The following is a 57,671-nucleotide window of genomic DNA, read 5'->3' as shown; positions in this document are numbered from 1 at the left end:
TTAAAATTTACACCACCTGTAAAAGTTGGGGTTCCGTTTTTATCCAAACGGATCTTATCATCTGCATTAATTTTACCATCGCCGTTAATATCTTTAAACTTCATGTCGCCTGCGCGAAGATTACTCGTCAATGCACTGTATTTTTGTTTATTGATATCAGCTTCTGCCTGATCTTTAAAAACACCATCATAATCGTAAACCAACCACGAACTGGTTACCCTACCTGTAGAACGCTGCCATTCTGGAGCACCAGGGGTTTCATCCCAAAAAACGATCTTGTTTTTAGCATAACCACCATTTACACTCACACCAAAATTTAAATCACCAACCTGGTCATTGTAGCTTAATTTAAATTCGAAACCTTTGTTGTTTACTTTCCCTAAGTTAACTGGCGGTAAGCGATCGGTAATACCAGAACTTTCAGGCACCGAACTACCTCTGCTGATCAGAATATTTGTACGCTTATTATAGAAGTAATCAAATTCTAACGACAATTTATTATTTAAAAAGGATGCATCTAAACCAATATTGGCATTATTTGCTACTTCCCATCCAAAATCGAAATTGGGCACTTTACCTTCAGTTAAGGTTTTGGTTACCAGATCATTAAAAGTATAGGTGCCAAAGTTCATCAAACTGAGGTACTGATATTCCTGCAGGGCATCGCCAAAATAGGCTTCAGCTCCCATTTGCCCCCATGAGGCCCTTAATTTCAAATTGTTGACGAATTTAACATTGTCTTTGAAAAACGGCTCTTCAGATAAACGCCAACCTACTGATACCCCTGGGAAGAAACCGAAACGTCTATCTGTTGGAAAGATATAAGATCCATCTACCCGCCACAAAAATTCGGCAAGGTATTTTTCTTTATAATTATACCCCACCCTTCCAAAATAGCTTAACCGTGCTCTTTTAAATAAATTATTCGGGTCACCAGGATTATTACCTAACGATTGCTCCCTTTCATCACCTGCAAGTAACTCTTGAACAGATGATGATATAAAGTATCTTCTAAACGCAGTAAAACCGTCGTTGTTAACTGTTTCGCGTGTTACGCCGGCCATTAATCCAATAGTATGGTCACTAATCTTTTTATCATAGTTAACCATTCCGGTTAAGTTTATGGCCAATTGTCCGCCTGCGGTTTCCCTAAGTCTAGGATCGGTATATTGAGAGCGCACAGTACCTGCAAGCACTGGCGTTACACCATCGGCTGCAAAGGTTTTCTTGTCCCAATCGTAAAGTGTCCAGGGCAATTGCCAGTTTTTTTGCCTGCCGGAATATTTATCTATTGCAGCTGTACCCGTTACCTTCAATCCATCAACACCAGGAATTTTAATTTCTACTTTACCTGTAGTTTGAAAGTAATCTCTAACATCTTTATTAGTTCCTGTTAAGTCTGTAGTAGAAACCACCGGATTATAACCATATTCAATATCTCTACCGGGCAACCCGTTAGGCCATATGGCTATCTCATTAGGCCTTCCCCGCATTAAGAATCTAAAGATATCACCCGCTGAAACCGTTGGGAAATTACGATCTTCCTCTCTCGCACTTACCCCCAATGTTGTAGTAATATATTTACTTAATTTTGCTTCCAGATTAAAACGCATATCATACTGCTGATAACCTGTGGCAGAGTTTTTATAATAGCCATCCTGATTTAGATAACCTAGTGAAAGCAAATATTTAACATTTTCACTCCCTCCATTAATCTGGACATTGTGTCTTTGCTGAGGCGACCAATTTTGGAAAGTAGTTTTAAACCAATCAGTATTGGGATACCTTAAAGGATCTGAGCCGTCGCCGAATTTCCGGATTTCATCTGGTTTGTAAGCTGCATTAATCGTTTTACCGCCGGTTGATAAATAAGTACCTGTTGTTTTGAAACTATTCCAAGCTGCCGACCATTCATTCGGATTAAGATCAGAGCCGAAAATATTCAGTTCATTTAAAATCTCAGCATATTGAGTAGAATTGGCCATTTTAGGTATGCGTGTAGGCTGTTGTAGGCCATAACTAAAATCATAAGAAAATTGTGGTTTCCCCGATTTTCCCAATTTTGTAGTAATGAGGATTACTCCATTTGCAGCCTGCGAGCCATAAATAGCTGCAGATGCATCCTTTAGCACCGATACACTTTCTATATCGTTCGGATTTAGCCGCTCGATCCCACCTGCCCGGTTAGGTATTCCATCGATTACTATTAAAGCATTGTTATTTCCGAGTGAATTAATACCCCTGATCCGGATCGTAGAACCGTCGTATCCAGGCTCCCCGCTTCCTTGCAGTGCCGTAACGCCAGGTAAACGACCAGCCAATGAATTGGTTAAGTTTACTGAAGATGATTTAGCCAGTTCTGTACCTTTAACCGATGCTACAGCACCAGATACAACTGCCTTTTTTTGGGTTCCATACCCCACTACTACTACTTCAGATAGGTTTTGGTTGTTTTCTAATAAACGGACATTAATATTGGTTTGGTTTTTTACCTGAATCTCTTGATCTACATAACCTACATAGGTAAATACTAAAATAGCATCTTCGGGTACTTTTATGCTAAATTTTCCGGAAGCATCTGTTACGGTAGTTGCAGCACCTCCTTTTAATTTAACACTTACTCCAGGAATCGGACCTTTAGCATCGGTAACCTGTCCTTTCACAATAATATCCTCAAGCGGAGGTCTGTAAAAATCAAAGGGTTCTTTTTCGTGCAATGATGCTTTAGCAGACATGCTGGTAAACGGCGAAAAAACGAGACACCCACCGCAAACAAGAAACATGCTACTTCTGGCAAAAGTCTTCCATAGATTTTTTTTCATAGTTTTCAATTTATTTTGGTTAGATAATAATTGTATTATAATTTAATACTCATAAGTAATATCGAACTGTCATTACACAAATCAATTATACATGACTTATCGACATAATCGCTTACACCACTTAACATCAAAAAAATTAAGGCTCCCTTCTAATTACGCCAATAAATCATTGTTAACCATATCAAATCGGCTTTAATTAGTTCAAAATTCATTTTTGGGATTAAAAATTACAAGGTACGATGTACCTAATTTTGGACTTGCCGACGCTACAGTTCACATTTGGTTACACGCAAGATAGGAATATTAGGAGGTAAAAAAAAGGGGGTAAAATAATATTTATAAGGGGCTGATTAGTAAAAAAATAATTTCAAACTACACAAAGTAGCACTAATAATACAGCACTAAATATTATTGCAAAATAGGAAGAGAAGAAAATTATAATAATTGGAAGAATTCAAACTCAATACAAGATTAGCTTATTTTGTCGAAAGAAATGCCCCTTTCTAATTTTTGCAGGTAAGCTTTTAAGATTGCATTTTCGGGCTTTGCCAGCTGCGGATCGTCTTCAAAAAGTGCGATTACGGTGTTACGTGCTTCAGACAAAATAATCTGGTCTTTGGCCAGGTCGGCAAGCTTCAGATCTAAAACGCCGCTTTGCTGAGTTCCTGTAATATCGCCAGGGCCGCGTAGCTGTAAATCTATTTCTGATATCTCGAAGCCGTTGTTGGTTCTTACCATTGTTTCCAAACGAATCTTACCTTCTTTACTCAGTTTATTCCCACTCATTAATATACAAAAAGACTGTTCCGCACCGCGGCCTACCCTACCACGCAACTGGTGCAGTTGTGAAAGCCCAAACCGTTCGGCATTTTCAATTACCATTACCGAAGCGTTAGGTACGTTTACGCCCACCTCTATTACGGTAGTGGCTACCATAATTTGGCTTTTACCATCGACAAACTGCTGCATTTCGAACTGTTTATCGGCATTGGGCATTTGCCCGTGTACAATACTCATTTGGTAATCAGGCCTAGGAAACTGATAGCTCAACTGCTCAATTCCAGCTTCGAGATGCAAAAGATCTAATTTTTCGCTTTCCTTAATTAAAGGATAAACAATGTAAACCTGCCTGCCTTTGGCAATTTCCTGCTTCATAAAACCGAACATCCTGAGGCGTTGGCCTTCAAAAAGGTGTTTGGTTTCTATTGGTTTTCTGCCCGCAGGTAATTCGTCAATAACCGAAACATCAAGATCGCCGTATAGGGTCATGGCCAAAGTACGCGGAATTGGCGTAGCGGTCATCACTAGGATGTGTGGGGGAATAATATTTTTCCGCCAAAGCTTAGCGCGTTGCTCTACACCAAAACGATGCTGTTCATCAATCACAACCAGCCCCAAGTTCTTGAATTGAACCTTATCTTCAATCAGGGCATGCGTTCCGATCAGAATATCGATTTCTCCATTCTCTAATTGCTCATGCAAAACATTACGCTCCTTCTTTTTGGTATTTCCTGTAAGGATAGCAACACGCACCAGGTCGTTGGTTACAAGTTCTGTAATAGAGGCATAGTGTTGGCGCGCCAAAATTTCAGTGGGAGCCATCATGCAAGCCTGGTAGCCGTTGTCATTTGCTAAAAGCATACTCATCAGTGCAACCGCAGTTTTGCCGCTTCCTACGTCGCCCTGTACAAGCCGGTTCATTTGCACACCGCGTTGTGTATCTATCCTAATTTCTTTAACCACACGCTTTTGCGCATTGGTTAATTCGAAAGGTAAAAACTCATTATAAAAGCGGTTCACTTTTTCACCAACCTTTTCAAAAGTTACACCTTTAAATTTTAACTGGCGTAAATGTTTATTGTGCAAAAGCTGTAATTGGATGAAGAATAATTCTTCAAATTTTAGGCGTCTTTCTGCCGCACTTAAATCCTTCACATTTTTAGGAAAATGAATATTCAGCAACGCCAATCTTTTATCTGGCAGCTGATACTTATCAATGATGTATTGTGGTAAATTTTCGGGAACCTGGGGGATGATCTGATCCAACAAGCCAGCGATTAAACGCTGTAAGCCTTTTGAATCAAGATTAAACTTTTTAAGCTTCTCTGTTGAGTTATAAACCGGCTGTAAGGTTAAACTCCCCCGTCCCACCTGTTTGCGCTGGTACAGCTCCATTTCTGGATGCGAAATACTGAATGTACCGTTAAAGATGGTTGGTTTCCCAAAGGCCACGTAAGCGGTGCCAACAGTGATATTGTCATCAACCCATTTTAGGCTCTGGAACCAAACCAATTCCATAATTCCGGTTTCATCTTTAAAAACAGCAACAATACGTTTTGCTCTTTTATCGCCAATTACTTTTTTGCTGATCACGCGCCCAATAATCTGGATATATTGCGAATCAGGATTAATCTGGTTAATCTTGAAATATTTTGTACGGTCGATATACCTGAACGGATAGTGTGCAAGCATGTCCTGATAAGTGAACAGGCCGAGATCCTTTTTCAAAACATCGGCACGGCCTGGCCCAACGCCCTTTAAAAACTCAACAGGTGTATCTAATACCGAATTAAACAAAATATTTTACTGTTTCTTGTAAACAACACTCTTTAGCAACTGTCCGTTAAAAATAACGATCGATAGCAGCAAAAGCAAATAGGCAAAAAATTGGTGCAGATCTATTTTCTCTTTAAAGTAGAAAAATGCAACGGTAAATGCAACTATAGGGTTGAGATAGATCAAAATACCCAAGGCCGATGAAGGCATGCCCAACAGTGCATACGAATTTAAAAAGAGTGGAATAATGGTAAATACAATGGCAATCAACAATATATGCGACCAAAAGAAGGTTTCGGTAGGAAAAGGCGCAGCATTAAGAAAATACAACGGAAGCATTATTAATCCTGATAAAATTAACTGAACGCCCAAAAAATTAAACTTATCTACATCTTTAATTACTTTTAGCACAATAACATATATGGCATAAAAAGATGCGATGATAATGGCCCACATTACTTCATGTATAGAGCCTGTTGCCAATAGGATGATGCTTATAAATGCAATGATCAGGGCAATAATTTTAGCCTTTGTTAACTGCTCTTTTAAAATGATAAATCCACAGAGTGCAGTTAACAATGGGCACACCATATAGGCAAAGGCGGCTGCTTTTAAACTTACACTATTTACGGCATAGATATAAGTGAACCAGTTTCCCGTGATCAGAAATGACGACACTACGGTAAGCAACAATAGTCTTGTTTTCTTACGGGCGCTTAATGATTTTAAGAAATTCAAATCATTCTTTAATGCTTCCCTTCTGAATAAAAGAATAGTTGCCCAAACTACGATAATGGAAATAAATATCCTGTAGTATAAAATTTCGTGTGGCGGAAAACCTTTTATGTTACGCAAAGGTATAGACATTGTTCCCCAGATAATATAAGGAACAATGCCGGCTATAAAATATTTGCTTTTACTATCTGCCAAAATTAGCCTACAATGGCAATTACAGAAATTTCTACATTAACATTTTTAGGCAATACGGAAACCTGAACCGTTTCGCGCGCAGGGAAATCAGCAGTAAAATACTGTCCATAAACTTCATTTACCTGAGCAAAGGTACCCATATCGCTTAAGAAGATAGTAGACTTTACTACGTTATCGAAAGTTAAACCTGCTTCAAGCAAAACTGCTTTAAGGTTACGCATTACCTGGTGTGTCTCTTCTTCAATATTGCCAATATTTAATTCTCCATTTTCGGGATTAATGGCTACCTGGCCTGATACGAATAAAAAGTTTCCGGCTTGTACAGCTTGACTATATGGTCCAATTGGAGCTGGAGCATTGGTTGTTTTAATAATTTGTTTCATACAATTTTGGGGTTATTTAGCAAGCCATTGGATTAGCTTGTAGATGATACCTGCAAGAAAAATTAAGATGGCCAATGCATTTATAAAATGCATAATTTTCAGATTGATATTATTTGGCCTGTTTGGGTCCTTTTTTCTAAAGAAGTACATAACACAAACTTAGCTAAAAAGCTCAACACAGAAAATTAAAAGGCACAAAAAAAGTCCTGACTTTCATCAGGACTTTTTTAAATCTTATATTGAAATACTAGTTTCTAGCAGTTTCAACACGACGGTTTTGGATACGACCTTCTTCAGTATCGTTAGAAGCAATTGGATTAGCTTCGCCATTACCTTTAGTAGCAACTTGACTAGCGTTAACGCCAGAGTTTACTAAGTAAGTTTTAACAGAGTTAGCTCTGTCTTTAGATAATTTCAAGTTATATGCAGCAGTACCTTCGCTTGAAGCGTAACCGTTTACAGTTACTTTACCACCGTTTTCACGTAACACTGAAGATAATTTATCTAAAGTAGGGTAAGACTCAGTTTTTAAAACTGAAGAGTTGAAATCGAAACCGATTTTTTCGAAACCAGTTACATTGCTAGTAGCAGTAGAATCAACTTGTGGTTTTGGAAGAGGACAACCTGAACCATCAACAGCAGTACCAGCAGGAGTTCCTGGGCATTTATCGAATTGATCAGCAACACCGTCACCGTCAGTATCTTTTTTCAAATCTTCAACTGATTTTTCAACAGCAGAAACACGGTTTTTCAATGCTTCAACTTCTTGACGTAAAGTTGGATCTTTTAACTCATCGTACATAGTAGCTAATGGGTTAGTCCATTCTAAACTTGGTTTAGCAGAAGAACCTAAAGAGAATTCTAAACCAGCATAACCGTAAGAGAATTTATCTTTAGTTTGACCTTTTGCATAAACTCCGTCTAAGTTATCAGCATCAACAAAGTTCATTGTGTAACCTAAGTTAAAGTTAACACGCTCAGAAACTTTGAATTTAACACCAGCACCAACTGGAATGTAGAAACCTTTTACGTAATCTTTAGCATCATGTTTGTCATCAGCAGGACCAGTAGCTTTACCTTTCCAGTCGATAACAGTACCATTACCTAAAGTAACTTTCGGAGCATAAGCCATGTAACCCGCACCAGCAGTTAAGAAGAAACCTACTGAGTTCTCACGACGTAAGAAATCGATAGAACCTACGTTTACAACACCACGTAAATCTACAGCATATTGTAATTCAGTTTCGAAGTCTTTTACAGCTGGGTTAGTAATACCTTCGTTAGTACCTGAAAGTTTACCACGAGTTCCGTTTAATTCTAAACCGAATGAATGACCTAATTGTTTACGGATGTTTAAACCGTAACCTAAGTTAGCATCCCATTTGTTGAAGTCATTGGTACCACCGATAGCAACAACTGGCATTAAAACACCACCATGTACACCGATAGACCAAGTTCTGTACTGACCTCTACCGCCAAATACCTTGACAGCAGAAGTTGTTGCAGGTGCATCTTGAGCGACAGCAAGAGAAGCAACTCCTGTTAATGCCACTAAAGAAAGCGCAACACTTTTCTTTAAAGTAGAATAATTCATAATCTTTTTTCTTTTTTAAGGGTTAAACAATTTAATTGATTAATTTTTTAGTAATGCCAAAATTAAACAAAATTTTAAATTTTCAAACTTTTATACAAACTCCGTTCCAAACTTCACAGTAATTAATCATTTTATTACATTTGGCCATTGCCCATATAAAAATACCATTTTCATGAAATATCCTACTATTGATCAGTCATTATTTATTTTAAACAGAAAAAACTTTTCTAATTACTTAAAAAACAACTCATTAGCTATATTCAACTCAAGCGATGAATTTCCTAGAAGTGGCGATCAGAGCTTTATTTTTAAGCAAAACCCTGATTTATTTTATTTATCTGGAATCGATCAAGAACAAACAATATTGCTATTATATCCTGATTGTCCTAATCCTTTGTACAGAGAAGTCCTGTTTTTAAGACAGACTAATGATTACATTAAAGTTTGGGAAGGATACAAATACACTAAAGCGCAAGCTAAAGCTGCATCGGGTATTCAAGCGGTATATTGGATAGAAGATTTTGACAACATATTGCATAGCATTGTGAACTATGCTGAACATATTTATTTAAATACAAATGAGAATGATAGGTATGCCCATGAAGTACCTTATCGCGATATCCGTTTCATTGAGAAAATGCGGGCAAAATATCCGCTGCATCATTATGAACGTTCGGCACCAATTATGCGAAATTTACGTGCAGTTAAATCAGATGTTGAAGTTGAACTGACTAAAAAGGCTTCAGCAATAACACGTGATGCCTTTATCAGGGTATTAAAATTTACCAAGCCCGGCGTTAAAGAATATGAAATTGAAGCAGAGATTATCCACGAATTTATCCGCCAAGGCGGAACAGGCCATGCCTACACCCCTATTATTGCTTCCGGCCATAATGCAAACATCCTCCACTACAATGATAATAATCAGGAATGCAAAGATGGCGACGTAATACTTTTTGATTTTGGCGCCGAATATGCCAATTACAATGCAGATATGAGCCGCTCCATCCCTGTTAACGGTCGGTTCACCCAAAGACAAAAGCAGGTATACAATGCAGTATTACATGTAATGAAAGAGTCGATTAAATTAATAGGCGAAGGAACCATATGGAATAGCTACCACGAGCAGGTTGGCGAAATTATGACTGAACAACTGGTTAAGCTTGGACTTATTTCTACAACAGACATGAAAAACCAAACGGCAGCGTGGCCAGCTTATAAAAAATATTTTATGCATGGCAATTCACACCATTTAGGCATTGATGTACACGACTTTGCCGGAAGATACACGCCATTTGCAGCAGGCAATATTTTAACTGTTGAACCAGGAATCTATATTCCAGAAGAAGGCTTAGGCATCCGTTTAGAAAACAATATTCTCATAACCGCAAAGGGAAATATAGATTTAATGGCCGATATACCATTAGAAGCTGAAGAAATTGAGGAGATTATGAACAGTTAATCCAATTTACCTTGGCCGTTTTTCCGTTAACCGGTTCCAACAATTTATAGCTTAACCATTACTGATAAATTCATCAGCAAAACGATAAATATTAAAATCATCTTGCTTTAAGGCTGCCTGAACTTTTTCTAGCAGCCTTTTTTTATCAACAATCTTCATTTTTTCATACTGAATGAGTCTCCAGGCTTTCTCTGCAAACAGAAAAGCCCTTCGGTTATGATCAGCAGTAAGCGGCTTGATTATCCAAGCGCATAATTCATCAATACCTGTATTTTTATCGGCCACTGTTTTTAATATTGGGATAGTCTTCGTGCCCTGATGAACAATTTTCTTTAAATTATTGGCAAAAATAGCTGCACCTTCTCTATCAGCCTTGTTTATCACAAAGCAATCGGCAATCTCCATCAAACCAGATTTGATATTCTGCACCTCATCGCCCGATTCTGGAACCAGCACCACGATGGTTTTATCTGCTAATCCGGCAATTTCTACTTCCGATTGCCCAACACCAACAGTTTCTACAATAATCAGATCAAAATTAGCGGCTTTTAAAACATCAACCATCTCGATGGTTTTCGCCGAAATACCGCCCAGAGCGCCCCGCGTAGCCAACGAACGGATAAAAACATTTGGATTGTTAAACTGACCGGCCATGCGGATACGATCACCAAGCAAAGAACCAAAATTAAATGGAGAGGTAGGATCTATCGCCAATATGGCAATGCGCATTCCTTTCGTAACAAAATGACTGGCTATTGCATTTACCAAAGTACTTTTACCGGCGCCTGGAGGTCCGGTAATGCCTAAAACGGGGACATTAACCTGACTATCTAAATCTCTTAAAATCGAATCGGCCGGTGTAATGTTGTTTTCGACAAGGGTTAATGTTCTTGCCAAAACCTTGTAATTCCCGGCTTTTACTTCGCTTAAAATGGATAGATGCGTATTCATCAATAAAACTATCTTTGTACAAATAAACAAAAATTATCAGCTACAAAGCATCCACATAATGAAAGTTACCGGTTTTACCTTTTTAAGAAATGCAATTGTAAACGATTATCCGGCAAAAGAAGCCATACTTTCAGTCTTACCTTTGTGTGATGATTTTATAGTTGCACTGGGCAACTCATCTGATGAGACTTCTGAAATGGTTAAAAGCATCGACCCTAAAATCAGGACCATCGATACCGTTTGGGATGACAGCATAAGGGAAGGCGGTCGTGTTTTTGCTGATGAAACCAATAAGGCCTTAGCAGAAATAAACGAAGATACCGATTGGATGATCTACATTCAAGGTGATGAAGCCATACATGAAGATTATCTCCCCTTGATCAAAAAAGAAATGGAGCTAGCGCTTAACAACAGCAATGTAGAAGCCTTACTTTTAAAATACAAACATTTTTATGCTTCTTATGACTATCTGGCTGAATCCAGACGCTGGTATAGAAGAGAGGTTCGGATTATAAAAAATTTACCCGGGGTAAGATCTTACCGCGATGCGCAAGGCTTCAGAATTAACGACAGAAAACTTAAGGTTAAGCTAATTGATGCTTACATTTATCATTATGGCTGGGTTAAACCACCAAAAGGATTACAAGGTAAAGTGCGGAACTTTAATCAGTTTTATCAAACAGAAGAATGGATTGAAGAGAATTATCCCGTGCAGGAAACTTATGATATGCACAATGCCGATCGTTTAGTTCATTTTAAAGGTAGCCATCCAAAAGTAATGCAAGAAAGAATTGCTGCTGCAAACTGGAAATTTGAAAAAGATTTAACCAAGGAAACTCCAAAAATGAATTTCCGCAGGAGGGTTTTGCAAAAAATTGAAGATTTAACAGGAATGCGTTTGTTCGAATACCGGAATTATAAAATTGTAAAGTAGTCTACAATTTAAATCTGCCTATATTTGCATAATTTTTTTTCTTCTAAATACACGATTTAATTAATGGAAAAGCCTAAGGTCTTAGTAACTTTTGATTCGATGAAAGACGCCAATTGTGGCTATTTTTCATTTGGAAAAGGATTAGGCGACGCATTAATCCAGGAAAACAAAGGGAAGTTTGAATTAAAATTTTATCTTTTCAAACAGACAAAATATCTTTTTAACGGCTTGGTTGATATCATTTATCTTTCGAGATTAGATCGGTTATTTTTTAAGAAAAAAAATGATTTCGAAGTTGTTCATCTCTCTGATCAGACCTGCAGATTAAGACCAAAAAGAGTTAATGCAAAAAAAATAATGACCATTCACGACATGAATAAGGTTCATTTAAAGTTTAGCAGGCCACACAGAATCCAGGCATATCTAAAAAAACTGGGCAAGTTAATATCACAGTGTGATAAAATTGTATGCATATCGCAGTTTGTTGCAAATGATGTAAAACACTATTTCCCTGAGTCAGCAAATAAAATCAGTGTAATTTATAACGGGGCCGATAAATTAGTTTCAGATGAAAATCATCAGCCAGCTTTTAAACCTGGAAAGAAATTTCTATTTACCATTGGTTTGCTTTCGGTACAAAAAGGTTTTCACTTATTACCTGCATTATTAAAAGATAACGATTTTGAACTGGTAATTTCTGGAAGGGAAACACCTCACAAGCAGCGAATTTTAGAGGAAGCAGAAAAACATAATTGTTTGGATAGGGTACACATTACAGGGCCAATTAGTGATGAAGATAAAGCCTGGTACTACAAAAATTGCGATGCTTTTTTATTCCCTTCAGTTGCGGAAGGTTTTGGTCTTCCCGTAATAGAAGCCATGCACTTTGGAAAACCTGTTTTCCTCTCCAAATTCACCTCACTCCCAGAGGTTGGCGGCGACGTGGCTTATTACTTCGATAATTTTGAACCTGAACACATGCAGGAAGTATTTAAAAAAGGAATGGATGATTTCGCTCAAAATAATCGTGCTAAAGAAGCAATTGCCCAAGCAGAAAAGTTTTCGTGGGAAATTGCAGCGAACCAGTATCTGAATTTATATCAGGAATGTTTGGAATAACAGTTCTTAACCTGTATTCTATAGCCCAACGGTTGACGCGAAACATTCCGTAACACAGCATCTCAATCCATTCCATAACCTAAGAATTGTAATTTTAATTATGTTGGGCTTCACGATCTTATTCATATGTATGAAAAACCGTACATTTGCTCGGATTTTATTATATTTTTCCCCCGACCAGGTACTTCCTGGGTTTTGTTATATATACAATACTCAATGAAAACATATTTTCGTTTATTATCATTTGCCAAACCCATCGAAAAGTTTGCCATACCTTATATTATTGCAACATTATTCGCCATAATTTTTAATACTTTTCTATTCACATTACTAGGCCCACTGATGCAGGCTTTGTTTCTTGGCAAAGTGGTTACGAACATTAAACCGGATAAAGTTACAGGCTCATTAAATTTTCTTGGCAGGTTTAATGATTACATGGATGCCATAATTGCACACGATAAAATACATGCGTTGCAAATTATCTGCGTTGTTATTATTGCAACGGTATTCTTATCTAATTTATTCCGTTATTTTTCTCAGCGTTTTATGGAAGATCTGCGCGTGCATACTTTATTAAACTTAAGAAAAACAGTTTTTAATAACGTTATGAATTTACACGTGGGCTACTTTAATAATGAGCGCAAAGGCGATATCATTTCAAAGGTAGCATCTGATGTGCAGGTGGTTCAGTTTACCGTAACCAATACCCTACAAGTGGTTTTTAAAGAACCGTTACAGCTTATGTTCTTCGTAGGGGTTTTAATCTCCATCTCATTGAAATTAACGTTGTTTTCATTGTTGGTTATCCCAATATCTGGTTTTATTATCAGCAAAATAGTAAAAAGATTAAAACAGCAGGCAACACAATCGCATGAATCTTTTGCAAAGATGATCGGATTTTTAGATGAATCGCTCAGTGGAATAAAGATTATCAAAGCCTTTAATTCTACAGAAAGAATGAAGCAAAAGTTCGATGACGAAAACAAGTTTTATTCGTTTTTGAACAGAAAGATGGCAAGAAGGCAACAGCTTGCTTCCCCAGTTTCGCAAACACTCGGGGTTTTGGTTGTTGTATTTATCTTATTATATGGTGGCACCTTGATTTTAAGCGGAAAGGGAGATCTTGAAGCAGCAGATTTTGTGGTTTACTTGGCAACATTCTCTCAGGTGATGCAACCTATTAAAGCTTTAACCGATTCATTTAGCGGAATACATTCTGGAATTTCTGCCGGAGAACGGGTTTTAGACCTAATAGACACTAAACCATTGTTGGTTAATGAACCAGATGCGAAAGTTCTCGATGATTTTAACAGTACAATCAGCCTTCAAAATATATCATTCAGTTATGGGGAAAAACAAATCCTTAATTCGATAACCTTCGACATTGAAAAAGGGCAAACAGTAGCACTTGTCGGGCCATCTGGGGGTGGAAAAAGTACATTAATGGATCTGCTTCCACGTTTCCATGATCCAAAGACAGGAACAATTAAAATTGATGGCCACGATTATCGGGAGCTTACTGTCGAAAGCATCAGGGCGCAAATGGGAACCGTTAATCAAGAGTCTTTTCTATTTAACGATACCATTTTTAATAACATTGCGTTTGCCAAACCAGATGCCACAATGGAAGAAGTTGTTGCCGCAGCGAAAATTGCAAATGCGCACGATTTTATCGAGAATACAGAAGATGGTTATCAATCTTTTGTTGGCGATCGAGGAAATAAACTCTCTGGAGGCCAGAAACAGCGTGTTTGTATTGCAAGGGCTGTATTGGCTAATCCACCAATCATGTTATTGGATGAGGCCACTTCAGCATTAGACACCGAATCAGAAAAATTGGTACAGGAGGCTTTAAATAATTTAATGAAAAACCGCACCTCAATTGTAATAGCGCACCGTTTAAGTACAATACAACATGCCAATAAAATTGTTGTTATAGATAAAGGCAGCGTAGTAGAAACTGGAAGTCACAATGAGTTAATGAACAAAAATGGTTTATATAGGCGCTTAATCGACATGCAGGCTTTTAACGACTAACATTTAGATGAAGAAAGTACTATTTTTTATGCCTGATAATCCGCTAAAAAAAAATGCGGGCAACAGAACCAGGGCTTTAAGCATGTTAAGCTATTTTAAATCAAGGAATTTTGAAATTGATTTTGTAAGCGAGTATTTCACCGGAAAATGGAACGAAACAGATATTAAAGCATTTGAGCAAGCAGGCCTAGCCGATAATACTTATGTAATTAAAAAAAAACCATCTAAAAAGAACATACTCTATTATCTGCTTTTTTATAAACTGCCTAATTTCTTCTATCAGAATAGGGCTTGGTTCTTTCCGCTTCAATTCCCTGAATTGGTCACCTTAAGGTTTAAGAGGGCTTTCAAAAAAATTCTTAAAAACAACGATTACGATTACATCTTTATCAATTATGCCAGTTGGGCTACATTGGTAGAGGATAACTCCTTTACAAAAAAATCGATAAAAATAATTGATACACATGATTTTATAACCGCTCAACTTCAAAAAAAAGTTAATATTGGCCAATCTTTTAAAGAAGAAATCAGAAGGATTTCTTTGTTTGATATCGCTTTAACCATTTCTGTAGAAGAACAGTATATCTTTAGTCAATTCTGTAAAAACAAGGTGGTGTTAGCGCCAATGATGCTTGATAAAGCTCAAAATCTTCATGCTAGTAATGAGAAGTCGTTTGATCTGATATATGTGGCCAGCGATAATGTGCACAATCAAAAAGCTGCCAAATGGTTTTTTAAGGATGTGTATCCGTTATTACCAACCGGCTTGCAGATATGCATCATTGGACAGATAAACGAGCATCTTTCAATAAAGGCGCCGAATATTGTTTCCGTAAACTTTGCCGAAGATTTATCAATCTATTACCAAAATGCTAAAGTAGCGCTATGCCCTATGCTTACGGGCACTGGAACCAAGATAAAAGTAGTAGAAGCGCTATCTTATGGTCTACCGATTGTTTGTAATACCCGTGGGATCGATGGACTGATCAACAAGACCGACAATGGTTGTTTGGTTAGTGATGATCCCGTTGAATTCGGAAATAACATCATGAAACTATTAACAGACGAATCGGAATATAAAAAACAGGCAGAAAATGCCTTTGCTGCTTTTAGCATCAATTATGAAAAAGAACGTTGTTACAAAAATCTTGATACTGTTTTTGAAATAGTTTAATCACTCAAAATAAAATTGAGGGCATGTAATAACCTTTTTGTTGTAAGGAAGTGTAATGGAAAGGCTGTTTTTTCAAGATAATTTAATAGAGATATGAATTAAAGAAATCGATTTGTGAATAAATTAATGTATAACCTAGATCGAGCATGAGTAAAAAATTATCAATTATAACTATCAATTACAACAATAAGGCGGGGTTACAAAAAACAATTCAAAGCGTGGTAAGCCAAACTTGGCAAGATTTTGAGTTTATCGTTATTGATGGAAATAGTTTGGATGGAAGTAAAGATGTCCTTAATACATATTCTTCATTTTTTAGCTATTATGTATCTGAACCTGACAGTGGCATATATAACGCAATGAATAAGGGCATTAAGATTTCAACAGGTGATTATCTAATGTTTTTAAATAGTGGAGATTCTTTAATTGACAATACCATTTTAGAGAAATTGAATGCTGAATTAAATGGTCAATACGATATTTACTATGGAGATATCCTACACATTGATGGAATAAAAAAAGAGATCCGCACTTTTCCTGAAAAGTTAAATTTCGCTTTTTTTTATGAACAAAATATCTCTCATCAAGCAAGTTTTATTAAGGCGAAGCTGTTTAAGGATATTTTTCTATATAATGAAAATCTCAAAATTGTAGCTGATTGGGAATTCTTCACTTATGCAATTTGTAAACGCGAGGCTTCATATAAACACTTAGATTGTGTAATTGTAACTTATGATGGAACTGGAATATCCGCAAATTCAAAGAATCATCCAGGAATCGATAAAGAAAGAGATACTTCTTTGAATAGATATTTCCCTGAATTTGTTAAGGACTATGAATATTTGAAAGAGATAAAGTTTAAAAAGGCAGAACAATTTATGCATATAAAAAAGTATCCGATAGCCTATAAAATTTTGAAAGGCTTTATGAATATTATACTTTTATTTTTGCCAAAATTTAATAGAAACTAAAATGAATAGTTCTTGCGTAATTGTAATACCAGTGTACAAGTCAGAGCTTTCATTTTATGAAAAGATAGCTCTGACCCAATGTGGAAAGTTATTGTCTGATTATGATATTGTAATACTCAAACCAGATGATTTAGACATATCGAATATGCAGATAGGATTCACTTATAGTGAGGTGTCTTTCCCAAGTTTTTATTTTAAAAGCGTGTTTAGTTACAACGATTTAATGCTTTCGGAACTCTTTTATGAGAAATTCTTGAATTATAGCTATCTACTCATCTATCAATTGGATGCTTTCGTATTTAAAAATGAATTAAAATATTGGTGCAGCTTAGGTTATGATTATATAGGTGCTCCATGGTTGAGAGAAAAAGAATTCCCAACCTTATTTAAAAAGACCAAAGAGAAGCTTAGGTCCTACCTGCACAGAAGATATAATTTACTTGATAAACAAGGTCGGCCTGATATTGCACGACAATTGTACAATCATGTCGGCAATGGAGGCTTTTCGTTGAGAAAAGTTAAATCTTTTTATCATATCTGTATTCAAGAAAAAGAACTCGTAGAAAATTACGTTGGCCGGAACAGCAGCGATTATCATGAAGACATGTTTTGGACCATAGAAGTGAACCGCAAGAAGAAGAGAATAAAGATTCCCACTTACAAAGAGGCATTAAACTTTTCCATTGAAACAGCTCCACAAAGGGCAATGACTTTAATTAAAGGAAACATGCCTTTCGGTTGCCATGCGTGGGATAAAAACATCCATTTCTGGCAACCATACTTTAAAGAAGCAGGTTATCAGATTTAACTGCGCCAAATTTCTTTATTTAGCATTAAAAATAGACTAAAGTTGTTTTTTCTTAGCTTACTTCGCCAAAATATTTTAAATATTTCTATCTTTTTATACCCAGATATTTTCATCTGCTTTAGAAAGAATTTGAATGCATGTTTTTCAGCAAAGAAACTTTCTTTTTTTGATAACCCCTCTACATCTATCGGTAGGTCAGCGGCCCATTTTTCATGTAATTTTAATGTTTCCTCTATCCAGGTTTTACAATAATTTCCTTCTGAGAAATGTTCTATCAATACTTCAAAAGTTACAACGGCATAGTGTGTTTTATGTACTTGAAGTGAAAAATCCAGATCATAACAATGAAATTTTTTAAATGTTTCCTCATCAAAATTATTAGCTTCAACTATTTCTTTTCTGGTACAGAACCAAACTCCATCTACAACAACTACGCTTGAATACTTTTCATTTTTTACGTTTTGAGAAATGTGTTTTGTTTTCTCTTCGCTAAATTTATAGCGCTGAAGGATATTAACATAATTGATTTTTTTTTCACCGGCGCTACAAAACCATCCAGACGGAACTTTAGTTTTATAACTATTTCCGGCTATGCCAATCAATCCTATTTTCTCATCTTCATTAAAAATATCCGCAACAATAATACCCCAGTCTTTCGTTTTAATACTGATATCCTCGTGCATATAGCAAAGTAGCTGATATTTGGCCCGCTTTGCCCCTTCATTGTAAATTTCGCATAATCCACGTTTTCCATCAGCATTATCAAAACTGATAATTTCATGTTCAACTCCTATGGTTGCGGCAATGTTCTCCTTAACATCAGAAAGCTGATCTTTATTTACGGAGGCTATAATTATTGATATCATAGACCTAATTAATGTTAGCTGTTTTTTGTTTACATTTATTAATCTTATTCCAATATTCCTTTATAAACAAGAATTTGCCTTTACTCAAAAACTTCCTCCGTTTTTGTAACGGGAAGAGTATATTATAGTGATTAAAAAAGAAAATAAAATTTAAAGCACTATCAAAAAAACCTTTATCGCCTAAATACAAATCCATAAGATGATTAATAAATGATTCTTCTCCCTTTTGTTTAAGAAAATTATAAAAATACTGCAGCTGGTTCTTAGTCGATTTATAGTCGACTATTGCTAAGGCGGATAGATCGGAATCAGACAAAAAAACTTCTTGATGAACAACTGAATTTCGATGAACCCTGTAATCCGTTGTAATTTCGTTAAGATATCCAAGTTCATTATAATAACTCGACAGAAATCCAATCCACCAATCGTAATAGCCATGTTCAGGGAAAGGAAATGTTTTTTCCAAAAATACTCTTTTAGCTAAAATAGTATGCCCAGTTACATAATTGTTTATTAGAATAGATTTATAATCAAATTTTTCAGTCATAGGGTGTTCTAATAATAACTTTCCTACTGGCTCACCCTTTTCATTTATTAATCTTGAATTTGAAAATATAACTCCTTTTTTGGCAATTTCAAGTTGTAACCTTTCCAACTTATTACTATACCAGACATCATCCTGATCACAAATTGCAATTAAATCCCCCTTACCTAATCGTATTGCTTTTTCAAAATTCTTATTGAATCCTAAATTTTTTTCATTCTTATAAAAATGGATAAATTGATATTGATTAGCGTATTCCTCAATAATATCAATAGTGTGATCAGAAGAAAGATCATCTACAATGATGATTTCGAAATTTGTATACGTTTGGGTTAAAACACTTTCTATTTGTGTTCTTAAATACTTCTCTCCATTATAAGTACACATTACAATTGAGATTAGAGGATTTTCCATACTGAAATAAAATTAAAGAATGTTTTTTTTGGTTAGATTCTCTAATTCTAGGGAAGCCTGACTAGGTGTAAAATAAGATTGTTTTCTTACTTTATGTAAATTGAAACAATCGTCTGTGATAATTAATGTACCATTCTGCAACCCCAGCCAATGTTCGAAATAATAACGGTCTTCGGTAATAAAAGGTTCATCACAATTAATAATATAACTTGCCCGGGCATACCAAAAATTAAACCATATCCATCCACCCCTAGTACCTTGTTTTTCCGAATCACTATTATCTCCAATAGCAGGCATTAAACCTATTTTATTTATTCTTTTGTCGTTAAAGATTTGCAGTTTTTTCCTCCAATTTTCAAATGTTAGTTTAAGCAAAGTTATTTCTTCAGTTTTACGGGAATGAACATTATAACTCATTCCTTTTGAATGGAAATATATTAAATAACTATCAGGATTTTGATGGGCCAGGTCATAAACTAATTTAATCGCAGGAAATTCGAAATTATTTTCTTTTGATGTTGTAATTATAGCATCTACTACCAAGGCTTTAATTAATTCGATAACAGGTAGGGTATCATCCTTGGTATCTGTAATATGAACGTGTAAATCGGCCTCGTCTAAAATGCCATAACTTTTTAACTGGAGTAGTTGCCCGGAAATTATTCCCCGCCAGTTAGAATTACGATTAACATAAACATAATAAACGATCTTTATCTTTTTTGATTTCTCATTGAGATTAATTTCGATATCCGCATCATAGTTATCTTCAATAATGTTATATTTCCTGCCATTATAGTCGAGCTGTAAAAACTTCACTTTTCCAAATTGAGGGTCGGAAAACACTTCATTAAAGTTTTGCTTCGCTGGGATGTGGATTTTACTGCCAATTTGGAATTTTTGTAAAACCAATTCAGTTACATCAATAACTTCAATAGCATCCATATTAATGTTAAAAACACCATAGATAGCTTTAAAATTTATATTATCCATGTTATTATTTACCACCAACAGACCATCTCATTTTAGTTTTCAAAATTAATTTAACTAGAAATAAAGTTACGAAATATGCAATTGAAAATTTCAATATGGAATAACCTATGTTTGTCCAAACAGAAAAATTCTTTGGATCTAAATGAAAAGGAACAAATATAAGAGGAAAAACTCTTTCTATTACAACAGCGTGAATAAGATAGATGCCAAAAGTCGTATTTCTGGGATCGATCCTTTTCTGAAGCGAGGGAATATTGCCAATCTTTAACATTAGCACAAAAGCAACTATTGAGTAAATTATATTACTTATTCTCAAGGTATTGTATGGATCAGGATTACCTGATTTTAAAAGATAGGCAGCCTCCCAATCAGCCAACAAAAAAGCAACAACTACAGCCAAAATAAGACTTATTAGGGGCGTTTTTTCTATCCATTTCTTGAAGTGATCGTAGTATCGATTCATATAAACACCTAACCAGAGATAAAAAACAAAGCCGAATAATGCAGTAGAATGTTGCGTAATTATCCAATGATGGTACAAATTAAAACTATAAAATATAGAAATAAAACCTAAGATTACACCAAACCATATGCTATATAAATAACGTTTAAAAATAAGGAGTAGACTAATACAAATCAGAAAATTTAATATAAACCAATAGCTTGTAAAAAATAAAGTACTTACAATTCTATCGCCAGCATAGGCAAAAAAATGCGTCACAATCCGATCATCACTTCCTTTACTATATGCAACGTAGCGGTCTAAAAAATCAAGTAACACAAATACTAAAATCCAAAATAGCCAGGGCTTTATTGTATTTTTAAACCGGTTTCTAAGATATTGACCGGGGGTGTATTCTTGAAATTTATAATTGATTAAAAATCCTCCAATTAGAAAAAAAGAGATAGTTCCAAATTTAAAGAATTGCATAACGGAAACTTCAACGAAAGTATCCAATTTATTGATATAACTAAATCCATAAAACACTGATGCATGTTCAAATACAATTCCAATCATAGAGATACATCTTATCGTATCAACAAAATCAAAATTTTTTTTTGGAGGTGTTGCTTGTTGTGTTAAATCAGTATTCATTAAACGCTTTGGTAGTTGATTTTACAAATATCCGCAAAAAAAAGAGTCCTGAATTGATTCAGGACTCTTTTAACATTTATGTATGTAAAATATTACAGTCCCAGATAATACATTAAGACTGTAAGATATCTCAATCTATTGCTATAAGGATAAACAATTTATGGTTTTGTTTTATAAAGATATCCTTCAATTCCTTCATAGTGATAGCCAGGGTAATTGCCAGAAGCCGTTGTATAATAGTGATCTGTATTGTTATAGTATCTATACAATGGCACTGTACCTGGAAATTGATTTATATACATATATCCTACAACTCCTTGAAACTGATAGCCCGAATAACTACCATTAGTAGTTGTATAATAATGATCTGTGCCATTATAATATTGGTATAAAGGAACACTACCTGTGGATTCTTCTTTATATAAATAACCTTCAATTCCTTCAGAGTGATAACCAGGGTAACTACCATTAGTTGTAGTATAATAGTGTTCTGTCCAATTATAAAATCTATATAAAGGGAATGTTTCATAGACTACATTAATCTGTCTATCAGCGATATATTTTTCAACCGCTGCCTTTACCTCTGCTTTTTTAACCGGATCAGTTATAAATTCATAAATAGGTACAGCATTATCTATAGCTACTAAAGCACAATTTTTAGTATTTACACTTTGTTCCCATCCAGATATATTGACTGATTCAGAGGAATATCCATTTGAATCAAACGAAACACTTCTCCCCGAATTCGTTCCACCATAAAATTTCAAACCCAAAGTTCTTTCCCTACTCTCATTAAAATCTCTTGTCATTTCTTCATTACTTCTTGTCGAAGAAATATCTATACCAAATTTTTTTACAAAAAAGCCTAATGCTCCCTCCAAAGACTCTGTCTTCTTCTGAGTAGTCGTCTCATTCACTATTGAGCCGTTAAAATCAAAAACTAATCGCCCTCCTAAACTAATATTTGTTAAAACATGCGTACCGTATCTTTCTATTAAAGCATCGGCACTAGTAGTATTAACATTATTTAAAAATTCAGGGGTTAAATAATTTTTAAGTAAATCTATACTAACATCTCCAGTAAATTGAATAATTTTTATTCTATAAGTTTCTTCAAACCGAGCATACGAATATTTGTTTGAAAAACTGTATATATTTTGATTTTTATTCTTAGATGTCAAAGAGCCCGTAAAATAAGACTTGCCGTCTTCTGTAGGAGATTTAGTTCCTGCAGTAACTGATAAACTAAAATTCCTTTCTTTTATTACGTCTTTTAAATATTCATAAGCAGTTGCCCCATAGTAATAATATTGTTTTCCTTCAGTAGTCGTTGGTGTATTAATACGATTGAAATAATCTATTTCAAACCTTTTCATATCAATAACTGTTGCATCTGAAGCATTTTCAAGAGCCAATGGATCTCCCGTCATATCATAACCGTAGCCTAATAAATCCCACTTTTCATCACCTGCGATCGCTAAATTTTTATGATTGCCAGTTAGTCCCTTTTCTTCTGCAAGCTCATTTTTCTTGCAACCACTAAATGCAGCTGTAATTACACACAGCAAGCAAATAATTTGTAATTTGTAATTGTTTTTCATCGGTATTTATCTGTTATTTTTTTCACAAAACTACCGACAAGAAATATTAATTATGATAATTTGTAGTTATCAATATAATTATTAATCATACTCACTTATAAATTAGTAAATACTAAATTAAAGAGTTAATTCTACATACATATTGCTTGATAAATATAAAATCAATTAATGTTTTAACCTCAGTCTATTTTCGATCATACCAACATTGTCTTGAGCACTAAACACAGAAGATTGTGCATCTACATTTCCTTTTAAAACGCCGGCAGTTTTTTTTGGAGCCAACTGTATTTCACCCCTTATTGCTGAAAGCGTAGATTTCAAACATCTTTCTTCAGGATCGCCTAATATAGGATTTGCAGATCCAACAACATTCAAATCAGGTTCCATGCCATTGAAATAATCAGACCATCCCTGTGCATTTTTAATTAGAAAGCTACTGAGATAAACCGAGTATTGATCGATATTAACGCCGAAAAAACCCACTGGTTTCCCATATGTTGTTTCTCCAATTAATTTAACATTAAAATAAGGTTTCAAACAGCTAATCAATAATTCGCTTGCCGAAGCTGTTTGGCCAGATACTATGATGTACACATCCTGAATTGATTCTAAAGTTCCCTTTTTATTGAATTTATAAGTATTGCCATTTTCTGTATAATCAACATCAGCTAATGTAGCCAAACGGCCGTTGTAAATTACAGTTTTTCCTTTCTCATCTAGATACGGTTGATGACGCAGAATTGTTGCCTTACCATTTTGAAGTGTTTGATTAAATTGTTCTGAATACATTATTTTGCCGTTTAATGCACTTGGAGTGATTAGATTAGCAACATACTCTGCTGTTTCAACATAGCCGCCGCCATTAGAACGTAAATCTAAAATAAGATATTTAGGTTTAGCAGCTGCCATTTCATTAAAAACCTGATCTAATTTCAATTGAGCGTTAATTAAGGAGGGGAATGAGCCTAAGGCTACATAAGCAATCACCTTATCGTCCAACTCGATGATGCGCCTGGCCAACACAGCTTCTCCGTTAATAACTCCTGCACGAGTTCCACCACTATTAGATCGTCCGATCTGTAAATAGGAGTATTTTGGCACGCTATTATAGCTTGAGATTTCAAATGGTTTGCCCGTTACAGGGTTTAGTTTAAGTTGTGAAATATCAAAAAGTTCGTTCTTAATAGCACTTAATTCTGGTTTGGTGTTGCTGTATTTTTCTCTGGGATTAAAATTGCTATAACTAGGCAATACATCATTCCATAAGTAAATCTGTTTTGCGTATAGAAAAATAGAATCGAGGGTAAATTCAGTTCTTGTTCCCGTAGATGGCGAAACAATTTCATCCTCATTTGTACCTTTTGGCCGCTCTTTTTTGCAAGAAGAATAAGCAGCCAGAATTAATAAGAAGATAACAGATTTTATTAATATGCTATATGTAATATGATTATTGTTATTAGTTTTCAATTTTATAAGCTCAAGATTTAACTAGATTAAAACCATTTACAGGAATCATTATTTTTTTCCTATAAATTAAATCCGCAACAAATAAACATATTTTATTTATTAATTTTGACAATCCTGTATTATCACAATGTACTTATTAATATACAATAAATAAACATACGGAAATACAAGGTTATTAACGCTTCTCAACATGTTAGATATAGGAAATACTTTAAGAAAGTATAGAAATAAAAATAATTACACGCAGCAATATGTTGCCAATGTAATTGGAATAAGTAGGGTTACTTATCGAAAATGGGAAAATAATGTGGTCGATTTTTCACTCTCACAACTGAGCAAAATTGCGGTCCTCTATGATATTACAATCCATGAGATTATCACCCAATCTGATTTTAGAAAGAACAAAATAATTTCTCTTCAACAAAAAGGGCATCAATGTTATTGATGATGTATGCTATTTTACTTATGCGTTAATCGAATCGATAGTATAGCCGAGCTTTCCATAACTATAAATTAGCACATACAAATACCGATATTTTTAAGATACAAACTCAATATTATCCGATAATTTTAAGATTGAATATTGTGAACATAAAAAAAGTGACCCTTTTGAGGCCACTTTTTTTATATGTTTTAAAAAACCTATTACAGCTTTCTAGCTACTTCTACTTGTTCGTAAGCTTCTACGATATCGCCAACTTCGATGTTGTTAAAGTTCTGAATGTTTAAACCACACTCGTAACCTTTATTAACCTCTTTCACATCATCTTTAAAGCGTTTTAACGATGCCAGTTCACCAGTGTATACTACAACACCATCCCTAACGATACGGATTTTGCTGTTACGGGTAATCTTACCATCCAATACCATACAACCTGCAATGGTACCCACTTTAGTAATTTTGAAAGTCTCACGGATCTCAACGTTAGCCACAATTTTCTCTTCAAATTCTGGATCCAACATACCTTCCATCGCTGATTTAATCTCGTTGATTGCATCGTAGATGATAGAATATAAACGGATATCGATCTGCTCAGCTTCTGCAAGTTTACGAGCACCTGTTGATGGACGAACCTGGAAACCAATAATAATCGCATCAGAAGCCGAAGCTAACAATACATCAGATTCTGAAATCTGACCAACACCTTTACTGATGATATTGATCTGGATCTGCTCAGTTGATAGTTTCAATAGTGAATCGGCCAATGCCTCGATTGAACCATCCACATCACCTTTAACAATGATGTTAAGCTCTTTAAAGTTACCGATAGCCAAACGACGGCCGATCTCATCCAATGTAATGTGTTTCTGTGTACGTAATCCCTGCTCACGTTGTAACTGCATACGTTTGTTTGCAATATCACGTGCTTCGGTTTCACTTTCTAAAGCATTAAATCGATCGCCTGCAGTAGGTGCACCCTGCATACCCAAAACCTGTACCGGTTGTGATGGGCCTGCTGATTCTACTTTAGCACCACGCTCGTTGGTTAACGCTTTTACACGTCCGCTATAACTACCTGCCAAAATTGGATCTCCAACTCTTAACGTACCGGCCTGAACCAATACCGTAGTTACAATACCACGTCCCTTATCTAATGCAGACTCAATTACAGTACCTGTAGCTCTCTTGTTCGGATTCGCTTTCAGTTCTAATAATTCAGCTTCTAATAATACTTTATCTAAAAGTAAATCAACATTTAAACCGCTTTTGCTTGAAATTTCCTGTGATTGATATTTACCACCCCAATCTTCAACCAAAATATTCATTACTGATAACTGCTCACGCACTTTATCTGAATTAGCACCTGGTTTATCAATCTTTGTAAAAGCAAATACCAATGGTACCCCAGCCGCTTGTGCGTGGTTAATCGCCTCTTTTGTTTGAGGCATCACCGCATCATCCGCCGCAATTACAATAATGGCAATATCTGCAGCCTTAGCACCACGTGCACGCATCGCTGTAAAGGCCTCGTGACCTGGCGTATCTAAGAAGGTTACTTTTTTGCCGGTTGGTGTAGTTACCATATAAGCACCAATGTGCTGGGTAATACCACCTGCCTCACCAGCTACCACATTTGCTTTACGGATATAATCCAGCAATGAAGTTTTACCGTGATCGACGTGACCCATAATCGTAACAACCGGAGCTCTTTCGATTAAATCTTCTTCTTTGTCTTCCTCTTCAATTACGTTTTCCTCATCTTCATCTGGTTTAACGAATTGGATTTCGTAACCAAACTCGTCAGCAACAATAGTTAAAGTTTCAGCATCTAAACGTTGGTTAATGGAAACGAACATACCAAGGCTCATACAAGTTCCAATAATTTTGGTAACCGGTACATCCATCATGCTCGCTAACTCATTAGCAGTAACAAATTCTGTTACTTTTAATATTTTCGATTGCGATTCAAGCTCGTTTGCTGCCTCTTCTGCATTATAAGCTACATCATCACGTTTCTGACGGCGCAATTTAGCACGTTGTGCAAATTTACCAGATTTACCAGCTCCACTTAAACGAGCAAGTGTTGCTTTGATCTGATCTTGAATTTCTTTCTCAGTAGGTTCTTCCTTAGGTCCGCTTGGTGTAGCATTTCTATTTTGAAAACCTGGTCTGTTATTGTTGTTGTTTCTATTTCCTTGGTATGGAGTTCCGCCTTGTCCCGCTGGTCTGTTACCTTGGTATGGAGTTCCACCGCCTGGCCTGTTACCTTGATAAGGTGTGCGTGGTTGTCCTGGTGTACCACTTTGACCTTGGCCCTGACCTGCAGGGTTATTTTGTCCTTGCTGGCCTTGACCGCCGTGTTGACCTGGCTGGCCCGGTGCTCCTGGAGTTTTTTTGCGTTTACGCTTACGTTTAGCAGCTTCACTATCGCTAGATGATGCTACTGGACCGTTTCTTCTATCCGGAGTTGTAGGTAAAACAATTTTACCAATAATATTCGGACCGGTTAATTTAACGGTACGTGCTTTAATTACCTCAGGCTCGTTGCTTACCGGTTTTGCTTCAGCTGGTTTTTCTTCCACTTTAGGTTGTTCAACTGGTTTTACAGGCTCAGGTGCTTTAGCCACTGGTGGCGCTACAACTGGCGCTGGAGCAGCAGGTGTTTCTTCCTTTTTAACCTCAACCGGTTTCTCTTCCGCTTTAGGTTGTTCAACTGGTTTTACCGGTTCAGGTGCTTTAACCACTGGCTGTTCTACAACAGGTACCGGTGAAGCAGGTGTTTCTTCTTTCTTAGCCGGGCGTGTTTTCGAGTTAAGATCGTTTAAATCGATCTTTCCTACAATTTTAACCCCTGGCAATCCAGTTTCTTCAACCTTATCTTCTGCTTTAGTTTCTTTTACCGGCTCTACTGCTGCCGCAGGGGCTGGTGTTGGCGCTGGCGTTTCTACCTTAGGGGTTTCCACAACCTTTGGTTTCTCTACCGGAGGTGTAAATGATTGAGCATTTTTAATTAAAATCTCTTCATTTTTCTCAAAATCGGTATTCTTCTTCGGCGCTTCTACTGGCTTTTCAGTCTCAGGCTCGTCACGACGTATTTTACCAATCACTATTTGTTTGGCTTCTTCTCTTACGATCTTATCTCCCTGATACTCTTTCAATAAGGCATTATACATATCTCCCGTAAGTTTAAACATAGGGCTCTTCTCGGCAGAGAATCCCTTTTTGTTTAAAAACTCAACGGCCGTACCCATGCCTATATTAAGTTCTTTAATAGCTTTAATTAAAATGATTGGTTTGTCGTCTGACATTTAGCTCCTGTTATTGTTTTTTATTTAATACAAAAGTAGTGTTTATTTGGCAATTACACCACTTATTCAAATTCTGACTTCAAAATTTGAACCACTTCTTTAATGGTTTCCTCTTCAAGGTCGGTGCGTTTTACCAAATCTTCTACTGTAAGTGCTAGTACACTCTTAGCAGTATCGCAACCGATAGCCTTTAATTCATCAATGATCCAGCTATCAATCTCATCTGAGAATTCTTCTAAATCAACATCCTCGTCGTTTTCTTCTCCGGCTTCGCGATACACATCAATTTCGTAGCCAGTTAACTTACCAGCCAGTTTAATATTGTGTCCGCCACGTCCAATTGCCAATGAAACCTGATCTGGTTTTAAGTAAACCGATGCATGTTTGGTTTCATCATCCAATTTAATAGAGGTGATTTTTGCCGGGCTTAAAGCACGGGTAATGTATAATGAAATATTATTGGTGAAATTAATCACATCAATGTTTTCGTTTTTCAATTCGCGAACGATACCGTGGATACGTGATCCTTTCATACCTACACACGCTCCAACCGGATCGATACGGTCATCGTACGATTCAACAGCAACTTTAGCACGTTCTCCTGGTTCGCGAACAATTTTCTTAACGGTAATTAAACCATCGAAAATTTCTGGAACTTCCTGTTCAAAAAGGCGTTGCAAAAATTCTGGTGCTGTTCTCGAAATGATAATTTTCGGGTTAGCGTTGATCATTTCTACTTTAGAGATTACCGCTCTTACAGAATCACCTTTTTTGAAATAATCTGCTGGAATCTGCTCTGTTTTAGGCATTAAAAGTTCGTTACCTTCATCATCTAAAACCAAAGTTTCTTTCTTCCAAACCTGGTAAACTTCACCTGTTACGATTTCGCCTACTCTATCTTTATATTTTTTGAAGATTTCGTCTTTCTCTAATTCCAATACTTTAGAAACCAAAGTTTGACGGGCAGCTAGAATTGCCCTACGGCCAAAACTTTCTAAAGTAATCTGCTCGATATAATCATCGCCAACTTCTAAAGTGCTGTCTAATTTAGAAACCTCAGCAAGCTCGATCTCTAAATCATCATCCTCAGAAAATCCATCCTCCATTACTTTTCTCGTTCTCCAGATCTCCAAATCACCGTTATCCGGATTCACGATAACATCACAGTTTTCGTCTGTTCCGTATTTTTTACGCAACATGCTACGAAAAACCTCTTCCAGCACACTGATCACCGTTGGGCGATCTATATTTTTGAAATCTTTAAACTCTTGAAAAGAGTCGATCAAATTAATTGTTGTAGTACTCATTTTTACTTAAATGAAATTAACACACTTGTTTCTAATATATCATTAAACGGAACATCTGTTTGAATTGCTACCGCCTTTTTCCCTTTTTCTTTAACCGATTCTTCAATCAGCAGATTATTTTCTGTAACCGCCAGCAGTTTGCCTTCTTTTTTTAATCCTTCTTTCAGCTTAATGCTTACTGTACGGCCAATATTTTTATTGTATTGACGGATTAATTTTAAAGGCTCACCAACACCCGGCGAAGAAACTTCTAAATTATAAGCCTGTTCTATTGCGTTTTCTTCTTCGAGATGAAAACCAACATGCCTGCTTATGGCCACACAATCCTGTATGCTAATACCTTCGTCGCCATCAACATGGATAATTAATTTATTGTTTGGCAACATTTTTACTTCAACCAGAAAGAGTTCTGGCCGATCTGCTATTTTTTCCTCAACGAGGGCTGCAACTCTCTTTTCTACCTGCATATTTTAACCTGATTTCATAGAAAAAGGGGACACTGTCCCCTTCTCTTTTCTTCGATTACGATGCAAATGTAGTAATTTTTTAGAAAAAATCAAACACTTAGGCTAATTATTATGCTGATTATTACCGTTTAAGTGTTTGTTGCTGCGCTTTTAAATTCTGTTTACCCTTCCCCATAATCAGATCGCCCACGGTTGCAAATTTTATTCCGATGTAACTCTCAACCAGATATTCTTTACCCTTAAGAAATGGCCGATCGGGATTAAATACGAGTGAATCGCCTAGTATCTTAACCTTGCCGGGCACTTCCAGCTCATCCTGGATACTGTCCAGATCGCCCGGTTTTAGCAAAACAGAAACCAAATTAAGTGTATCTGCGTTAGCCTGATAGGCATTTTTAACCTGCAACAGACTCGCCTCATCAATATTTTTAACTATTATTGATGAACTATCCCCAGAAAACTTAATTATTGGCCTGTTGTTTGTATTCGAACATGAAAGTGCAAATATAGCAACAGCAATTATGGCCTGGTATTTAAAAAAGCATTTGAACATTTACAAAAATAAACAATTATGAGATTTATTATCGAAATCCTTTTGATGGGATTAGCCTTTTTTATCGGCGCAAGAATAGTACCTGGTGTACATGTTGATGGTTATGCAACATCCATTCTTGCTGCAGTACTGGTTGCACTTGCAAATTCAACCATTGGGTTCATTTTAAGATTATTAACATTCCCTGTTAATTTTTTAACGCTCGGACTGGTATCATTTATCATTACCGTTTTAATGATTTTATTGGTTGATAACATGATGACCTCTTTTAACACTTCGGGTTTTATCGCTGCTGCATTTTTGGCTATAGTTGTAGCCTTAATTAAAGCAGTGTTTAGCGCTGTAGTTGGGGAAAAGGAATAAGTTGGGCGTTTTGAGTTGAGAGTTTGGACTAGCGACTCCAAGCTCCCAACTCCAAGCTCAAAACTACCGAATCACTTCTCTCGAAATCACCATTTTCTGAATCTCAGATGTACCTTCGTAAATCTGGGTGATTTTAGCATCGCGCATTAACCGTTCTACGTGGTATTCTTTTACGAAACCGTAACCACCGTGCACTTGTACAGCTTCGATGGTTACATCCATCGCCACTTTTGAAGCAAAAAGCTTGGCCATAGAACCGGCCTGTGTGTAAGGTAAACCCTGATCTTTTAACCAGGCAGCTTTATAAACCAATAACCTGGCGGCTTCGATCTGTGTAGCCATATCGGCTAGTTTAAAAGCAATGGCCTGATGTTCAGAAATTGGTTTGCCGAATGATTTACGCTCCTTAGCATACTGCGTGGCCAACTCGAAAGCCCCCTGTGCAATACCTAAAGCCTGGGCCGCAATACCGACCCTCCCGCCTTCTAAAGTTTTCATGGCAAACTTAAAACCGAAGCCATCTTCACCAATCCTATTTTCTTTTGGCACCTTCACATCGTTAAACATTAAAGAATGTGTATCAGATCCGCGGATGCCGAGTTTATTTTCTTTTGGTCCAACGGTAAAACCTTCCATCCCTTTCTCTACAATAAAAGCATTGATACCTTTATGCCTTAACTCTGGGTGGGTTTGTGCAATAACCAGATAGGTTGATGCAGTACCGCCATTGGTGATCCAGTTTTTTGTACCATTCAGTAGATAATAATCACCTTTATCTTCAGCGGTTGTACGTTGCGAGGTAGCATCAGATCCGGCTTCGGGCTCCGATAAACAAAAAGCACCGATTTTTTCTCCCGCTGCCAATGGCTTTAAATATTTTTCTTTTTGGGCTTCACTGCCATAGGCCTCTAATCCATAACAAACTAACGAGTTGTTTACCGAAACTACTACCGATGCAGAGGCATCTATTTTAGAAAGCTCTTCCATTACCAAAACGTAAGAAATGGCATCGAGTCCGCTTCCGTTATATTTTTCGCTCACCATCATCCCCAAAAAACCAAGTTCTCCAAGTTTTTTTACCTGCTCGGCCGGAAATTTCTGATGTTCGTCTCGTTCGATTACACCCGGCTTTAATTCTTGCTGCGCAAAATCGCGGGCAGCTTGCCGGATCATGATTTGTTCTTCACTTAATTCAAAATGCATAACATTTATGTATAAAAGGTTAGTAAATCAAATGTAGCATTTATGATCCGAATTACTATGGCTGCATAGTAATTTATTTTACCTCGTTATACTTTTATAAAGTATAAAAAAATATTATCACATTTAAAATGAAAGTATTAGCTAGAATAGGCTTTGTGTTAATGTAAGATTATTATTTTTGTTAAATGAACCTAGGGCAACAAATATTATTTTTCTTTAGTGCCCTGGGCGCATTTAATGGCTTTATCATTAGTGCGTATTTGTTATTCTTCAAAAAACCAAAATCCACATCTTCTTTTTTTCTTGGGCTTTTGCTTATTTCTCTTTGTTTAAAGATCAGCAAGTCGCTTCTTTTTTATTTCTATCCGGCCTTACCTGGCATTTATATTCAAATTGGCATTTTAGGAAGTTCATTAGTTGGTCCATCTCTTTTTTATTTTATTAAATCGGCTTTAGGACAAAATTCAAAGCATAAAATTGCACAGAAAGGGACTTATCTTTTTTGGATTTTTGCAATTGTAATTGCCAGCTTCATTGCGCCCTATAACAGTAAGCCTGATGTATGGGAAAATTACATCGGCAGAATAATTTCTATACAATTTACAGTTTATATTGTACTATCTGCCTGGTTGCTCAGAGCTGTTTTTACCAAAGTTTTCGGCAAAGGGGGCAAGATTTCTACAACTGAGACACTATTGCTATCTATATTTATTGGAAATATAATAGTTCCGGTGGCATTTAAATTACCTATCTTCTCATTTTTTAATGGTCCTTGCATAAGTGGGGCTTTATTTTTCTCAGCCGTTCTTTACTTAAACACTTTCTTGTTTATTAGCAGAAGAAAAAACAGCAATCATTTTTCGGGCAGCCAGGATTTAGTTCGTTATGCCAACAAGAAGATAACCGACGAACATGCCTTAGCACTAACAGAAAGACTGCAGAAGATTATTTTGGAAGACGAACTTTATAAGAACCCAGACCTAAAATTAAATGATTTAGCCAAAAAAATTAACATTTCGGGTCACCAGCTTTCGCAATTGCTCAACGACAATTTAGGCAAAAGTTTTGCGGCTTACATTAACGAATTTAGAATAAACGAAGCCTGTGAACTGATTGTTAACGACAGGGGCATTAAGCTCGAAGCCATTGGATATGAGGTGGGCTTTAACTCCAAATCTACTTTTTACACCGCTTTTAAAAAACACAAACTAACAACCCCGATGCATTATAAGGAACAGCTATTAGTTGTTTCATCAAACTAAATTTGGTCTCGTTTTATAATTCCGAACGCCTAAATCTGAGATTCAAAACCCCTTCTCTATCCTTCTATTCTAGTTTTGGAGCATTCTGCAAAATCCAAACACACGAAGATGAAACCGACATTGTTATCATGCCTATTCTTATTTATATCGCTATCTCTAAATGCACAAACGATTAAAGGAAAACTGATTGACCATAAAACCAAGCAGGCAATACCTTTAGCCAATTTGGCTTTGGCTGACAAAGACCATCCAGCATTAATCAAATATACCAATAGCGACACCACCGGTTTCTTCGAATTTAGAGACCTGCCAAACGGAAAATACATTTTATCGGTTACTTTAGTCGGTTACCAAAAAACACAAAAAGAGTTATTGATAAATGAGAACAGCCTGAAAACAATTGATGTGGGCTACATTTTAATGGAGGAAGACACTAACCTACTCCAAGAAGTAACCATAACAGGGGGAGTACCAAATTTTAGCACAAAAAATGGTCAGATTAAAATTGGTATTGCCAATAATGTGTTTTTCAAGTCTGCTTCTAATTTGTTAGATGTGTTTAAGAAACTACCTGGCTTGCAGGTTAACGAGGATGGAACAATCTTAATGGCAAGCAGGGCAACACCAACCTTATTTGTTGACGGCAAGCCGGCAAACATGAACAATGATGAAATCATTTCCTACCTCAGCAGTTTGTCGCCAGATATGGTCGAATCGATTGAAATGATTAACCAGCCTTCATCAAAATATGACGGAGAATATCAGGGAATTATCGATGTAAAACTGAAGAGAAACCATTCTTTAGGTTTAAGAGGTACCTATAATGCTCGTTTTCAACGAAACAATTACAGTTTATTGGAAAATAATCTATCCCTGGTGCTTAAAACAAACCGGTTTGTTTACGACTTAAGGTTAGGCAATACCATTGGGAGCACCTTTTATAAATATTATTCCTTGCAGTATTTAGCCAATACAAACGCCATGAATACCGATACCAGAACCATTACCTCCAACCAAAACTTTAATGTGCAGGCAAGGGTAGCTTATGAGGTAAAAAAAGGGCAAAACCTTGAAGCTTTTGTACGCACCTACCAAATGGATAGAAATGCAGTATCTGACAATCAGCTGCTTACCCAGACCGCTAGTTTAGATCATACCATTGCGCTTGTTAAAAGCGATAATAATGCCTTTCCTAAGCAACATAATTATTCAGGCGGAATCAATTACGATGCGCAATTTAAGAATAGCGAACTTCACATAATTACCTCTTTGGCCCAAATAGACAATCAACAAACCGAAGATATCCAGAACCGTAACATACTTAACAATCAATTGTTAAATTACTGGAAAACAGACTCCAGAAATAATATAATGATTCATGCGGTACAAACTGACTACAGCCGAAAAATAGGCAAAGGAAAGCTAGAATTGGGCGGAAAATTTGCATATACAACCACTCAGAACAATCTCCGCTATGATACATTAGCCAATGATGTCTTTAACTTAGACCCTAACCGGAGTAACCAGTTCCACTACCAAGAGTATATTGGCGCAGGCTATCTTTCTTACATTGGCCAGTGGAGTAAGTTTAATTACAGCTTAAGTTTAAGGGCAGAACATACACACACAATAGCCAATTCGATTACTACAGGCAGTATTATAGAAAAAAAGTATATAAAATGGCTCCCAAGTTTGAACATTACTTATGCCATTAACGAAAGCGAACAGCTTAGCTTCAGTTATACCAGACGATTAACAAGGCCAACCTTTGCCATGTTAAATCCTTTTCGCTTTTATTACAGTCCACGACATTATTGGATAGGTAATCCTTACCTACAGCCCTCTACAACAAGTCTTTTCGCGATGTCTTATAGTATAAAAAGCCTTAATATTTCGCTAAATGCAGGAAAGGAAACAGATCCAATGGGCCGTTATCCTGAATATAATCCGGCAACTAATGAATTGATTTTTCTGGGTAGAAACCTACCCCACAGAAAATTTGCAAATCTACAGCTAAGCGCCCCCATAACAATGAACAAATGGTGGCGGATGAACAACAACATCACCTTCTATTACAACAAGGAGCTAACACCTTACTTTGGAAATACCTATGAAATACCCATATATAATTATGCGGTTAATGGTAGCCAGGTTTTTACCTTAAAAAACTGGGTATTGGATGTAAGTTATACCTATGAATCGAAAAGCGGTAATGGACTTTATATTATGGCTCCCGTTTACGGAATTGATTTTGGTGTGCAAAAAGCCTGGTTAAAAAACAGGTTCAACACTAAACTTACGCTTTATGATGCATTCGATAACATTAAAAGAAGGCTTATTTTCAGGGAGAAAAGTATTATCAACAACGATTTCTACCACTATTTTGCTTCGCAAAGATTGGTTTTTAGTTTAACATTTAATTTTGGAAGTTCGACTTACAAAGCCAGGGAAAACAAAAAAAGCGAAGAAGAGAATAGGGCCAATTAAAAGAAATTAATTACCGATTCCGTTTCTTAAATAAAATCAGCATGAGGCTCAAACAGCCCAATAACAATATGAGCAAAACCTGTGAAGAATGAATAATGGTTGAGTAAGCTAATCCATCTTTAAAAGAAATAGAATAAAGTACCAGTGATTGGGCAACCATCCAGTGAAAAACACCAATCCCGCCCTGAACAAGGGCTGCCATAGCAAAACCAGAAAAAACAATAGCTGTAAATGCAGCATTAAAATGTAATCCCGAAGTAGCTTGAATAGAAGAAAAGGCGAAATACATAGAAAGTGAGTAGAAAAGCCATATCCCTAGTGTATACGTTAAAAATAATCCTTTTCGTTTTAACTTACTGTACGAGCCAAATCCCTGGCGCAGACTTACAAAAATCCGCAGGAATTTATTGCTGAACTTTTGACGGAGAAAATAGATTGCGACTAAAATAAAGGAAAGAATAACAAGGCCAATTCCAACCAGCCATAAATAATTAATGGCACCTAATTTTTCAACAAGGTTAAGATAAATGACATTGTACAAAAAGTCGGAAACGATATCATATTGAAAAGTCACCATGGCTATACTGGTGAGAAAAAGTACCAGTACATCAAAAAGCCGTTCGGTAATTACGGTACCTATAGAAGCAAACATGGGCACCTTTTCGGCTTTGTGAATCACCGAACAACGGCCAATCTCTCCAAAGCGCGGTAAAGCAAGGTTAGCCAGATAGCCGATTATTACGGCATGGTAAGCATTCCAGAAACTCACTTTGTAATGAATAGATTTGTACAGCATTTGCCAGCGCAAAGCACGTAATACATGCGCAATCCATACGGCAAATGCAGAAGTAATTACCCAAAAGTAGTTGGCGGTTTTAATTTCCTGCCAGATCTTTCCTAAATCCTGACCTCTAAAAGCTAAATATAAAACCCCTATCCCGATTAAAAACAGGATGATATATTTTAGCGCTGTTTTGAGGTCGAATATCACAAGGTTATTTTAGCAAGTGGTTGTTATCGTCAGGAAAAACCAATATTGGATTGTATTTTTTGGCTTCTTCTATTGGTAATGAGCCGTAAGACATAATGATGAGAATGTCGCCAAGCTGAGCCAAACGGGCTGTTGCGCCATTTAAACAGATGGTTCCGGTACCGCGTTCGCCTTTAATTACATAAGTTTCGAAACGTGCACCATTATTATTATTTACAATCTGCACCTTTTCATTAGCGATAATGTTAGCTGCATCCATCAAATCTTCATCTATCGTAATACTGCCTACATAGTTCAATTCGGCTTGTGTTACCCTAACACGGTGTATTTTCGATTTTAATATTGTGATAACCATTCGGCAAAGTTAGTAATCAGTTTGGAGTTTTCAGTCATCAGTTTGGAGTTTCGCAAATCGGTAAATTCTGATTCTTGATACGCACATCGTGACTTTACTTAATAATCATATTATCGATCAGCCTGGTTGAACCTACTTTTGCGGCAACCAGCGCAATCAGGTTATTTTCATGTTTTGATTTAGCTGGTTCCAATGTATCGCCATTGGCAATAGTAAAATAATCCAGTTCAACACCATCAATATTATGGTAAAATGTTTTGGCCTTATCTTCTAATTCCGACAGAGAATATTCGTTAAAATGATCGATAACGAACTGTAGCGATTTACTCAACACGAGCGAATGCTTGCGATCATCAGGGGATAAGTGGATATTTCGGCTGCTCATGGCTAAACCATCGCCTTCGCGGATAATCGGACAGGTAATAATGGTGATGGGCAGCTTAAAATAAGCCAGCATATTCTTGATCATTAATACCTGTTGGAAATCTTTTTGTCCGAACATGGCTACATCTGGCTCAACGGCATCAAACAATTTTTTTACAATCTGTGTTACACCTTGATAGTGGCCCTTTCTAAATTCGCCTTCCAACAGAAATTCGGCATTACCCAAATCAATGTGCCAAGCCTCGTCGGCCCCGGCAGGATACATTTCATCTACATTAGGCATAAATACACCGTTACAACCAGCATCGGCCAGCATGGCTAAATCGTGTTCGATTGGGCGTGGGTATTTCTCTAAATCTTTGGGATCTGTAAACTGTGTTGGATTTACAAATATGCTACAGATAATGACATCGGCATTTTGTTGGGCCAGTTTTATCAACGATATGTGACCATTGTGCAAGGCACCCATAGTAGGCACAAGTGCTATTTTTTTACCTGATGCTTTTAAGGGTTTTAAAAATGCCTTAAGTGCTGCTTTGGTTTTAAATATTTCCAATTTGGACAAACTAAATTAAAGCCGTAAAGGTGTAAATTAATCTAAACGAAACCAAACAAATGCTTGCTATATTGATAAATAGTATTATTATGCTTACCTTTGCAGCTCATTATCTTTTATTTAACTTAATATTTTCTTAGAATATGGAGATGGCAAAAACGAAGCTGCTGATTGTTACACACGAGATGTCGCCTTTCCTCGAGCTTACTAAAATTTCTGAAATCACGCGCCAATTACCACAAGCAATGCAAGAAAAAGGATTCGAAATCCGCATCTTGATGCCTAAATTTGGTAATATCAACGAAAGAAGAAATCGTTTACACGAAGTAATCCGCTTATCAGGAATGAACATCATTATCGATGACAACGATAATCCTTTAATTATTAAAGTAGCCTCCATCCCAGCTGCACGCATGCAGGTTTATTTCTTAGACAATGAAGAATATTTCCAACGCAAACAAGTATTTAGAGATGCAAGCGGGAAATTCTTCGACGACAATGATGAACGCACAATTTTCTTTTGCAAAGGCGCATTGGAAACCGTTAAAAAATTAGGTTGGGCACCAGATATCGTTCACTGTCATGGCTGGATGAGTGCATTAGTTCCTGCCTATATCAAAACAACTTATAAAAATGATCCTACTTTTAAAAATTCTAAAGTAGTATATTCTGTTTATGAGGATGGCTTTACAGAGAAATTAAATGCTAATTTCGCGAATAAAGCAGTAATGGCCAATATGACTGAGGATGATACGAAAGCATTCTTACCATCTGATTGCGACAGCATGCACATTGGTGCGATAACACACGCTGATGCAGTAGTTTTAGCAGATGAAAACCTAAATAAAGATGTGTTAAAATTTGTTAAAGATTCCAATAAGCCAACATTAGCTTTTAACTTAACCGAGAATTTCGAAAACTTCTATACTTTTTATGAAGAAATTTCGAATGACGAACTGGTTTCACTTGCTTAATTAAGGTATTATTATTTTAAATATGAAATTTACAAAACAAGACTTATTAACCCTGTTGATAGGTCTTTTTCTTTTTGCATCGTGCAAAAACCCTGATGGTGTTGGTTTAGATGTAGATCCGAACGCTGCAATTACCGGAACGCTGGTGGTATCTCCTGTTAAATCTCAACTTGTACAAGAAGACGCTGCCAACACCGCCGGATTAAACCGTTATCCATTGGGATACATGGTAGACCCTACCTTTGGAAAGACGGAAGCCGCTTTAGCAATGACCGTTTATCCTATCATTAACACAGATTTCGGTACTGCTCCGGTATTAGACTCTGCAGTTTTGGTATTAAAATTAGATACAACATCTACACTAACCAAATTTTATGGCGATACCACCAATTCTAAATACAGTATTGATGTTTATCAGTTAGCCAATAAAGTTACAACTTATAAAAGTTCTGATGTACAAGCGATTAACAACACACTTTTAGGAAACTTTACAGGTAAACTTGCACCAAATACCAAAAGGAAAATATCTGTTATTGTTCCAGGCAAAGCTGATACTTTAAAAACCGTACCTGCACAGATCAGAATTCCTTTAAACAAGGCATTTATACAAAACGCTATACTTAATCTGGGTACTGCAGGAACAGCAACAGATGCTAAGTTTATAGAATCGTTTAAAGGTTTGTATGCACAGATCAATAAAACATCTTCTACAGGTGTTGGAGGGATTGCATTCTTTAATTTTTCGGGAACTGACTCTTACCTACAGCTGGTCTGGAAAAAAACAAACTCATCAAGCGGCATAGATACCACCAGTGTAAATTTCCCTATTGGAAAGATGGTTACGAATGCTGCACAAACTGCAAATATAGTTTCTGGTATAGCAGCTAATATTAAACACGATTACACAGGTACACCTGTACAGGAGCAGATTACAACTCCAAATCCTTCTGTTTCATACAATGTTACCTATTTACAAGGTTTAGCCGGTGTAAAAACCAAGTTAAGCTTCCCAGCATTGACAAGCTTTAAGGATACTTACGGGAAAGCAATTATCAATAAGGCAGAATTAGTTGTAGAGATAGGTGAAAATGCACCAGCATATCCTTTTAATGCTGCTCAACGGCTTTCTTTATATCGTTGGGATATTGCACATCAACCAGCCGATATACCTGATTATACAACCTTTTCAAGCAGTGCTTCTGGTGGCGCAGCACTTTTTGGTGGTTATTTCGATTCGTTAAAGAAACGTTATATTTTTATTGTAACCAGTTATGTTCAAAGCTTGATTGATAAAAACGTTGAAGATTATGGCACATTCCTAGCTCCTACATCTTATACTGATTTCCAGAGAACATCTACCGCTACATCTGCAGAAAGGTCGATTATAGGCGCCAGCGATGCAACTGCTAATAAGATAAAGTTAAATATTTACTACACTAAAATTAATTAACCATTTTAGTGTAGCATAAGAAACTCCTGCTGGCAAAACTGGCAGGAGTTTTTTTGTATCATTATTTTAAGGCTACGAAATATAAAGCGCATAAAAAAAGCTACCTCTCATCAGGTAGCTTTTTTTATTCATTTTAACCTTTAATTAAAACGGAAGATCTCCATTTTCATCTGATGGGCCAATTGTAAATTCATCTTCAATTTTAGCTTCAGAACTTTGATGCGTTGGTGTAGTTGGACTTTGCTCGAAATCACTTTTTCTGCCTAACATGGTAAAATTTTCGGCCACAATTTCTGTTACATATTTTTTAACCTTTTCTTTGTCTTCAAAGGATCTTGTTCTTAATTTGCCCTCTATGTAAACCAGTTTGCCTTTCTGAAGGTATTTGGAGGCAACCTCTGCTAAGCCACGCCATAACACAATATTGTGCCATTCCGTTTGTTCTACTCTTTTACCGTCTTTGTTGTATGTTTCCGAGGTGGCTAATGGAAAACTGGCTACTGTTACGCCACCATCTAAATGTCGCACTTCAGGGTCTTTGCCTAAATGGCCTACTAAAATAACTTTGTTAATCCCAGACATAAATATTTTTGGTTAGTTGTTTCGTTTTCTAAGTGCGCACCGAATAAGATGGTTAGTTACTCCATTTTGTTCTTATAAAAATATTCCAGAACAAAATCATGGATTACTTTTGGCTGCGGTAACTCATCTAATTTACTTAAAGAAACCCAATTAAGTTCCTTTTGTTTATTAAAGTTAAATATATAATTTTTTAATGCAAAAAATTGTACATGGATTATTTGGTGAGTTAATATGTGCTTTTTGGCTCTTATAAATGTAAAATCGGCGTTGTTTCCGAATACAGATTTTACCCGATCGATGAACAATGAATCGCTCCACTCGCATTCTTCTGTAGTTTCCACGCTAGGGAAATCATATAAATGCTGCCATATATCCCCAGCTTGTCTTTCCCTGATCAATACTTTTTCATCTTCAAAACAAACAAAATAATTAATATGCCGGTGTTTTTGTTCGGCTTTGCGAATTTTAACCGGTAGCATATTTACCTGGCCAAGGTTAAAAGCATAACACTCCTGACTAAGTGGGCAAACGCTGCAATTGGGCGATTTTGGCTTGCATTGCATGGCTCCGAACTCCATAATAGCCTGGTTATATAGCGCAGGGTCTTCTTTATAGAGTAAATCATTTGCTAATGCATAAAACTCTTTTTTGCCGGCCGGGCTATTTATTGGCGTAGCTAAACCATAGAACCTGGAGAGTACCCGAAATACATTTCCATCTACCACAGCCCGTGCTTCTCCAGACGAAAATGAGGAAATGGCAGCAGCTGTATATTCACCAATCCCTTTTAATTTTATGAGTTCATCATGCAGATTTGGGAAGATTCCATGATAATCTTTCACCACAATTTGAGCGGTTGCATGCATATTCCTACCCCTCGAGTAATAACCCAATCCTTGCCAAAGCTTCAAAACTTTGGCTTCGGTAGCACTGGCAAAATCGGCAACTGTAGGAAAATTCTCTAAAAACCTATTAAAGTACGGAAGTCCTTGTTCTACTCGTGTTTGTTGTAATATAACCTCTGATAACCAGATGGTATAAGCATCATTGGTATGCCTCCAGGGCAAATCTCTCTTGTTTATCAGGTACCAATTGATGAGTTCATTTTGAAATATCATTACCGCAAATTACGGTCTATTTATCCGATTAAAAAAAAACTTGCAATTGCCTGATAAGTCTAGTGATAAAAAAATCATCTTTTATTTCCCTATCTCATTAAAAAGCAATACTTTTGCAACCCCAAAACAGTAGTAATATTAAAACATAATATATAATAAATAATAAAATATGACTAAGGCAGATATTATTTCAGAAATATCAACAAAAACCGGAATTGAGAAGGTTGATGTACAGGAAACAGTTGAGGCATTTTTCAAGGTTATCAAAACCAGCATGATTGGCGGTGAAAATGTATACGTTAGAGGCTTCGGAAGCTTTGTTGTTAAAAAGAGAGCGCAAAAAACTGCGAGAAATATCTCAAAAAATACTGCAATAATTATCCCAGAACACTTCGTTCCTAGCTTTAAACCAGCAAAAGTATTTGTTGATAAAGTAAAAAGCAATTCAAAAAAAATTAACGTAGAAGCCTAAGTCCTATATATGAATAGCAACATCAGATCAAAACAAACCATAGTTATTGGAGCGATTGTATTGCTTGTTGCATTCTTATTTACAAGAGACATTAAGGGTTTGGTTAAACCAACGGAAGAAAATGGAAAAATGCCTTCAAGTGGTCCAATGGCCGGAGCAGCTTCTCCATCAACTACATCGGCACTAAACCTCGAAACTTCGTCTACTGCTGCAAAGAATGTAATCAATAAGAATTTGGCTACAGACATTACAGCTTTAGAAAACAGCTACAAAGGCGCAAATGGCGCAGAGAAGATTGAACTTGCTAAACAACTGGCTCAGAAATGGGACGATGTTGAGCAAATTACGCCATCTGCACTGTATTTAGAAGTTGTAGCCGAAGGCGAACCATCATCAAAATCGTGGTTAGCTGCCGGTAATCAATTTATAAAAGCTTTTGAAAGCACACAAGATAGCATAGCGCAACCTGCTTTATTGCAGAAAGCCAATGTATCTTACAAAAACGCATTAGAGAAAGACTCTACAAACATTGAAGCTAAAACAGGCCTAGGTGTAACGATAGTAAACGGCTTAGGCGCACCAATGCAAGGTATTGCAATGTTGTTAGAAGTTGTTGCTAAAGAACCTAAAAATGTAAAGGCCAATATGAATTTAGGATTGTTCTCCATAAAATCAGGTCAGTTTGATAAAGCAATTCCTCGTTTTAACACCGTAATTGCCGCTGCTCCAACTCCTGAAGCCTATTTTTATTTAGGAACAGCTTTAGAAAATTTAGGCAGAAATAAAGAAGCAGTAAATGCTTACCTATCAAGCAAAAAATTAGCGGCTAACCCAACCTTATCTTCATTCATTGATAAGAAGGTGGCTGAACTAAAGAATAAAAATTAATTAACAGATTAATAAAAACATTTAAAACTTAAAACTATGCCAAGCGGTAAAAAAAGAAAGAGACATAAAATGGCTACCCACAAACGTAAAAAACGTTTAAGAAAAAACAGACATAAGAAAAAATAGTTTCTTATTTGATAAAGCCAGTTAAACCTCATAGTAAACACTATGAGGTTTAAACAATTTATATGATTTTTTTATTGTATATCTTTTTGGCTACATCACTGTTTTTATTTACTATCCATTTGTTAATAGGCGAAAGCCTTAAATCTGTAGCTGTTGGTAAAAGAATTAATTATCAATTCGACTCCTGCCGGAGTTACCATAGCGTTGATTGAAGACAAACAACTTGTTGAGCTTCACAAAGAACAAATCAATATTAACTACGCTGTAGGCGATATTTATTTAGGCCGCATTAAAAAAATTATGCCTGGCCTGAATGCCGCTTTCGTGGATGTTGGTTATGAAAAAGATGCTTTTTTGCATTACTTTGATTTGGGCCCTCAGGTGCAATCTTTAATTAAGCTAACGAAGATCAAGCGTAATGGCTCGGTTACAGGCACATTATTAGATAATTTAAAGCTAGAAGCCGATATTAACAAGGCTGGCAAAATTTCTGATGTGCTCAGTAAAAACATGCTCCTACCTGTACAAATTGCCAAAGAGCCAATTTCTACAAAGGGACCGCGTTTAAGTTCCGACATTTCGATTGCCGGCAGGTATGTGGTACTGGTGCCATTCTCCAATACCATATCTGTATCAAAAAAAATTAAAAGTAATACCGAACGTAATCGTTTAAAAAAGATTATTGAAAGTATTAAACCTCAAAATTTTGGGGTCATTATCAGAACCGTTTCTGAAGGCAGAGGAGTTGCCGAAATGCAAAAAGATCTTTTAGATTTAATTGCTAAGTGGGAAAATTTCATTAAAAAAATGCCATCTACCGAACCTTCAAAAAGAGTTTGGGGAGAAATGGACAGATCATCAACGTTAATCCGTGATATTCTGAACCCTGATTTTACAAACGTTTACGTGAGTACGCCAGAGCTGTACGATGATATCCGTTCTTATGTTCACGACATCTCTCCCGAAATGGAAAAGATCGTTAAACTATACAAACAGAAAGAACCTATCTTCGATCATTTTGGTGTAGAAAAGCAGATTAAAAACGCTTTCGGAAAAACAGTAAACTTACCAGGCGGTGCTTACCTTGTTGTAGAGCATACTGAAGCACTCCACGTTATAGACGTGAATAGTGGAAACCGTACTGCCAGTAAAGAAAATCAAGAAGAGAATGCTTTACAGGTAAACAAAGAGGCGGCCAAAGAAATTGCCCGTCAATTGCGCTTGCGCGATATGGGCGGTATTGTGGTAATCGATTTTATCGATATGCACAAACCAACAAACCGTAAAATGCTATTCGATTATTTGCGTGAGCTGATGTTATTGGATAGAGCCAAACACACTATTTTGCCTCCAAGCAAATTTGGTTTGGTACAGATTACCAGACAACGTGTTCGTCCGGAAATGAATATTGTTACGGTAGAAAAATGTCCGGCCTGCGATGGGACCGGAGAAATTAAAGCGAGTATCGTTTTAATGGATGATATTGAGAACAACCTTAATTATATTTTAAGAGAGCAGAATGAAAAAGGTGTAACCCTTTGCGTACACCCATACATAGAAGCTTATATTACAAAAGGCATTTTCAACCTTCAACGCCGCTGGTTCTTTAAATACGGCCAATGGATTAAAGTTAAGGCACAATCATCGTATCACTTAACCGAGTTTCACTTCATCTCCGCAAAAGATGAAGAGATTAAATTATAACTCAAAACACATTTAACAGAAAGCCCGGATTTTTTAAATCTGGGCTTTTTTGTTTAAGTGCATTTCAAACCCAAAATATTAATTAAGTGCCTCACTAAGTTGTGCTCAGATGACTTAGGTGGTCAATATTTTTGGAAAACAACTGTCCTGTGCGTTTTGGCCACTTAGTCCTGCTATCCCTCCAAGTCCTCACTCATTCTTCGCTCTGGGCTTTCCGTTCTATCCAGGTTTATCAACAATGGCTCTGCATTTTATAGTGATGTTTCAAACCTCGCAGGTTTTGAAAACCTGCGAGGTTTAACGTAAACGCGATTCGGGCAAACGATTAATTGTTCAAAAAAATAAAAACACTTTCAATCCTGAAAGGTTAAATTCGTAATCTAAAATTTTAATCAATTGGCAAAATCAAAAAGTGCATTTTTCTGTCAGAGCTGTGGCTACGAATCGGCAAAATGGTTAGGTAAATGTCCGTCTTGTAACCAATGGAATACCTTTGTAGAAGAAATTGTAGAGAAAAGCTCCGCTTCTGTCCCAACCTGGAAAAGCGATACTACTAGCCGCAAATTAAGCAAACCAAGCAAAGTTGATGAAATACAATCGTCAACTGAACGTAGAATATTAACTGGCGATAAAGAATTGGACCGCGTTTTAGGTGGTGGATTGGTAGAAGGATCGCTAGTGCTCATCGGCGGTGAACCGGGTATCGGGAAATCGACCTTGACGTTGCAACTGGCTTTAAATTTAAAGGGCAAAAAACTGCTCTATATCTCCGGTGAAGAAAGCGAACAACAGATTAAAATGCGGGCAGAAAGGATTCAGGAAAGCCCCTCGTCCAACTGTTACATTTTAACAGAAACTTCTACACAGAATATATTTAAGCAGGTCGAAATTCTTGAACCTGAAATTTTAGTTGTAGATTCTATTCAGACTTTGCACTCCGCTCATATCGATTCAACACCAGGCAGCGTATCGCAGGTAAGGGAATGTACTGCCGAATTATTGCGTTTTGCAAAAGAAACCGGCGTACCTGTTTTCCTTATCGGCCACATCACCAAAGATGGCGCTATTGCAGGGCCTAAAATACTCGAGCACATGGTTGATACGGTTTTACAGTTCGAAGGCGACAGGCACCACGTTTATCGCATCCTAAGATCCATCAAAAACCGGTTTGGTGCAGCCGCAGAACTCGGGATCTACGAAATGCAGGGCAGTGGTTTAAGAGAAGTTTCCAATCCATCAGAAATCTTGCTCTCACAACGTGATGAAGAGCTGAGCGGAATCGCCATAGCCGCAACCTTAGAGGGTGCCAGGCCGATGTTGATTGAAACACAGGCCTTAGTGAGTTCGGCAGCATATGGAACTCCTCAACGCTCAGCAACAGGTTTCGATACCAAAAGGATGAATATGCTCTTAGCTGTTTTAGAAAAACGCTGTGGCTTTAGATTAAGTACACAAGATGTTTTCTTAAATATCGCCGGCGGAATTAGAGTTGAAGACCCTGCAATTGACCTGGCGGTATTAATTGCCATAATATCATCGCATCAGGATATCGCTGTTTCTTCAAAAAACTGTTTCGCCGCAGAAGTAGGCCTATCGGGAGAAATTAGGGCGGTAAACAGAATCGAACAACGTATTGCCGAAGCAGACAAATTAGGTTTCGAAACGATTTACATCTCTAAATACAACTTGAAAGGAATTGATACAAACAAATACAACCTTGAGATTAAAGCAGTAAGTAAGATAGAAGAAGTGTTCAGCCTTGTTTTTGGATAGATAAAAGGTGGGGAAACAGCTCAACAAATTTCCACAGAAAGAAGATAATATTCTACACTCCTACAACATCATTGAATATTAGTAATCCGGCAAAAAAAACAACAACTACCTGTATACAAAGACATTAACTACAACCAAAGCAAAAATTAAACTTTTGGATTCTAGTTTGCCTATAACAATTTAAATGTACATCATAAAATGTGATTTGCAATTATAGGGATGATTTTCCCCGTTAATGGATGTTAGCGGGGATTTTTTGTTTTCATTATTAATGAAAAATTTTAAATAACTTTGATTAGATCATTAACCGGATAATTATAAAACCATGCAAAAAATCATTCTAAGCTTGGGCTTTTGCCTATTTACAGCATTTTCATTTGCTCAAAGCGCATACACTGGTCAAAAATTTGGAGAAGTTAAACCAGGCGATGTAAAACCTGCTGCAAAGATGGAAGCTGCCATGGGGGATAAAAAAATTGCCGATATGAAAATCGAAGGCAAGGTGGTAGATGTGTGTAAGAAAAAGGGCTGCTGGATGACTTTAGAAATGCCTAATGGCGATCCAATGCGGGTAACTTTTAAAGATTATGCGTTCTTTATGCCGATGGACATTGTGGGCAAAAAAGTAGTTTTGGATGGATTAGCAAAGAAACAAACCATCTCGGTAGAAACTTTACGCCACTACGCGGAAGACGCTAAAAAATCTCCTGAAGAAGTGGCCAAAATTACCGATCCTAAAAAAGAATTGGCTTTCGAAGCTAAAGGCGTAGTGATTTTGGATAAATAATTAATCTCCAATAGTTAGTCGTCACCCTGAACCGAGCCTTAGCGAGCTCACCGAAGGTAATTTATTTCAGGGTCTTAATGGCGGCAAAGAAAGATGCTGAAATAAATTCAGCATGACGAACTGAAAAACGGAACAAAAAATAACCCCGGTGCATATTCTGCATCGGGGTTACTTTTAAATGGTTTCCAAATTATAAAACCCAGTTCCAACCAAATTCGTCAGGTGCTAAACCGTAACGGATATCGTTTAATTTTTTAGCAATGCCATTAGAAATATGTCTTGTAGATGGGTCGGTCAATTTATAGCTCTGACCATTATAGCCCATTTCGCCTACATGTGTTACTGTAGCTGCAGTTCCTGCGGCAAAAGCCTCTGTTAAGCTTCCGTTTTCAATTCCTTCAATCACTTCTTTAACAGAAACCCTACGTTCTTCAACTTCTACTCCAGCATCTTTAGCCAGTTTAATAATAGTATCACGCGTTACACCATCCAAAACAGTACTGCGTACTGACGGTGTAACCAATTTGCCATTAATTACAAAAAGTAAGTTGGCAGTTCCAGCTTCTTCAATAAACTCATGCGTTACCGAATCTGTCCAGATCAATTGATCGTAACCTTCTTTTTTAGCTTGCTCGAAAGGATATAGTGAACGTGCGTAATTTCCAGCAGTCTTGGCAAAGCCTACACCACCTTCGTCTGCACGCGTAAATTCAGTTTCAATTTTAACCTTAAGTGCACTACTGTAATATGGACCAGTTGGTGTAGTTAACAAAGCAAATTTATAGGTATCAGATGCCTTAACGCCCAAATAAGGGTCCATTGCAAACATAACCGGACGGATGTATAAAGCATAATCTTCTTGATTAGGTACCCATTTCTCATCAACATTGATTAATGCGGCCAAACCTTGCATAAAAATTTCTTCAGGAATACCTGGCATCGACATTCTGGCTGCTGATTTGTTAAAACGTTCGAAGTTTTTATCAGCACGGAAAACACTAATTTTACCATCTGGTTGGCGGTAAGCCTTTAATCCTTCGAAAATCGCCTGTCCGTAATGAAGTGCAGAAATTGCCGGGCTCATCGGAATTGGGCCATAAGGAAGAATCTGTAAATTTTTCCATTCGCCATCTTCGTAGTCGGCAGTAAACATGTGATCGGTAAAAACCTTACCGAACGGTAATTGCGAAAAATCAGTAACAGCCAAACGTGTTTGCGCTGCTTTGGTGATTTTTATATCTAATGTCTCGGTCATTGTATTTGAATTTTGAATGGGTGAATAATCGAATGGCTGAGTGTTTTACCGCTCATTCTCTTTTTCAATAATTCGCTCATTCTGTCATTAATTATTTCGCGCAAATTAAGAAAAAACAGGCTTTTTTAATAGCTTTTTGCAATATTAATCTTTGTTTTTAAGTGTTTTAAGTACACTAAGCACCCAACCTTTACCCCACTCTTCTATTTGCTCACCGGTCCACAAGAACGGATAAAAGATTCTCTTCTGAAAACGCGGAGGCAGATACTTTTGCCAGTTGGTTCCACCTGTTGCTGCAATATCAACCGGATCTTTCTCCAAATAACGTACGGCCGATTTGTAGTGCGATAAAGGCCATTCTACATTTACATACAAATCTAACTTACGCAACTCCTCTGCAAGGGCAGAAACATCGGCTCCATTCGCTTGCAATTGATGGTATAAAGCTGAAAAATTGGTTAAAGTGCGATCTTTAGCCAGTTGTAGAAAATGAGCAGCATACTTTTTAATAAATTGCTTTAAGGTTAAAGTTTGCTTACCTGAAGACAGCTCGGTTGCACCGAATTTCCAGTAAATATTTTCGAATTGTTCTTCTATTGTTGCAGTCCTTAGTTCTTCGCGTTTGCTTTTATCTACCAATTGGATAAAATCTGTAGCACAGATCTCGATCATCCGGTACTGGCCAGATTGGAATCCACTGGCAGGCAATAACGACATGCGGAATTTCAGGAACTGCTCTTTCTCCATACCATCAACCATCACCTCGAAAGAAGTGGTTAAGGCATTGAAATAAGCGTTGATCCGTTTTACGCGTGCAGTAAAAAATTCGGCAGTTAAATTTTCATGTTCAGCAATCTGCCTGCATTCGTGCAGTGCAAGCTTAAAATAAAGTTCCGTGATTTGATGGTACATGATGAAAATCTCTTCATCCGGAATTGGTGTTTTAGGATTCTGTAAGCTCAGTAAAGTATCCAAATGAATGTAGTCCCAATAGGTTAAGAAATCGGCATATAAGAGCCCATCGAGGTACGATGCCATATCTTGCCCCATTGCCGTATACTTTTCTTGCAGTTGATGTAATTTGTCTTTTATTTCGGGTGTGAAATCCATGGTTTAAAGTTAGCTGCACAAAGGTGATAAAGATTTTGCAACAAATAACTAAATTTTATACATTTGGGACAATGGCGATGGAGTACCGCCAAAACCGCCCAAACAGGCTGATGACTCCTACGATTTTTATTTAAAATTGAATGCAAATGCCTGTTAAAAAACTAACAGAAGGATTTCTTCTGTCTATTAAACATTTTATTAAACTCGACTTCGGATTACTCTTAATCAGCACATTAAAGTGGCTATTGATTTCTGCAATATTGGGTGGGATTATAGGCTCTGCCTCTGCCCTGTTTTTAGAAACTTTAAACTGGGCAACCAATTACCGTGAACAGCACCTCTGGATTATTGCCTTTTTACCAATTGCGGGTATACTCATTGGCCTAGCTTACCATTACTGGGGTGCAGCCGTTGTAAAGGGCAACAACCTCTTAATTGAAGAATTACAATCGCCCAAAAATGTGATTCCGCTGATTATGGCGCCACTCATTTTTGCAGGCACGATTATTACCCATTTATTTGGCGGCTCGGCTGGAAGAGAGGGTACAGCTGTGCAAATTGGAGGAGCCTTTGCCGATCAGTTTACGAAACTGTTTAAACTTAAAGCCAGAGATCGAAAAGTGATCCTTATCTGCGGGATCGCTGCTGGCTTTGCCTCTGTTTTCGGAACACCTTTGGCAGGTGCAGTATTTGGATTGGAAGTTTTCGTTATTGGAAGTTTAACCTACAGTTCGATTCTTCCTTCATTTATTACAGCAATTATTGCCGATTATGCCTGCAAAAGCTGGGGTGTTGGGCATACCCACTATTCCATTTCTCTGGTGCCGGAAATGAATTCGATCAATTTACTGTTATCCTTAGGTGCTGGAATATTATTTGGACTGGTGGCGAGATCTTTTTCGGCCTTAAACCATGGTTTATCAAGTCTTTTCAGTAAAATCAAATACCCACCATTAAGGCCATTTATTGGTGGACTAGTTTTAATTGGCATTATTTACCTGATCGGAAATACACGATATATCGGCTTGGGCATTCCGGTTATTTCAGAATCCTTTGTTCAACAAGAAGCGTATTATACATTTGCGATCAAATTATTTTTAACAGCATTTACCCTGAGTGCAGGGTTTAAAGGCGGCGAAGTTACTCCACTTTTCTTTATTGGGGCCACACTGGGTAGTTTTTTGAGTTTCTTTATCCCCTTACCTCTTGGACTGTTGGCGGGAATGGGCTTTGTGGCTGTTTTTGCAGGGGCAGCGAACACCCCTTTGGCTTGTATTTTTATGGGCGTAGAGCTATTTGGTACCTCATCGGGAATTTATATCGCCTTAGCCTGTGTTACTGCTTACTTATTTTCAGGCCATACGGGAATTTATCGGTCGCAAACGATAGGTACACCTAAGCATTTGTTGTTGAAGAGGCATCAGTTTTTGAGGTAGGTATTAGGATAAAGATCGTTTGAAGTACTTTATTACACCGTTCGGGAACGAATATGAGTGTGGAAAAGTCGTCATCTCGACTGAAGCACAGTCCCGAACTTTCGGGAGAGAGATCTTAATATAGATTTCTCGACTACGCTGCGCTCCGCTACCATTGACGTTATTTTACAAACTATTATTAATCAGCACTTTAATCGCTTTCGCATTCCCGTCCAGCTAGGCCATAGCACTGCTATCCCCGTTCTACTTAAATCCGGCCTAACAAATTTTTCGGGCCGCACTGCTCAAGCCAACCCACTAGCTTCAAAAGAAAAATTTTCAGCCGGTGTTTTTTGTTTCTTTTTGACACCAAAAAGAAAGACGCCCGTCCGGCTAGGACAAATAAAACACCCCGTCCTGCGGACACCCCTCTAAAAGAGGGGAATTATATACCGCCTGAAATTTCAACGTCATTCATATTGATTTTTATAAAATAAATTACCCCTCGAAATGACGATACTGGTTAGTACAGCACCCTAAACTTTATGGTATGCTCGATCTTTTTAAGCGATTTAAACAATTGTTTATCGTATTCTGCATTGATATCGGTAATGGCATAGCCGATCTCAGGATTGGTCATTAAAAACTGGCTCACAATGTTAATGTCGTGCGTGGCAAAAACAGTATTGATTTTCGCCATAATACCCGGAACGTTTTTGTGGATGTGAATTAAGCGATGCGATTTCTCAATTTTTGGCAATTGTAAGTTAGGGAAATTACTGCTCAAATAAGTTGCTCCAGTATTCATAAAATCGGCAACCCTTTTCGGGATAAAATCGATATTACGTGGATTATTTTTAGGGTCATCGAAAACAACAATACCTTGTTTGGTACATAAATCGAGATCTATTTTATTTTTCGTATTACCTAAATAACCTATAGTTTTTAGTTTAGCTGCGTTTTTTAACTGTTCTTTATTTATTTTTTCGCCATCAGCTAAAAGAATAATTCCCACATCCTTTACGTATTTATCTTCAAAAGAAGTTTTATGCCTAATTGATAAACCATCATTTTTAAGGATAGAAATCGTTAAGGGATCAACTTCACCAATTACCAGGCAAAGGATTCTGTTTTTAGGATAAGAAATTGCACGCGGCAGATCGTTTACGTACAAAAACTCGTCGAAGCTTGGTGTTACATGGTCAGCTTTCGAAACAATACTTTCACGGGCTATATTCTCCGTAAATGCAAAAAATTTATTGATGATACCGCTTTCGCGCAACTGGAAATCAGAATATCCATCGCCAATACCGAATAGTTCGCCTTCGAGCTTTAAATGCTGAAGTAATTTTACTTTGCCACCCTCTTCACTTAAAGGATTGGTATGATCATAATCTATAATTTTACCATCGCCAGTGGTTACAAAGGTATTGGCATAAATATTTTCCTTTTTAATGTGGTATTGGCTCACTACAGGAGTAATAAATTCCTTAAATCCGCCAGAAACAATCAGCACCTCATCGGCATGTTTCTTAAAAAACTCAGCATTACGCGAAAAAGAGGTAGACACTTTCTTTTTCAAATGTTTGATGAGTTGTTTTAAATGATCTTCGTTAGCTTCTAGAAGCTTAACACGTTGTGCTAAACTTTCGGAGAAGGAAAGTTTTCCTTCCATGGCAAAATTGGTATAATCTTCAATTTTTTGAAAAATCGCCTCTTTATCTGGGTGGTTCTTTAGCGAAATTCGTGCAAGTTCATCAAGTGCTTCTACCTGTGTAAAGGTACTGTCAAAATCGATGATGTAATAGGCTTTCTGTTTGGGCATTATCTTAAATGTTGGGTAATTTCTTTTATGCTTTCGGCAACCGGCTTAAAGGTAATGCCAGTTTCCGTTTTTATTTTATTGTTATTGTAATAACTTAAGGTTAAACTGCTCTTTGCAGCATCTTTAGTGATGGAAGGTTGTTTACCAGTGAATATGGATGCAAATTTTAGCGCCCTCCAGGCTATTCCGAGCATCCATGGTTTTACCTCTCTTTTTGGTGCTTTAACGCCAAAACCCTGTGCAATTTCGCTGAACAGATCTTTATAATGATAATCATCGGCAGAAATGATATACCGTTCTCCCGAAACTTCCGCCTCCATTAACAAGATCATCGCTTTGGCCACATCTTCAACATCTACAAAACCAGAAGCCCCATCGGTGTAAAAGGGAAAACCACCTTTTATCAGTTTAAAAATTGCTCCACTCCCCTCAAAGCCCGCATTTTTACCGATAATTACCGATGGGTTAACAATGATAGCGTCTAAACCTTCAGTAATGCCCCGCCAAACTTCCATCTCACCCTCGTATTTCGATAAACCGTAGGCGTGTGCTCTGGCATCATATTCCCAAAAGTCTTTTTCAGTAATTTTATTACCCTTTTTGGCATTTCCTAACGCAGCAACTGAGCTTACATGCAATAAACGGCAACTATTTTCGGCACAAAGATTTACAATGTTCGAGGTTCCTTCTATGTTTACATGGAAAAGTTGCTTTTTATCTTTTGGGTTGAAGGACACAAAAGCTGCGCAATGGTAAACTTTGGTAATCCCGATAAAGGCATCTTCCAATGCAGAAGGCTCGTTAATATCAGCCTCAAACCATTCAATGAGTGGGATATTCTGGATTTGTGAAGGGATTTTAGATTTCTTCCGCCTCAAGGCCCGAACAGTTAAACCCCTATCGGTTAACTGCTTAATTAATTCAGATCCTAAAAATCCAGTTCCTCCGGTTACCAGTATCATTTTATTTTTTTCGAGCTATATGTGGAAATACGCATTCAAAAATAGATATTTGAGCCGAGAGTTTTAAATATATGTCATTAACGGATTTCTTTTCCCCTATAAACCCTGATAGTTTTACACCCAAGCAAGGATTTTTCACAAGTCAGCTGGGGTTAAAAGCGCAGATTTACACCGAATCGTTCCCCGATTTTGAGGAGCACACCTACGATCTGGCAATTTTTGGGGTACTTGATGGAAGAGGCGCCGTTAACAATGAAGGCTCTGCCCTGGCACCCGATTATTTTAGAGAGAAATTTTATAAACTCAACGAAGGTGCTTTTAATAGCAGGATTATCGATTTAGGCAATATTAAACACGGCGCAACCATTGGCGATACCTACATTGCCATCAAGATGGTGGTTTCGGAACTGATTAAAAAAGACATTATTCCAATCATTATTGGCGGTGGACAAGACTTAACTTATGGCCAATACCTGGGTTATGAAGATTTAGAGCAAAAAGTAGATCTGGTGGTTATAGATAACCAATTTGACATTGGCGATGACGACAATGAAGGAATTGCTACCCGCTCGGACTGTTACCTGAACAAAATTTTCCTGCACCAGCCCAATTACCTTTTCAATTTTAGCAATGTGGGTTATCAAACTTATTTTGTAAACCAAGAAAGTTTGAGCGTGATGGATAAATTATATTTTGATGTACACCGCTTGGGTGAATTTGCTCAGGACATTACCCTAACAGAGCCCATTATCCGTAATGCAAACATGATTAGCTTTGACATGGGCGCTATCCGTTCTGCAGATGCCGCAGCAAATGCGAACACCACGCCAAATGGTTTTGATGGCGAAGAAGCCTGTCGTATTGCCCGTTATGCTGGCATGAATGATAAGTTGACCTCAATTGGTTTTTACGAGTTTAATCCGGCCTATGACAATAATGGACAAACGGCCTTCTTACTTGCTCAAATGGTATGGTATTTTGTTGATGGATTTTATGCCCGAAAAAAGGATTTTCCGCTAACACCGAAATCACAATTTATGATCTATCGAACCAGTTTAAAAGACGGTTCGGGAGAAATGATGTTTGTGAAAAGCAAAAAATCAGACCGCTGGTGGATGCAGGTCCCTTACCCTTCGGGACAATCTAAAAACGAGCGTTACCACCTTGTGCCTTGCAGATATGATGATTACCAGACTGCTGTTAATGGCGAAATGCCCGATTTATGGTGGAGAACCTACCAAAAGCTGAACTAAAAGCTATCCCTGAAACAGTCTATCATAATTTTACACAGCTATTTACGTTTTAGCGGTACAGATTTCTATATTTGGACAAGATTAAACTAACCTCATGAAACCATCATGATTTTCAATATCACAAAGTAAAATCAACAAATCATGATAGCTTTATCACCAATGAAAAAAATATTATACAGATGAAAAAACTATTATTATCTGCGATGGCACTATTGCCCCTTGCAGCCTTGGCACAGAAGCCATTTACAGTTAATGGCGATATAAAAGGATTGAAAACCGGAGATAAGGTTTACCTGATCTATCAGGGAGATGGTAAAAACATTACCGATTCGGCAACTGTAACAAATGGCACTTTTGCATTTAAAGGAACATTGTTAAATCCTGCACAGGGAAGTCTTTTCTTAAACAAAAACCCTTACGTAAACCGTCCGGCACAGGGTGAGAAATTAGATGCTTTATCGCTATATGTAGAGCCGGGAAATATAAAGCTAGCGGCAACGGATTCTTTAAAGAAAGCAACAATTACTGGCTCACCAGTTAATGACGATGCAAAGAAATTAAAAGCATTAACTAAACCTGTAGCAGATAAACTTGCTGCAATTAATGCGGAATATGCAGCCTATACACCCGAGCAAAAACAAGATAAAGCTGTTATGGGCGCTTTAGGTGCCCGTTATGAAAAAGAAGCTGCTGGAATGGCTCCATTATTATTACAGTATGCAAACGGCAATCCAAAATCATTTATCGGCTTAAGCGCAATTAGCCAATTGGCTGCAGATCCTGATCAGGCAACAGCAGCAGAAAAAGCTTTTGTCGCATTATCTCCAGACTTGAAGGCAACTACAACAGGTAAAAAACTTGCTCAAATATTCGATGCTGGAAGAAAAACCGCTGTAGGTGCCATGGCTATGGACTTTACGCAAGTTAATACTGCAGGTAAACCTGTTAAACTATCCGATTTTAAAGGTAAATACGTACTGGTAGATTTTTGGGCATCATGGTGTGGCCCATGCCGTCAGGAAAACCCAAATGTGGTAGTAGCTTACAACAAATTTAAAGATAAAGGCTTTACTGTATTGGGTGTTTCGTTGGATGGAGGAAATACCAGAACAACTAAAGCAGCATGGCAAAAAGCCATCGAAGCCGACAAGTTAACCTGGACGCATGTATCTGATTTGAACGGCTGGAGCAATGAAGTGGCTCAAATGTATGGCATCCAATCAATCCCGGCTAATTTCTTGATTGATCCAACGGGTAAAATTATTGCTAAAGGATTAAGAGAACAAGCGTTACAAGACAAACTTCAAGAATTACTTGGAAGTAAATCGAAATAAAAAAGCATTCAAAACAAAGAAAGCCCCAATCAAAATTGGGGCTTTCTTTGTTTATACGAAAACGCATTATGCAGATTTTAAGAAATCCAATACGTTGATAAAATAATTCTCCAACCCTTCGTAAGGGTCTTCTCCCGGAATCCACGATGCGAATTTCCAATATTCCCAATCTGCATTTTCGATTACCGGCGGGATTAGAAGAAAATATTGCTCTTCCCCTAAGCCAGCAACAATAATGCTTCTGGC

At 37.1% G+C, this 57,671-nt stretch carries 49 protein-coding genes and 1 riboswitch (2 of these 50 cut by a window edge); of the genes, 21 read left to right on the top strand and 28 right to left on the bottom strand.

Annotation, left to right across the window (positions count from 1 at the left end; all coding sequences use genetic code 11):
• The 6 genes from J7E57_RS00525 to J7E57_RS00505 form a co-directional block, all read right to left on the bottom strand.
• Positions 1 to 2,822: the 5' portion of a SusC/RagA family TonB-linked outer membrane protein gene (locus J7E57_RS00525; RefSeq protein ID WP_215129574.1), read on the bottom strand. Its footprint begins 451 nt before the window's first position; 2,822 of the gene's 3,273 nt are visible here — the first part of the coding sequence; the start codon lies at positions 2,820 to 2,822; its stop codon lies off the left edge, out of view.
• Positions 2,823 to 3,293: 471 nt separating this feature from the next.
• On the bottom strand, positions 3,294 to 5,399 hold the full coding sequence (gene recG, locus J7E57_RS00520) for an ATP-dependent DNA helicase RecG (protein ID WP_215129572.1): 2,106 nt from the start codon (positions 5,397 to 5,399) through the stop codon (positions 3,294 to 3,296).
• A gap of 6 nt (positions 5,400 to 5,405) precedes the next feature.
• Positions 5,406 to 6,308 (bottom strand): EamA family transporter, encoded by a 903-nt coding sequence (locus tag J7E57_RS00515; protein ID WP_215129570.1) that lies wholly within the window; start codon positions 6,306 to 6,308, stop codon positions 5,406 to 5,408.
• 2 nt (positions 6,309 to 6,310) lie between these two features.
• Positions 6,311 to 6,691 carry a RidA family protein gene (locus J7E57_RS00510; protein ID WP_029274517.1) on the bottom strand — a complete coding sequence of 127 codons (381 nt, stop codon included), beginning with the start codon at positions 6,689 to 6,691 and terminating at the stop codon, positions 6,311 to 6,313.
• A gap of 12 nt (positions 6,692 to 6,703) precedes the next feature.
• The gene (locus J7E57_RS27340) at positions 6,704 to 6,841 is read right to left on the bottom strand and encodes a DUF6728 family protein (RefSeq protein ID WP_317130071.1); all 138 of its coding nucleotides are present in this window, start codon (positions 6,839 to 6,841) and stop codon (positions 6,704 to 6,706) included.
• A 97-nt stretch (positions 6,842 to 6,938) separates the two neighbouring features.
• Complete coding sequence (locus J7E57_RS00505; protein WP_215129568.1) at positions 6,939 to 8,285, bottom strand: OmpA family protein; 1,347 nt, start codon at positions 8,283 to 8,285, stop codon at positions 6,939 to 6,941.
• A 172-nt stretch (positions 8,286 to 8,457) separates the two neighbouring features.
• Here J7E57_RS00505 and J7E57_RS00500 point away from each other — a divergent pair, with 172 nt between their 5' ends.
• On the top strand, positions 8,458 to 9,747 hold the full coding sequence (locus J7E57_RS00500; protein WP_215129566.1) for an aminopeptidase P family protein: 1,290 nt from the start codon (positions 8,458 to 8,460) through the stop codon (positions 9,745 to 9,747).
• Between the two features lie 51 nt (positions 9,748 to 9,798).
• Here the strand turns inward: J7E57_RS00500 and meaB are convergent, their stop codons facing one another.
• The gene (meaB, locus tag J7E57_RS00495; protein ID WP_215129563.1) at positions 9,799 to 10,698 is read right to left on the bottom strand and encodes a methylmalonyl Co-A mutase-associated GTPase MeaB; all 900 of its coding nucleotides are present in this window, start codon (positions 10,696 to 10,698) and stop codon (positions 9,799 to 9,801) included.
• A gap of 58 nt (positions 10,699 to 10,756) precedes the next feature.
• Here meaB and J7E57_RS00490 point away from each other — a divergent pair, with 58 nt between their 5' ends.
• The 6 genes from J7E57_RS00490 to J7E57_RS00465 all read left to right on the top strand — a co-directional run bounded on the left by J7E57_RS00490 (position 10,757) and on the right by J7E57_RS00465 (position 17,741).
• The gene (locus J7E57_RS00490) at positions 10,757 to 11,632 is read left to right on the top strand and encodes a glycosyltransferase family 2 protein (RefSeq protein WP_215129561.1); all 876 of its coding nucleotides are present in this window, start codon (positions 10,757 to 10,759) and stop codon (positions 11,630 to 11,632) included.
• Positions 11,633 to 11,695: 63 nt separating this feature from the next.
• Positions 11,696 to 12,751 carry a glycosyltransferase family 4 protein gene (locus tag J7E57_RS00485; RefSeq protein ID WP_215129559.1) on the top strand — a complete coding sequence of 352 codons (1,056 nt, stop codon included), beginning with the start codon at positions 11,696 to 11,698 and terminating at the stop codon, positions 12,749 to 12,751.
• A 216-nt stretch (positions 12,752 to 12,967) separates the two neighbouring features.
• On the top strand, positions 12,968 to 14,788 hold the full coding sequence (locus J7E57_RS00480) for an ABC transporter ATP-binding protein (RefSeq protein ID WP_215129557.1): 1,821 nt from the start codon (positions 12,968 to 12,970) through the stop codon (positions 14,786 to 14,788).
• Positions 14,789 to 14,795: 7 nt separating this feature from the next.
• Complete coding sequence (locus J7E57_RS00475) at positions 14,796 to 15,962, top strand: glycosyltransferase (RefSeq protein ID WP_215129555.1); 1,167 nt, start codon at positions 14,796 to 14,798, stop codon at positions 15,960 to 15,962.
• Positions 15,963 to 16,108: 146 nt separating this feature from the next.
• Positions 16,109 to 16,933 (top strand): glycosyltransferase family 2 protein, encoded by an 825-nt coding sequence (locus J7E57_RS00470; RefSeq protein WP_215129553.1) that lies wholly within the window; start codon positions 16,109 to 16,111, stop codon positions 16,931 to 16,933.
• Between the two features lie 145 nt (positions 16,934 to 17,078).
• Positions 17,079 to 17,741 (top strand): DUF5672 family protein, encoded by a 663-nt coding sequence (locus J7E57_RS00465; RefSeq protein ID WP_215129551.1) that lies wholly within the window; start codon positions 17,079 to 17,081, stop codon positions 17,739 to 17,741.
• Here J7E57_RS00465 and J7E57_RS00460 read toward each other — a convergent pair.
• The 6 genes from J7E57_RS00460 to J7E57_RS00435 form a co-directional block, all read right to left on the bottom strand.
• Entirely contained in the window at positions 17,738 to 18,607 is an 870-nt protein-coding gene (locus tag J7E57_RS00460) for a glycosyltransferase (protein ID WP_215129549.1), read from the bottom strand. The genes J7E57_RS00465 and J7E57_RS00460 overlap by 4 nt on opposite strands.
• 4 nt (positions 18,608 to 18,611) lie before the next feature.
• On the bottom strand, positions 18,612 to 19,565 hold the full coding sequence (locus J7E57_RS00455) for a glycosyltransferase family 2 protein (RefSeq protein ID WP_215129547.1): 954 nt from the start codon (positions 19,563 to 19,565) through the stop codon (positions 18,612 to 18,614).
• Between the two features lie 12 nt (positions 19,566 to 19,577).
• Complete coding sequence (locus J7E57_RS00450) at positions 19,578 to 20,555, bottom strand: hypothetical protein (protein ID WP_215129545.1); 978 nt, start codon at positions 20,553 to 20,555, stop codon at positions 19,578 to 19,580.
• Positions 20,556 to 20,559: 4 nt separating this feature from the next.
• The gene (locus J7E57_RS00445; RefSeq protein ID WP_215129544.1) at positions 20,560 to 21,651 is read right to left on the bottom strand and encodes an acyltransferase family protein; all 1,092 of its coding nucleotides are present in this window, start codon (positions 21,649 to 21,651) and stop codon (positions 20,560 to 20,562) included.
• 158 nt (positions 21,652 to 21,809) lie between these two features.
• Complete coding sequence (locus tag J7E57_RS00440) at positions 21,810 to 23,252, bottom strand: MAC/perforin domain-containing protein (RefSeq protein WP_215129542.1); 1,443 nt, start codon at positions 23,250 to 23,252, stop codon at positions 21,810 to 21,812.
• Positions 23,253 to 23,417: 165 nt separating this feature from the next.
• Positions 23,418 to 24,719: a S41 family peptidase gene (locus J7E57_RS00435; RefSeq protein WP_215129541.1), complete on the bottom strand. Its 1,302-nt coding sequence runs from the start codon at positions 24,717 to 24,719 to the stop codon at positions 23,418 to 23,420.
• A gap of 190 nt (positions 24,720 to 24,909) precedes the next feature.
• Here J7E57_RS00435 and J7E57_RS27385 point away from each other — a divergent pair, with 190 nt between their 5' ends.
• Positions 24,910 to 25,164 carry a helix-turn-helix domain-containing protein gene (locus J7E57_RS27385; RefSeq protein WP_215129538.1) on the top strand — a complete coding sequence of 85 codons (255 nt, stop codon included), beginning with the start codon at positions 24,910 to 24,912 and terminating at the stop codon, positions 25,162 to 25,164.
• A 200-nt stretch (positions 25,165 to 25,364) separates the two neighbouring features.
• On the opposite strand, the gene infB is transcribed toward J7E57_RS27385, so the two are convergent.
• From infB to J7E57_RS00410, 4 genes are all read right to left on the bottom strand, one after another.
• Entirely contained in the window at positions 25,365 to 28,469 is a 3,105-nt protein-coding gene (infB, locus tag J7E57_RS00425) for a translation initiation factor IF-2 (protein ID WP_215129530.1), read from the bottom strand.
• 62 nt (positions 28,470 to 28,531) lie between these two features.
• The gene (gene nusA / locus J7E57_RS00420; protein ID WP_029274497.1) at positions 28,532 to 29,776 is read right to left on the bottom strand and encodes a transcription termination factor NusA; all 1,245 of its coding nucleotides are present in this window, start codon (positions 29,774 to 29,776) and stop codon (positions 28,532 to 28,534) included.
• A 2-nt stretch (positions 29,777 to 29,778) separates the two neighbouring features.
• Complete coding sequence (rimP, locus tag J7E57_RS00415; RefSeq protein WP_108197286.1) at positions 29,779 to 30,243, bottom strand: ribosome assembly cofactor RimP; 465 nt, start codon at positions 30,241 to 30,243, stop codon at positions 29,779 to 29,781.
• 121 nt (positions 30,244 to 30,364) lie between these two features.
• Positions 30,365 to 30,796: a hypothetical protein gene (locus J7E57_RS00410; protein WP_215129529.1), complete on the bottom strand. Its 432-nt coding sequence runs from the start codon at positions 30,794 to 30,796 to the stop codon at positions 30,365 to 30,367.
• A gap of 18 nt (positions 30,797 to 30,814) precedes the next feature.
• On the opposite strand from J7E57_RS00410, the gene J7E57_RS00405 reads away from it, so the two are divergent.
• Positions 30,815 to 31,159 carry a phage holin family protein gene (locus J7E57_RS00405; RefSeq protein ID WP_215129527.1) on the top strand — a complete coding sequence of 115 codons (345 nt, stop codon included), beginning with the start codon at positions 30,815 to 30,817 and terminating at the stop codon, positions 31,157 to 31,159.
• Positions 31,160 to 31,222: 63 nt separating this feature from the next.
• Here the strand turns inward: J7E57_RS00405 and J7E57_RS00400 are convergent, their stop codons facing one another.
• Positions 31,223 to 32,362, bottom strand: coding sequence for an acyl-CoA dehydrogenase (locus tag J7E57_RS00400; protein ID WP_215129525.1), 1,140 nt, complete (start codon positions 32,360 to 32,362; stop codon positions 31,223 to 31,225).
• A gap of 185 nt (positions 32,363 to 32,547) precedes the next feature.
• Between J7E57_RS00400 and J7E57_RS00395 the strand changes: the two genes are divergently transcribed.
• Together J7E57_RS00395 and J7E57_RS00390 are read left to right on the top strand one after the other, a co-directional pair.
• Entirely contained in the window at positions 32,548 to 33,624 is a 1,077-nt protein-coding gene (locus tag J7E57_RS00395; protein ID WP_215129523.1) for a helix-turn-helix domain-containing protein, read from the top strand.
• 108 nt (positions 33,625 to 33,732) lie between these two features.
• Positions 33,733 to 36,111: an outer membrane beta-barrel family protein gene (locus tag J7E57_RS00390; RefSeq protein ID WP_215129521.1), complete on the top strand. Its 2,379-nt coding sequence runs from the start codon at positions 33,733 to 33,735 to the stop codon at positions 36,109 to 36,111.
• 10 nt (positions 36,112 to 36,121) lie between these two features.
• Here J7E57_RS00390 and J7E57_RS00385 read toward each other — a convergent pair whose 3' ends face one another.
• The 3 genes from J7E57_RS00385 to panC form a co-directional block, all read right to left on the bottom strand.
• The gene (locus tag J7E57_RS00385) at positions 36,122 to 37,102 is read right to left on the bottom strand and encodes a lysylphosphatidylglycerol synthase transmembrane domain-containing protein (RefSeq protein WP_215129519.1); all 981 of its coding nucleotides are present in this window, start codon (positions 37,100 to 37,102) and stop codon (positions 36,122 to 36,124) included.
• 4 nt (positions 37,103 to 37,106) lie between these two features.
• Positions 37,107 to 37,457, bottom strand: a complete 351-nt coding sequence (gene panD, locus J7E57_RS00380; protein ID WP_029274491.1) for an aspartate 1-decarboxylase — start codon at positions 37,455 to 37,457, stop codon at positions 37,107 to 37,109.
• A gap of 94 nt (positions 37,458 to 37,551) precedes the next feature.
• Positions 37,552 to 38,397: a pantoate--beta-alanine ligase gene (panC, locus tag J7E57_RS00375; RefSeq protein WP_215129517.1), complete on the bottom strand. Its 846-nt coding sequence runs from the start codon at positions 38,395 to 38,397 to the stop codon at positions 37,552 to 37,554.
• A gap of 149 nt (positions 38,398 to 38,546) precedes the next feature.
• Between panC and J7E57_RS00370 the strand changes: the two genes are divergently transcribed.
• Together J7E57_RS00370 and J7E57_RS00365 are read left to right on the top strand one after the other, a co-directional pair.
• Complete coding sequence (locus J7E57_RS00370) at positions 38,547 to 39,371, top strand: glycogen/starch synthase (protein ID WP_251029742.1); 825 nt, start codon at positions 38,547 to 38,549, stop codon at positions 39,369 to 39,371.
• Positions 39,372 to 39,393: 22 nt separating this feature from the next.
• Positions 39,394 to 40,821: a DUF4270 domain-containing protein gene (locus tag J7E57_RS00365; protein WP_215129513.1), complete on the top strand. Its 1,428-nt coding sequence runs from the start codon at positions 39,394 to 39,396 to the stop codon at positions 40,819 to 40,821.
• Between the two features lie 144 nt (positions 40,822 to 40,965).
• Here J7E57_RS00365 and J7E57_RS00360 read toward each other — a convergent pair whose 3' ends face one another.
• Both J7E57_RS00360 and mutY read right to left on the bottom strand, forming a co-directional pair.
• Positions 40,966 to 41,403, bottom strand: a complete 438-nt coding sequence (locus J7E57_RS00360) for a single-stranded DNA-binding protein (protein WP_029274486.1) — start codon at positions 41,401 to 41,403, stop codon at positions 40,966 to 40,968.
• A gap of 56 nt (positions 41,404 to 41,459) precedes the next feature.
• Positions 41,460 to 42,521 (bottom strand): A/G-specific adenine glycosylase, encoded by a 1,062-nt coding sequence (gene mutY, locus J7E57_RS00355; protein ID WP_215129511.1) that lies wholly within the window; start codon positions 42,519 to 42,521, stop codon positions 41,460 to 41,462.
• Positions 42,522 to 42,690: 169 nt separating this feature from the next.
• On the opposite strand from mutY, the gene J7E57_RS00350 reads away from it, so the two are divergent.
• The 5 genes from J7E57_RS00350 to J7E57_RS00330 all read left to right on the top strand — a co-directional run bounded on the left by J7E57_RS00350 (position 42,691) and on the right by J7E57_RS00330 (position 48,271).
• Positions 42,691 to 42,993, top strand: a complete 303-nt coding sequence (locus J7E57_RS00350) for an HU family DNA-binding protein (RefSeq protein ID WP_025143406.1) — start codon at positions 42,691 to 42,693, stop codon at positions 42,991 to 42,993.
• A gap of 9 nt (positions 42,994 to 43,002) precedes the next feature.
• The gene (locus J7E57_RS00345; RefSeq protein WP_215129509.1) at positions 43,003 to 43,881 is read left to right on the top strand and encodes a tetratricopeptide repeat protein; all 879 of its coding nucleotides are present in this window, start codon (positions 43,003 to 43,005) and stop codon (positions 43,879 to 43,881) included.
• 279 nt (positions 43,882 to 44,160) lie between these two features.
• A complete protein-coding gene (locus J7E57_RS00340) occupies positions 44,161 to 45,711 on the top strand; it encodes a ribonuclease E/G (protein ID WP_029274483.1) in 1,551 nt (516 codons plus the stop codon).
• Positions 45,712 to 46,107: 396 nt separating this feature from the next.
• Positions 46,108 to 47,484, top strand: coding sequence for a DNA repair protein RadA (gene radA / locus J7E57_RS00335; protein WP_215129507.1), 1,377 nt, complete (start codon positions 46,108 to 46,110; stop codon positions 47,482 to 47,484).
• 325 nt (positions 47,485 to 47,809) lie between these two features.
• Positions 47,810 to 48,271 (top strand): DUF4920 domain-containing protein, encoded by a 462-nt coding sequence (locus J7E57_RS00330; protein ID WP_215129505.1) that lies wholly within the window; start codon positions 47,810 to 47,812, stop codon positions 48,269 to 48,271.
• A gap of 190 nt (positions 48,272 to 48,461) precedes the next feature.
• On the opposite strand, the gene J7E57_RS00325 is transcribed toward J7E57_RS00330, so the two are convergent.
• Both J7E57_RS00325 and J7E57_RS00320 read right to left on the bottom strand, forming a co-directional pair.
• Positions 48,462 to 49,526, bottom strand: a complete 1,065-nt coding sequence (locus J7E57_RS00325; RefSeq protein WP_029274480.1) for a branched-chain amino acid aminotransferase — start codon at positions 49,524 to 49,526, stop codon at positions 48,462 to 48,464.
• 144 nt (positions 49,527 to 49,670) lie between these two features.
• The gene (locus J7E57_RS00320; protein WP_215129503.1) at positions 49,671 to 50,636 is read right to left on the bottom strand and encodes a tryptophan 2,3-dioxygenase family protein; all 966 of its coding nucleotides are present in this window, start codon (positions 50,634 to 50,636) and stop codon (positions 49,671 to 49,673) included.
• A gap of 64 nt (positions 50,637 to 50,700) precedes the next feature.
• Positions 50,701 to 50,763, top strand: a riboswitch (Fluoride riboswitch).
• A 19-nt stretch (positions 50,764 to 50,782) separates the two neighbouring features.
• On the opposite strand from J7E57_RS00320, the gene J7E57_RS00315 reads away from it, so the two are divergent.
• Positions 50,783 to 52,072, top strand: coding sequence for a voltage-gated chloride channel family protein (locus tag J7E57_RS00315; protein ID WP_215129501.1), 1,290 nt, complete (start codon positions 50,783 to 50,785; stop codon positions 52,070 to 52,072).
• Between the two features lie 502 nt (positions 52,073 to 52,574).
• Here the strand turns inward: J7E57_RS00315 and J7E57_RS00310 are convergent.
• The gene (locus tag J7E57_RS00310) at positions 52,575 to 53,876 is read right to left on the bottom strand and encodes an HAD-IB family phosphatase (protein WP_215129499.1); all 1,302 of its coding nucleotides are present in this window, start codon (positions 53,874 to 53,876) and stop codon (positions 52,575 to 52,577) included.
• Positions 53,876 to 54,838 carry an NAD-dependent epimerase/dehydratase family protein gene (locus tag J7E57_RS00305; RefSeq protein ID WP_215129497.1) on the bottom strand — a complete coding sequence of 321 codons (963 nt, stop codon included), beginning with the start codon at positions 54,836 to 54,838 and terminating at the stop codon, positions 53,876 to 53,878. Before J7E57_RS00305 ends, J7E57_RS00310 begins: the two co-directional genes overlap by 1 nt.
• 71 nt (positions 54,839 to 54,909) lie before the next feature.
• Here J7E57_RS00305 and J7E57_RS00300 point away from each other — a divergent pair, with 71 nt between their 5' ends.
• Complete coding sequence (locus J7E57_RS00300; RefSeq protein WP_215129495.1) at positions 54,910 to 56,091, top strand: formimidoylglutamase; 1,182 nt, start codon at positions 54,910 to 54,912, stop codon at positions 56,089 to 56,091.
• A gap of 179 nt (positions 56,092 to 56,270) precedes the next feature.
• The gene (locus J7E57_RS00295) at positions 56,271 to 57,425 is read left to right on the top strand and encodes a TlpA disulfide reductase family protein (protein WP_215129493.1); all 1,155 of its coding nucleotides are present in this window, start codon (positions 56,271 to 56,273) and stop codon (positions 57,423 to 57,425) included.
• A 66-nt stretch (positions 57,426 to 57,491) separates the two neighbouring features.
• On the opposite strand, the gene J7E57_RS00290 is transcribed toward J7E57_RS00295, so the two are convergent.
• Positions 57,492 to 57,671, bottom strand: the final stretch of a protein-coding gene (locus J7E57_RS00290; RefSeq protein WP_215129491.1) for an SMI1/KNR4 family protein. Its footprint extends 327 nt past the window's final position; only the last 180 of its 507 coding nucleotides appear in the window; its start codon lies beyond the right edge, outside the window; its stop codon occupies positions 57,492 to 57,494.

The organism is Pedobacter sp. ISL-64 (assembly GCF_018613605.1).
Taxonomy (GTDB): domain Bacteria; phylum Bacteroidota; class Bacteroidia; order Sphingobacteriales; family Sphingobacteriaceae; genus Pedobacter.
This window is presented reverse-complemented; position numbering and strand designations above follow the sequence as displayed.

Bases quoted from the DNA above. Each gene is read 5' to 3' on its own strand.
- J7E57_RS00510 (WP_029274517.1), bottom strand. From the start codon at position 6,691: ATGAAACAAATTATTAAAACAACCAATGCTCCAGCTCCAATTGGACCA.
- J7E57_RS27340 (WP_317130071.1), bottom strand. From the start codon at position 6,841: ATGTACTTCTTTAGAAAAAAGGACCCAAACAGGCCAAATAATATCAAT.
- J7E57_RS00505 (WP_215129568.1), bottom strand. From the start codon at position 8,285: ATGAATTATTCTACTTTAAAGAAAAGTGTTGCGCTTTCTTTAGTGGCA.
- J7E57_RS00500 (WP_215129566.1), top strand. From the start codon at position 8,458: ATGAAATATCCTACTATTGATCAGTCATTATTTATTTTAAACAGAAAA.
- meaB (WP_215129563.1), bottom strand. From the start codon at position 10,698: ATGAATACGCATCTATCCATTTTAAGCGAAGTAAAAGCCGGGAATTAC.
- J7E57_RS00490 (WP_215129561.1), top strand. From the start codon at position 10,757: ATGAAAGTTACCGGTTTTACCTTTTTAAGAAATGCAATTGTAAACGAT.
- J7E57_RS00485 (WP_215129559.1), top strand. From the start codon at position 11,696: ATGGAAAAGCCTAAGGTCTTAGTAACTTTTGATTCGATGAAAGACGCC.
- J7E57_RS00480 (WP_215129557.1), top strand. From the start codon at position 12,968: ATGAAAACATATTTTCGTTTATTATCATTTGCCAAACCCATCGAAAAG.
- J7E57_RS00475 (WP_215129555.1), top strand. From the start codon at position 14,796: ATGAAGAAAGTACTATTTTTTATGCCTGATAATCCGCTAAAAAAAAAT.
- J7E57_RS00470 (WP_215129553.1), top strand. From the start codon at position 16,109: ATGAGTAAAAAATTATCAATTATAACTATCAATTACAACAATAAGGCG.
- J7E57_RS00465 (WP_215129551.1), top strand. From the start codon at position 17,079: ATGCAGATAGGATTCACTTATAGTGAGGTGTCTTTCCCAAGTTTTTAT.
- J7E57_RS00460 (WP_215129549.1), bottom strand. From the start codon at position 18,607: ATGATATCAATAATTATAGCCTCCGTAAATAAAGATCAGCTTTCTGAT.
- J7E57_RS00455 (WP_215129547.1), bottom strand. From the start codon at position 19,565: ATGGAAAATCCTCTAATCTCAATTGTAATGTGTACTTATAATGGAGAG.
- J7E57_RS00450 (WP_215129545.1), bottom strand. From the start codon at position 20,555: ATGGATAATATAAATTTTAAAGCTATCTATGGTGTTTTTAACATTAAT.
- J7E57_RS00445 (WP_215129544.1), bottom strand. From the start codon at position 21,651: ATGAATACTGATTTAACACAACAAGCAACACCTCCAAAAAAAAATTTT.
- J7E57_RS00440 (WP_215129542.1), bottom strand. From the start codon at position 23,252: ATGAAAAACAATTACAAATTACAAATTATTTGCTTGCTGTGTGTAATT.
- J7E57_RS27385 (WP_215129538.1), top strand. From the start codon at position 24,910: ATGTTAGATATAGGAAATACTTTAAGAAAGTATAGAAATAAAAATAAT.
- infB (WP_215129530.1), bottom strand. From the start codon at position 28,469: ATGTCAGACGACAAACCAATCATTTTAATTAAAGCTATTAAAGAACTT.
- nusA (WP_029274497.1), bottom strand. From the start codon at position 29,776: ATGAGTACTACAACAATTAATTTGATCGACTCTTTTCAAGAGTTTAAA.
- rimP (WP_108197286.1), bottom strand. From the start codon at position 30,243: ATGCAGGTAGAAAAGAGAGTTGCAGCCCTCGTTGAGGAAAAAATAGCA.
- J7E57_RS00410 (WP_215129529.1), bottom strand. From the start codon at position 30,796: ATGTTCAAATGCTTTTTTAAATACCAGGCCATAATTGCTGTTGCTATA.
- J7E57_RS00405 (WP_215129527.1), top strand. From the start codon at position 30,815: ATGAGATTTATTATCGAAATCCTTTTGATGGGATTAGCCTTTTTTATC.
- J7E57_RS00400 (WP_215129525.1), bottom strand. From the start codon at position 32,362: ATGCATTTTGAATTAAGTGAAGAACAAATCATGATCCGGCAAGCTGCC.
- J7E57_RS00395 (WP_215129523.1), top strand. From the start codon at position 32,548: ATGAACCTAGGGCAACAAATATTATTTTTCTTTAGTGCCCTGGGCGCA.
- J7E57_RS00390 (WP_215129521.1), top strand. From the start codon at position 33,733: ATGAAACCGACATTGTTATCATGCCTATTCTTATTTATATCGCTATCT.
- panD (WP_029274491.1), bottom strand. From the start codon at position 37,457: ATGGTTATCACAATATTAAAATCGAAAATACACCGTGTTAGGGTAACA.
- J7E57_RS00370 (WP_251029742.1), top strand. From the start codon at position 38,547: ATGGCAAAAACGAAGCTGCTGATTGTTACACACGAGATGTCGCCTTTC.
- J7E57_RS00365 (WP_215129513.1), top strand. From the start codon at position 39,394: ATGAAATTTACAAAACAAGACTTATTAACCCTGTTGATAGGTCTTTTT.
- J7E57_RS00360 (WP_029274486.1), bottom strand. From the start codon at position 41,403: ATGTCTGGGATTAACAAAGTTATTTTAGTAGGCCATTTAGGCAAAGAC.
- mutY (WP_215129511.1), bottom strand. From the start codon at position 42,521: ATGATATTTCAAAATGAACTCATCAATTGGTACCTGATAAACAAGAGA.
- J7E57_RS00350 (WP_025143406.1), top strand. From the start codon at position 42,691: ATGACTAAGGCAGATATTATTTCAGAAATATCAACAAAAACCGGAATT.
- J7E57_RS00345 (WP_215129509.1), top strand. From the start codon at position 43,003: ATGAATAGCAACATCAGATCAAAACAAACCATAGTTATTGGAGCGATT.
- J7E57_RS00330 (WP_215129505.1), top strand. From the start codon at position 47,810: ATGCAAAAAATCATTCTAAGCTTGGGCTTTTGCCTATTTACAGCATTT.
- J7E57_RS00325 (WP_029274480.1), bottom strand. From the start codon at position 49,526: ATGACCGAGACATTAGATATAAAAATCACCAAAGCAGCGCAAACACGT.
- J7E57_RS00320 (WP_215129503.1), bottom strand. From the start codon at position 50,636: ATGGATTTCACACCCGAAATAAAAGACAAATTACATCAACTGCAAGAA.
- J7E57_RS00315 (WP_215129501.1), top strand. From the start codon at position 50,783: ATGCCTGTTAAAAAACTAACAGAAGGATTTCTTCTGTCTATTAAACAT.
- J7E57_RS00310 (WP_215129499.1), bottom strand. From the start codon at position 53,876: ATGCCCAAACAGAAAGCCTATTACATCATCGATTTTGACAGTACCTTT.
- J7E57_RS00305 (WP_215129497.1), bottom strand. From the start codon at position 54,838: ATGATACTGGTAACCGGAGGAACTGGATTTTTAGGATCTGAATTAATT.
- J7E57_RS00300 (WP_215129495.1), top strand. From the start codon at position 54,910: ATGTCATTAACGGATTTCTTTTCCCCTATAAACCCTGATAGTTTTACA.
- J7E57_RS00295 (WP_215129493.1), top strand. From the start codon at position 56,271: ATGAAAAAACTATTATTATCTGCGATGGCACTATTGCCCCTTGCAGCC.